The following is a 57,671-nucleotide window of genomic DNA, read 5'->3' on the forward strand; positions in this document are numbered from 1 at the left end:
TTGATGCAATTAATGGCCATCGTGACCTTTTAACCAGTTTTGGTGGACATCACATGGCATGTGGGCTGTCTTTGGAAGAGTCAAAGATCGGTGAACTGCAAGCGGTATTAGACAATGAAGCAAGAAAACAGCAGTTGGACTTGAACAAAAAACCCCAATTAGAGATTGAGCAGACGATTGAAGCAGATGAAGTCAGCCTTGATTTGATCGAAGAATTAAAGCAGCTAGCACCATTTGGGGCAGACAACCCTAAACCAATTTTTTCTTTTACAAACTATAGTGTACAAAGCTCGTTCTTAATGGGGCAAGAGAAGAATCACTTCAAAATGTCTATAAGGGGTAAGAGAGCACCGATTGACGTAATTGCGTTTTCAATCGGTACGCATGGACAGCAACTCGTCGATAATGCTGAGAATATTGAATTTGTTGGTGAGTTGGCTACTAATGTGTGGAAGGGCCAAACTAAGATCCAAATAATGATTAAGGATTTTTGTCTAAATGCTGCGGAAATACCCAGAATCAGAATTAATGATTTGAGGAGCAGTAAACTGACAGCAAGTTTGCTGCGGACAAATGGCGAGTTCTTTTTCTTTAATTCAACAGTCTACAGTAAGCTAGCTGGTTATTTTAAGAGCAATGCGAAAATCATTGTTGGTCTAGATAAATTACCTGAGAGAGTGAAGGTAGACAATCTGGTTGTCGTAGATTGCCCCCCTAATTTGGAGAGTTTTGGTACTTTGTTAAATAGGATTGAGTTTGAAGAAATTACGACAATTCTCTACCCATATAAGCCAGTATTTCTTACTGGAATGCCGACTAAGGAAGAATTTGGTAAGGTTTATCGCTTTGCAATTTCACATAAGAATGTGGATTTAAAAAAAGATTTGAATAAATTAGCAGATTATTTGAAAATAAAAAAAGATTTGTTGATTTTTACCTTACAGGTGTTTTTTGAAGTCGGATTTGTTAAAATAGATAATGGATTAATGGCGGGATCATCTTCAAGAAAGAGGATTAATTTGAAAGATGCTCCTAGTTATCGTGCAAGGCAACGGTTGCTTGAAGCAGAAAATGTCTTATTAACGAGTAAAACTGCAGAATTTGAGAAAACTATTTTTCAATTCATAACAGTTTAATTAAAGGAGCGTTTATAAAATGGCACTAGATTTAACTAAGTATATTGCAAGCATCCCAGATTATCCCGAAAAAGGAATAATCTTCAGGGATATCTCACCTTTGATGGCAGATGGGGAAGCTTATAAGCAAGCTACAGCGCGAATTGTTCAATTTGCTCGTGATAAAAAGGTTGAGATGATTGTTGGACCCGAGGCACGCGGATTTATTGTTGGTTGTCCCGTTGCTTATGAACTTGGTGTTGGTTTTGCACCGGCCCGTAAGAAGGGAAAGTTGCCTCGTGAAACAGTTGAAGCAACATACAAACTTGAATATGGTACATCAGCTCTTTATATGCACAAAGATGCCGTGAAACCAGGACAGCGGGTGTTGGTCACTGACGACTTGCTGGCTACTGGAGGAACGATTGGAGCAACAATTGATTTAGTTGAGCAATTAGGTGGAATTGTTGTGGGATGTGCATTCATTATTGAACTTGATGCTTTAAATGGTCGTGATAAGATCAAAAATTATGATACATTAAGCTTGATGAATTATTAATTTGATTGACTTTAGTGTTTAACAGACATGGGATTACCAGTAAGAGGGGCTTTGACAGAATTAATTTTTGTGTCACAGGTCCTTTTTTTGTTAGGGAGGAGTTTCAGTAGAATGGTTAAGCAGACTTTTGCTGTGATTGGGTTAGGAAGGTTTGGTTCAAGCGTTTGTCAGACCTTAATAAATGCAGGTGCTGAAGTATTGGTGATTGATAAAGACGAAGCGCGAATCAATGATTTTAAAGATATCGCAACACAAGCTATTATTGCAGACGCACAGGATGAGAGTACACTCAAGTCGATTGGCATCAGAAATTTTGATCATGTTGTAATCGCAATTGGTGAGGATATTCAGGCCAGCATTCTTGTGACATTAATGGTTAAGGAGTTAGGAGTTAAATATATTACGGCTAAGGCACAGAACGAGTACCATGCTCGCGTTTTGACAAAGTTGGGAGCAGACAAAGTTGTCCATCCAGAACGAGATATGGGGACCAGAATTGGGAAAAACCTGCTTTCACGAAATATGCTGGACTATCTTGATTTATCCTCTGATATTAAAGTTGCTGAAATCAAAATTACAAAAAATTCCTTTGTGGGAGCATCACTGGCTTCACTTGAATTCAGGAAAAAATATGCACTTAACGTCATTGCGATTAGGCATGATAAAAAAATAGACATCTCTCCTGCACCAAGTGATGCATTGATGCTGGGAGATAGTCTATTAGTTGTTGGTTATCAAAAAGATGTTGATTATTTTAATAGTTTAATGGATAGTTGATTATCACGAGGTGAGGGGTCAAGGCAAGAGTTAACTTTTGCCTTGACCCCTCTATTTACCTAGAACGTGTTTCATGAGTTTAGACTTTTTGTCTAACTTTGAATGTTCATAGCAAATTACTCGCTGCAATTTTGTGTTAGTACACAGATCTTATCAACTTATGTTACATTTTTCGTCTTTTCTTGTTTTCAAAGATAATTATGAATAGCAGCAGGGCTAAACCAATTAGTGTAATGATGGTTCCTGTTACGAACAGAGGAGGCGTGAAGGTCAAAGTAATTGAATGCTTTCCTTTGGCTACGTTTGCTGCAAGGAACGTATTTTGAATTTTAAAAGTCGAAACTTTCTTTCCATCTACACGAACCGTCCATCCAGAACTATATGGAATTGTAGTAGCTAAAAGATGATTAGTGGAAGCATTATAAGTTCCAGATAGTTTACGAGATGAAATTTGTTTTAGATTGACCGAATGTTTTTTGATTTGGTTAATCTTATTTTGTACTAAACGATTGTTCATTTTATAGAGAACAAAGTTATTCAACCATAATGACGATTTTTTTAGACGCGCAGTCAGTACGATTTCTTGTCCCTTTGAATGGTTGGCAATGTTGACTATGACAGTGTGCCTGAAAGTGCTATATTGTTTTAATGGTTGATTATTCAAATACAGTGTAGCATTGTCTGAATCTAGCGCAGAACCAAGAGTTAAATAGTATGAATCATTTGTCTTAGGTGTGAACTTAAAAACTATTTGTGCAGATTTTGCAAGATCCTTCTTTTTGAAAACAGAATTTGTTAATTTAGTTGATTGTTCGATATTTTGAAATACAACTTCATTGAAATTTTGTGCCTCAAAGTACTTGGTATTTTGCTTGCCACTTATGTCATTTAGCCACTCAGTCTGGTATTCAATGGGGTTATCATAGAATACAGATAAGTTCTTCAACTGATTATTGGCAAGATAAGCATAGCCTAAGGCATTATTATTTTTATAAATCTGCGTTAACTTGTTTTGCTTAATCTCCTTATAACGGGACAAATCGGGTTTCTCGGTCAATGATGAGAGCGGCTGCCCGTTTTTTAACAATGAACTATCAATAGGTGTAATAAAATACTTCATGTTCAATAAAGCATCACTGATAATCGTTCCGTTTGAATAAGTAACATAATTATCCCCATCAGGATTTCCAAGCATACCATAGAAGTCTGGAATACTTTTTTCCAGGGCTGAGCTAAAATATGAACCAGTATTTAAATTATTAGCCAAACCATCATTTTTAGTACGACTATATGTCTGTCCCGTACGATAGGCGCTGTCTTTAAGACTATTTAGATAGTTGCTGTCTTTGATGAGTGCTTTTGTAGGAGTTGCATAGTCTTTTTGTGTAAGATAACTCAAATTGCCTAATGAAATATAAGCATTCATTGATATTTCAACAACACTGATCAAACATAACAAGAAAATTTTGACTCTATTATATTTTGAATTCACAGCAAAGGCCAAAACTGCAAGAGAAAGGGTTGCAAAGATGGCTGTAAAAATCAGAGTTTCATTGGTTACATAAGAGAATTTTTTTTCATTTATGAAAGAATACGCAATTATGCCAGCGTAAAGGATGAAGCTAAGCCAAATTTTCCAAGGACGCACTGCTACAAAATTTTTGAGAGTTCGACTGGCTAGTAGAAGCATCCAAAAACTTACGATATAGGAAAAACGATATGGATACCAAACAGGAAATTGCCAACCATGCCACAATAGATCCAGAGGCTCAAAACATAAGGATAAGACTAAGAAAATACTGATTAGAAATGATAAAATTCGTTCGCGCAGGCTGATTTTTGAATCAACAAAGTATAAAATAAATCCAATCAGGAAAACAGAACCAATGAAAAGATTGGGATAACCCGAAGGCATCTGTTGAAAGTTGAAAGAACCAACAACAAACTTGGAAAGCATTTTGAGGGCATTATACTCGAATTTTAGGCTTACAGAACTTTGGGTATATTGTCCCTTACTTGAAAGTAAAGAAGCGATTGTAGGCAACAGAATAATCATTGAGATTGCCACTGCAACGAGTGAATTAATAATAAAACGAATGCTTAACGAAAAAATCTTCTTTAAATCGCGTGCGCTTGAAAACACGAACCAAATAAAATACAAAATTAAAAAGAGACAGATCATGTAACCCATATAATAATTATCGATCAGCATGATGGCTAGTAGAATAATGTAAGGCCAACTTTTCTTACCCGATAAAAGTCTGTGAAGCGCTAGGGCAATCAATGGTAAGAAAATTGTTGCATCTAACCATAGTAGATTCAATTGATTGGCGACAAACCAACCCATCATTGAATAAGAAGTAGAGAAGGCAATAATTGACAACCCTGATTGTGTGCGCATTTTTTTTAAAAAATAGCCAAATGATAAACCTGCACAGCCATACTTTAAGAGTGTGATCAGCATGACTCCCGCCGCTAAGTACTTCTCGGGAAATAATAGTAAGAATAAATTAAATGGACTCATGAGGTAATATGCCCATTCACCAATCATGTTGCCCCCGACTTCCTTGGAGAATGAATAAAAGAAGCCACTAGGATTTGATAAAAGAGTTCTTCTAAAATATGCGAAGAAATCAATGTATTGCTGTCCTAAGTCAACGGTTAACAGACTGCTTTTACCAAATGGAAACATTTTCTGTGAGATAAAGTAACCGCCCATTAGAAAGATGGGTAAGAAAAAACTAAGTATTAAAGGATAATGACTGCGAACAAAGTGTGTTAATCTTATTTTCATGCTAAACTCCTAATAATGATTTATGTAACATCTCTAATTATAATACAGACTAAAATTCAAAGTTGAAAAAAGCATGTAGTTTTTATTAAAGTTTAGACAATTAATAAAGTATCAAGACTAATTTATGGTAACATTATTAGGTGAACTATTATGTGGCAGGCCCGTGTTAGAAAATGGCTAATTAATTATTTATTGTGAGGGAAAAAAATTGAAGTTTCTTAGAAAGACAAGTAAAAAAAGGCAAACAAAGAAATCACAGACACCCTTTAGACTGAACTTTCTTTTTGTTATTGTTTTTTTGCTTTTTGCTGCCTTGATTTGGCAGTTGGCATATCTCCAAATTGTTAACGGGACTAAGTTTGAATCTGAAATCAGCAGTACAGATACACAAACTGAAACCGGAAGTGTTCAGCGTGGGATGATTTACGATTCAACTGGGAAAGTATTAGTCTCAAATAGTGCATCACGAGCGATTACATATACAAAGCCATTGTCTGTTACTTCGAAACAGATGTATCAAATTGCTAATGAACTCGTTAAATATGTCAAGATAGATACTAGTACATTAACAACGTCAATGAAATCTGATTACTACCTTGGGAGTGAAAAAAATCTTAAAGCTGTTAATAATGAATTAAAAAAACAGATATCTAAGTTTTCAAGCCTGAGTGGAACAGAGACTTACAAGGCCGAAGTGGCTTATGTGAAAAAACACAAGTTGGCGGCGAATTTAACAAGCAAACAAAAACAAGCAGCAGTCGTTTACTCGAAGATGAGTGGGGCATATGCGCTTTCGACGGTGTATTTGAAGTATGAAGATGTTAGTGATAGTGAGATGGCAGAAGTCGGAGAAAACCTTTCTCAGATGCCAGGTGTAAAGATTGGCACAAGCTGGTCGAGAAGCTATCCAAATGGTAGTTCTGTCAAGAGTGTCATTGGGACTGTAACAAGTAAAAAACAAGGACTTCCAAGCGACCAGTTGAGTGAACTTTTAGCAGAAGGATACGCAAGAGATGACAGTGTCGGCTCAAGTTACATTGAATCTCAATATGAAAATGTATTAAAAGGCACAAAATCAGTTACAACACTTGAAACCCAAAACAATAAAATCACTAAGGAAATCAAGACGTATGGTGGTAAGAAGGGCGACAATATCGTTTTAACGATTAATGAAAAGTTCCAAAAAGATGTGCAAAATATTATGGAAAGTGCTGTTAAGAGCGTTTCAGGAAGTAATCCTTATCTTGCTGGTGCTTATGCTGTAATAATGAATCCGAATACGGGAGCGATTTATGGTTTAGCAGGTGTAAGCCGCAATATTAAGACCGGTAAGGTTTCTGAAAATGCACTCGGTACGATCAATCAATCATTTGTTATGGGGTCTGTTGTTAAAGGTGCGACAGTAATGGGTGGTTTAATGTCTGGTGCAATTACACCTACAAGCAATACTTTTACTGATCAGCCAATTAAATTGAAAGATACCGCAAGTAAGTCTTCATGGTTTAATTCTTCGGGGAGCAATGATATGCAATTAACTGCTTCGGAAGCACTGGAGATTTCTTCAAACTCATATATGATGCAATTGGCGATGCGTGAAGCAGGATTCCAGTATAAGGAAGGTGCATCGTTGAATATGTCTACCTCAATCTTTAGCAAACTTAGAGGATATTTCAATCAATTTGGGTTGGGCGTGAAGACTGGAGTCGATATTCCAGGAGAAGCTTCTGGATATGAAGGTCCTTCAACACAGAGCGATATTGGTAAAGCTCTTGACTTATCATTTGGTAACTATGATTCGTATACCACAATTCAGTTAGCACAGTATATGTCAACTGTTGCAAATGGCGGTTATCGTTTACAACCACACATTTTACAGGCTATTCGAGGTACAAGTAAAAACGGGGGCTTGGGTAAGACTAAGTACCAATTTACGCCAAATGTCTTAAATGTTGTAGATGCGACGAGTGACGAATGGAATGTTGTAAAAAATGGTTTTTGGAGCGTAGTTCATGGCTCTAATTCGATGAGAACTGGTACAAAACTTGAAGACTTGAATCCACAAGTAGTTGCCAAGACTGGTACTGCGCAGACATATTATGGAACAAATGAAACAACTACTCTGAGTGGTGTTTCTTATGCACCCGCTAAAAATCCACAAGTAGTGATTGCGATTGCATTTCCAGGAATGTCTGAAGAAGATTCAATCAATATGACTTCAATGCATGAAATTTATGAAGCCTACTGGAAAGATGTACAATCCAGTGATGGCTATACTACAAATTAGACTGTCAAGGTAATTTCCTTAACATTTTTCGAAAAAATACTAGCGTGTTCGTATAAAAGATGGTATCATATTTACGTTAGAGGCTTAGTTGCCCTTTTGAAATGAAGTCGTAGTTTGGAGGTTTAGAATATGCGTGTACACATTACAATGGAATGTACTGAATGTCATGAGAGGACATATCTATCAAGTAAGAATAAGCGTAATAACCCGGATCGCTTGGAATTGAATAAGTTCTGCCCACGTGATAACAAGGTAACATTACATCGCGAAACAAAATAACAACAGGAACTTTTTCCTGTTGTTTTTTATTATGTTATACTCTTTTGAAATTCTTAATATGGGATCTTTTTGGGGGCTACTCGATAGTAATGATGAAAGAAAAAATACTATTTAGAAGAAAACAATTAGCGATATTTGAAGAACGAAAGCATGAGTGGGAGAAGGAATTAGAAGAACTATTGCTATATAGGAAGCTTTTTAATTCTTCTGAATGGATCAATGCTGATATGGTAGGAATGACTTTGAGTTTGCCTTCTGAAATCGACACTAAACCAATAATTTTACAAGCATGGTTAGAATCTAAGCAGGTTTGTGTCCCTCTCACTTTACCGCAAAGAAAGATGAACTTTAAATTGTTGACTAAGACGACAAGAGTTGCGAAGAATAAATTTGGAATCCTAGAACCTGAGAAGACAAGTACAGAAATTGATAAAAAACAAATCGACTTAATTATTGTCCCAGGCTTAGCATTTTCTTCTAGAGGAGAACGACTTGGCTTTGGCGGTGGCTATTTTGACCGTTTTTTGGCCGATTATGAAGGTAAAACAATTAGTCTAGCTGAAAAACCACGTTATTTTGAGAAATCAGTATGGCCGATTGAAGAAACTGATGTTTTGATAAAAAAAATATTGACGTTGTGAGGATGATTTATAGTGGTAAAGAAACCTGTGGTTACCTATACACTTTTAGGCATAAACGTACTCGTCTTTATCTTAATGACTTTGGCAGGTGGTAGTCAAAGTGTGGGGGTACTGGTTGAGTTTGGTGCAAAAGTTAATACACTTATTGTTGCGGGGCAATGGTGGCGCTTAATCACACCGATGTTCTTGCATATTGGTTTTGAACATATTGTTTTAAACATGATAACCTTGTATTTCGTAGGAATTCAACTTGAAAATATTTTGGGCCGCGGCCGTTTTTTAGCTGTCTACCTAGTGAGTGGAATTGCCGGAAATCTTGCAAGTTTTGCATTCAATCCAGACGCCTTATCTGCAGGTGCAAGTACTGCATTGTTTGGATTATTTGGAATTTATTTGATGATGGGAGAATCATTCAGTAGCAATCCATATATCAGAGCAATGGGAAAGCAATTTTTGCTACTTGTTGTATTGAATATTATGTTTGGTTTTTATGGTAATGTTGATTTGGCAGGCCATATCGGTGGTCTTGTTGGCGGCTTTTTGATGGGATATTGTGTGGGTGTTCCACGCGTAGGCAGTATTCCTCTCCCAAAAAGAATTGTCAGCACTTTGGCACTGGTATTTCTATGTATTATGATGTTTACTTTGGGTTTTAAAAATTAAAGTTTTCTATTATAATCAATTGGAGATGTTTTTTTGAAGACACTTTACGACGTGCAACAGCTGTTGAAAAAATTTGGAGTTTTTGTTTATGTCGGTAAACGGCTGTGGGATATTGAGCTGATGGCACTCGAGCTTGATAACTTGTACCGAGCTGGAGTTATCGACAAACAAACATTTTTGAATGCTAAACTTATTTTGACTCGTGAACATAAGGTTGAGGAAGAAAATAACTAGATGTTTAATTTTTGGAGGGACATTTAATGGACAAAAAATTGATTGGTGTTGATTTGGGCGGTACAACAATCAAGTTTGCAATTTTAACTGAAAAGGGTGAAATTCAACAAAAATGGAGCTTTGAAACCAATATTCTTGATGATGGAGCACACATTGTTCCAGATATAGTTGAGTCTATCAATCATCACCTGAATTTATATGGTATGGAACCTGAACAGTTTCTTGGTATTGGTATGGGATCCCCAGGAACAGTTGATTTAGAAGCAGGAACTGTGACAGGTGCGTATAATCTTAATTGGAAAACCTTGCAAGAAGTAAAAAAGGTTGTCGAAGAGGAGACAAAGATACCTTTTGCTATTGATAATGATGCGAACGTTGCTGCTTTAGGTGAGCAATGGAAGGGTGCAGGCGAAAATGATAAAGAAGTTGCGTTTATCACGTTAGGAACAGGCGTCGGTGGCGGATTAGTTTCTAATGGGGAACTTCTTCATGGACTTGGAGCAGCGGGTGAAATTGGACATATGGTTGTACAGCCAAATGGATATTTGTGTACCTGCGGTAATCAAGGATGTTTAGAGACATATGCCTCAGCAACTGGTGTTGTTCGGGTTGCACGCGATCTTGCGGAAGAATTTGCGGGAGATTCCAAATTGAAGAGCGCATTAGATGACGGGCAGGAGATTACATCTAAGATTGTGTTTGACTTGGCGAAAGAAGATGATCTTCTCGGCAAGATGGTCGTTGATCGTGTCTGTTACTACTTGGGTTTGGCTTCTGGTAATATTGGAAACTTATTGAATCCTTCAGCTATTATTATTGGTGGCGGGGTTTCTGCGGCTGGAGTATTTTTATTAAGTCGTGTGGAAAAATATTTTCTGGAATTTGCTTTCCCAACAGTTAGAAAATCTACCAAACTTAAATTAGCACAATTAGGAAACGAGGCTGGTGTTATTGGTGCTGCTTCGTTAGCATTACGTTTCAAATAAGAGGTCAGAATGAAAAGGGGATGATAGTTTATGGTATTAAATGTTTCAGTATGGGTTGTGATTGATATTATTGCCATTGCAATTCTACTTTACATTATCGGAAATCAGCTATATTTATGGTATCAAGGAAGACGAGTTGCAACTTTGCTTGAGAACAAAGAATTCAGACAAGGGATGCATGTTGGGCAGATTATTGATTTGAGAGATAAGGATAATTTTGATGCTGGTCATATAATGGGAGCACGTAACGTTCCATACACACAATTCAAAATTATGAAAGAATCAATTCGTAAGGATATGCCTGTTTACCTGTATGATCAAGGCAAGTCTTTGAGTACAAGAATAGCGGTTAAGCTGCATAAAGACGGATACAAAGACATTTTTGTATTAAAAAATGGTTTTGAACGTTGGGATGGCAAGATCAAAAAAAGAAAGTAACAAGGTAGTATTAGCGAAGGGGTTTGAGGACTTTTTTGTATAATACAGGATTAACGAAAAAGTACGTTTATAGATAATGAAAAAAGGGCTGCTACAAAACATTTGTTTTGGCACAGCCCTTTTCTCAAATACAATTAATTATTTTTAGGATAGTTAATTGTATATCACAGTATTATGTTATTTTAAAAGTGTTATCCTTGGTGTGCAGAATGCATTTTACGGATTGCACGACGACGATGTTGATCATCGCGTTCTTCTTTTATTTCAATTGGTTCAACAACATTTTTCTTGAAAGCATAAAAACAACCTGCAGCTGCACCGATTGTTGTAACAATTCCTAATAAAAATCCTGTATTAAACTGTTTCAATAAGAAAACCTCCTCAATCTAGTTACTACATAGTCATTATGAAGTATTTTGACTCTAAATTCCAGTTTATTGATTATTTTGCTCAAGATGAAATAAAAAATAGTGAAAGGAGCCGTTTTTTTGGCATATAAAGTAATAGTTATTGTGGGTCCTACCGCTGTTGGAAAAACCTCATTGTCTCTTGCTTTGGCACAAAAATTCAATGCTGAAATAATTTCAGGAGATTCTATGCAGGTTTATCGTGGCCTAGATATTGGGACAGCAAAGGCCACCATGGAAGAAAGAAAGTTAATTCCCCATCACTTGATTGATATTAGGGAAATAAATCAACATTTTACGGTCGCAGATTTTGTGCGGGATGCAAGAAAGCAGATCAAGAAAATCAGTGAAAGAAATAAACTACCTTTGATAGTAGGTGGCACTGGGTTTTACCTGCAGGCACTTCTTGATGGCTATAATTTGGGTGGTAATGATGTCAGAGGTGATCAAGACATCCGAAACAAGTTCCAAGATTTTGCTTTAGAAAATGGGAATGAGGCTTTGTGGAGCTATCTAAATAAGATTGACTCAGCTGCAGCAGCGCAAATTCCTGTTAATAATGTTAGAAGAGTTATTCGTGCAATTGAAGTATATGAGGTTACGGGACGCAAATTTTCGGAACAATTTGATCAACGAGATGAGGAAATAGATGCTTTGGTAATCGGTTTGAATACGAAACGAAATGTCTTGTATGAAAGAATCGAGCAAAGAGTTGATCAAATGATACAAGAAGGGTTGCTGGATGAGGCACGCTGGTTGTTCCAAGAAGGCGGTATGAATTTACAACCTGGTAAGGGAATCGGATATAAGGAGCTTTTCCCCTTTATTGAAGGAACGGACAGTCTAGCAAATGGAGTAGCAGAAATAAAGAAAAATTCGAGGCATTACGCCAAAAGGCAGTTGACTTGGTTTAGAAACAAAATGAATGTAAGATGGTTTGATTTAGTTTCTGATGAAACTGAATTTGAGAAGATAACAAGTGCAGTTTTGTTGTGGCTTAAAGAGAAAGGATAGATAGAGTTTGAGTACATGGATGGGTGAATTACCGGTAAAATTACAGCAAACGATTGAAGAGGTCGAAAAACAAATAAAGAGTAAGATACAAGAGATTGACGATCAGGCTACATACAATCAAATGAGGGTGCTGAAATGTTTTAAAAAGCATAACGTAGCCGAGGAAGATTTTGCAGGTTCGACTGGCTATGGGTATGATGATGTCGGTCGAGACAAACTTGATGCAATTTATGCAGATTACTTTAATACCGAAGATGCAATGGTTAGACCGCAATTAATTTCCGGAACACATGCCATTACAACAGCACTTTTTGGGGTGCTTAGGCCAGGAGATACATTATTTTATATGACAGGAATGCCATATGATACCATTCAGCATGTTGTCGGTATTGTTGGAGATGAACCTGGAGCAATGAAAGATTTTGGTATTAACTTTAATCACTCGTCATTACTTGAAAATGGTGAGGTTGATTATGAAGATGTTGCGAAAAAATTGAAAGCTGACGAGAAGATTAAAGTAATTGCTATTCAGCGTTCACGTGGTTATTCAGACAGAGCAAGCTTTACTGTCGAAAAAATCAAGCAGATGATTAAATTTGTAAAACAAATCAGGCCAAATGTGATTGTATTTGTTGATAATTGTTACGGTGAGTTTTCAGAAATTCACGAACCAACCGAATATGGTGCAGATCTGATGGCGGGTTCATTGTTTAAAAATGCTGGTGCTGGAATTGCTAAGACCGGGGCCTACATAGTGGGAAGAAAAGATCTAATCAAGCAAGCAGGGAATAGATTAAATGTTCCAGGAGCAGGTAAAAATGAAGGGGCGACTATCGGACACATGCGTGATATGTTTCAAGGTTTCTTCTTGGCACCAAATGTGACTGCTAATGCAATTAAGGGCGCAGTATTTGCAAGTGCACTGTTAGAAAAAATGGGACTCGATGTTTCACCAAAATGGAATGAACCGAGAACAGATTTGGTACAGACGATTAACTTTGGAAACCCTGAGGCAATGATTTCTTTTTGTGCGGCAATTCAACATTATTCACCTGTGAATTCGTTTGTAGATCCGGTACCCAGTTACATGGACGGATACGAGGACGAAGAAATAATGGCATCGGGTAGTTTTACAGAAGGTTCAACAATTGAACTATCATCTGACGGGCCTTTGAGACCTCCATTTACTTTGTATATTCAAGGAGGATTAACTTATTCACACGTAAAAATTGCGATTAGTAACGCAGTAAGCGAAACTTTCTTCGAAAACAAAAAGATGTAAGAAGATGTAACATTTGGCGTTGACATTCATAATGCCCCTTGCTATCATAAGGGCGTAACTTAGAGGAGGGTTGTTATGAAAGAGAAGGAGCTCAGACGGTCGCTTGCTGTTTTGCCTATTGGTACTGTGATGAAACTCACAAATTTATCTGCACGTCAGATTCGTTACTACGAAGAACAAGAGTTGGTCATGCCTAAGCGCAGTGAAGGTAATCGTAGAATGTATTCTTTGAATGACATTGATCGTCTACTTGAGATTAAGGATTTCTTGGATGAAGGGATTAATATGGCTGGTATTAAGCATATATACGATGAGAAGGAACGAAAACTTGCTGAGAAACAAGCTAAGCTTGAGAAACCACTGACGGATACTGATGTGCGACGGATTTTGCGTGATGAGTTTATTGCAGTGAGTGGGCTCGGCAAACAGAATGAGTCTTCTTTTAAACATAATAGTAACTTCTAAAAATTCAATAAGGAGCGATTTAATGATGGTAAAGCCTAATTATACAAAGGATGATATCCGTAAAATAGCCAAAGATGAAAATGTTAAGTTTTTGCGTTTGATGTTCACCGATCTATATGGTGTTATCAAGAATGTTGAGGTTCCAATTAGCCAACTTGAAAAATTATTGGATAACAAATTAATGTTTGATGGTTCTTCAATTGATGGTTTTGTTAGGATTGAAGAGAGTGATATGTGGTTATATCCAGACTTATCAACTTGGATGATTTTCCCATGGGGAAGCGAACATGGGAAAGTAGCTCGTGTTATTTGTGAGGTCTACAATGCTGATCGCACACCATTCATCGGTGATCCACGTAATAACTTGATTCGAGTTCTTGACGAAATGAAGGAATTAGGCTTTACCGACTTTAATATTGGACCTGAACCAGAGTTCTTCTTGTTTAAACTTGATCCAGAAACTGGCAAGCCAACATTGAACCTTAATGATAAGGGAAGTTACTTCGATTTAGCTCCTGTTGATTTGGGCGAGAATTGCCGTCGTGACATTGTTTTGGAATTGGAAAACATGGGCTTTGATATTGAGGCTTCTCACCATGAAGTTGCTCCTGGACAACATGAAATCGACTTTAAGTATGCTGATGCACTCCAAGCATGTGATAATATTCAAACATTTAAGTTAGTTGTAAAAACTGTTGCAAGAAAACATGGTTTACATGCAACATTTATGCCAAAACCACTTGACCGCATTAACGGATCAGGTATGCACATTAATATGTCATTGTTTAATGGTGATGGAAACGCATTTTTTGATGAAAATGATGAAATGCAATTATCTACAGAAGCACGTTACTTCTTAGGCGGGTTGTTGACACATGCACGTAGCTTCACAGCTGTAACTAACCCAACTGTTAACTCATACAAGCGTTTAGTTCCTGGATATGAAGCACCTGTTTATGTTGCTTGGTCTGGTCGTAACCGTTCACCACTTGTACGTGTTCCAATCGCACGTGGTATGTCAACACGTCTTGAATTACGTAGTGTAGATCCAAGTGCAAATCCATACTTAGCAATTGCTTCAATTCTAGAAGCAGGGTTGGATGGGCTACGTAAGAAGATCGAAGCTCCAAAGCCAATCGATCGCAACATCTATGTGATGGATGAGGAAGAACGTAAGGCAAATGGTATCTCTGATCTTCCATCAACATTGCATAACGCACTTAAAGAACTTGAAAAAGATGAAGTAATTGCAAAAGCAATGGGTCCTCATTTGTATCAAAACTTTATTGAAGGTAAGAAACTCGAATGGGGTGCTTATCGTCAAGAAGTTTCACAATGGGAACGTGATCAGTACTTAGAATTATATTAGAGTCAAAATAAAAACCGTTGGCAAATTAGTTACCTGTTCATCAGGAATAATCGCCAATGGTTTTTATTAGTCAACAACTAAGATATTTAGGGATGATTTTATCTTTTTGCCAGTTTAATGTATTTTATTTGGTTAATATTTAACAGGTGCGATAAATTATCTCCAAGACTATCAAGTTTAAGAATTGTTTTATTGTTTTTGTTTCTTGAGATGAAACCAGTTGCTACAAATTCATTATCATGAATATCTTTATAACTTATACTGATGACTTTATGTTTTTGAATAGCCTGGTTAATAAAATAGTTAAGCTGGAAGATAGGCATCTGTATGCAGTTACTAAAATCTTGCTTAGCATACGAAGTAAATTGCTTTTGGATATTCTGAGTGACTTGCTGCAGTGTTGTTTTTTTTAATTCTAGCATATTGGAAACACTCTCCTTTTTCAGAACATTTGTTCGATATTTATATTATAGAACAAATGTTCGAAAAAGCAAGCGGTAAAAGTATTTTTTATTAAGAAATTCTAATTAAGAATAACTTGAAATGTTTTGAAAAAAAGTACATGATAATCTTAATACAATATTTTAGAGGAGAGTTTTGTAAACATGTCTAAACGGGGAATGTTGATAGTATTGTCTGGACCTTCTGGAGTTGGTAAGGGAACAGTTAGGAAAGCTATTTTTGAGCAAGATGATAATAAGTTTCATTATTCGATCTCTATGACTACGAGATCGATGCGAAAAGGTGAGGTTGATGGAAAAGATTATTATTTTGTTTCGAAGGCTGAGTTTGAAAAGGAAATTCGAAATGGCGGCATGCTTGAATATGCTCAGTATGTTGACAATTATTATGGAACACCGCTAAAATATGTTAATGAGATGCTTGATCAAGGCAAGGATGTTTTTCTTGAGATCGAAGTAAATGGTGCTATGCAAGTTCGTGAAAAATGTCCTGATGGTTTATTTATTTTTTTGACACCTCCAGATCTTATGGAACTGCGTCATAGAATAAGCGGACGTGGAACAGATGATTTAGCGACTATTGATAAGCGTATGGCTAAAGCAGTTGAAGAAATTGAAATGATGCAAAATTACGATTACGCGGTTGTTAATGACGAAGTTTTGAACGCGGTTGAGAAGGTAAAGACTATTATCAGGGCTGAAAGATGGCGGGTAAAGAGATTCTTACCTGATTATAAAAAGCGATTAGGAGATGATTTGAAATGATTTTATATCCATCAGTTGATGATTTATTGGAGCGGATTGATTCGCGTTATTCGTTGGTAATGTTAGCTAGTAAAAGAGCTCATGAATTGGATGCAGGTGCAATTCCAATGCTTAGTGAATATAAGTCTGTTAAGAATGTTGGCAAAGCGCTTGAGGAAGTTGTTGCTGACGATTTAATTATTGATCCGGACCACAGAGACGAAGTATAGTTTCTTACTTCAGAGAAAGGCCATGAGACTGCTGATATGCTGGTATCAGAATAATAGTCACAATGGTCTTTTTTGATGTTCTTTTTTGGCTATATTATTGATACAATATAGTTATCATTAAGGAGGGTTACAATTGGAGAATATGCATGTCGCTGTCTGTGTAACTGGAGGAATTGCAGCTTATAAAGCGGTTATTTTTATTAGAAAATTAATCAAGGAAAAAGCAGAAGTTAAAGTCGTAATGACCGAAGAAGCAGCGAGCTTTGTGACTCCGCTAACCTTTAAAACTATCAGTCGGAATAATGTATACTGTGAAATGGGACAACAACAGGGAATTGTTGATCATGTTGAACTTGCTAAATGGGCGGATATCGCAGTGGTTATCCCTGCAACTGCCAATACTGTCGGCAAAATTGCTAACGGTATTGCCGACAATTTTGCAACAACATGTTTGATTGCTATGGATTGTCCAAAGTTTATAGTACCTGCAATGAATGATAAAATGTATGATAATGAAGCAGTGCAAAGAAATCTGCAGCAACTAAATGAAGATGGATATCAAGTCTTGGAACCTGATACTGGATTTCTCGCTGAAGGATATGATGCTAAAGGCCGTATGCCAGAACCGGATGCAATTTTTAAATGGATTAGTGATTTCATCTCAAACAAGCAAGATCTAAAAGGGAAAAAAGTCGTGGTTACTGCAGGACACACGATTGAAGCGATTGATCCTGTAAGATATATTACGAACCATTCTTCTGGTAAGATGGGATTTGCAGTCGCTAGGGATGCAGTAAGACGTGGAGCGGATGTAATCCTAATAAGTGGGCCAACTCATTTGGCTAATGACACAGGTGCGGAGCTGGTATCTGTTAGAACGACTGCTCAAATGTATAAGGCTGTAGAAGAACAATATTTGGATTCAGACATTGTGATTATGGCGGCCGCAGTAGCCGATTATCACGTGCTCCGGCCTTCAAAACAAAAAATTAAAAAGACGGGCAGTAAATTGACTCTTGAACTAGAAAAAAATATTGATATTTTAAAAGAACTTGGTCAGAAGAAAAAAGCACAAAAATTGATTGGTTTTGCCGCTGAAACACAAAATCTATTAGAAAATGGACAACAAAAATTGATTAGTAAAAATCTCGACTTGATTGTTGCAAATGATGTTTCACGTTCAGATATTGGTTTTGGCAGTGATGAAAATGAAGTGGTCTTTATGCGACCTGGCAAAGAAAATATCAATAGTCCAAAAACTGATAAAAATGATATTGCCAAGATGATTTTTGATCTCATTACAGAAGACTAGGGGGAATTCACAATCGCATCTTTTGCTGAAATAATTGTTGACGTACCAGCTATGCAAACTGACAAGCCTTTTGTATATCAAATTCCTCCTAAATTTGAAGATATGATTCAGGTAGGAATGCGGGTAAGTGTGCCATTTGGAAATGGTAATCGGTTAATTCAGGGATTTGTAGTAGGATTAAAAGCTGGCAATGATTTTTCTGGAAAAATCAAGGAAATAAAGTCTTTGATTGATGTTGAACCAGTACTAACTGAGGAATCAATTGCATTAGCAAAATGGTTGGCGCATGAGACATACTCATTTCTGATAAGTTGTCTGCAGGTAATGCTGCCAAGTGCGATGCGCGCTAAATATTATAAACAGTTGGTTCTTGTTGATGATGCAGTTGATCCAGCAGTTAAAGAGTATTTTTCTTCCAATAAGAAACAAATTCTGAATGAAGATAAGATCAATCCAGCATTATTGAAACAATTAATGGCTGCCAGAACTTCAGGAAAAATTAATTTAGAATATTTGATGAAAGATAGTTTAGTTGAAAAAAAGGTTCAGGTTATTCTGAACAATTTGACAGCAAAAAGTTACAAAATTGAAAAAGATAAATTGCGTGCCAATGCTTTAAACTTGAATAGACTGCTTGATTATTTGATTAAACTTGAAGATTCACCAGTTGAACAAACAATGGTTGAGCAAAAATTAGGAATTACAAGTGCTGTAATAAAAAATGCAGAATCAAAGAATTGGCTAAAACGCAAAGCTATTGTGAAAAGAAGGGCAGCTTATAAGCAAAGTGATTTTGTTAGAACCACATCAAAAGAACTTACCAGTGCCCAAAAAGATGTTATTGCTAAAATCAGCAATTCCATGGATGAAAATAAAGAAAAAATTTTCTTGCTCGAAGGTGTAACAGGGAGTGGAAAGACAGAAGTTTATCTTCAGGCAATGGCAAAAGCGCTTAAGGAGGGCAAGACTGCTCTAATGCTAGTTCCAGAAATAGCATTAACACCGCAAATGGTAAAGAATGTAGTTGGAAGATTTGGCTCAAATGTAGCGCTATTGCACAGTGGGCTATCCGAAGGTGAACGTCTAGATGAGTGGCGCAGAATTCAAAATGGAAGTGCAAAGGTAGTTGTTGGTGCAAGATCGGCAGTTTTTGCTCCTTTGAAGAAAATTGGCATAATTGTTATCGATGAAGAACATGAAGCAAGTTATAAGCAAGAAAAAATGCCGCGGTATCATGCCATAGAAGTTGCGAAGTGGCGTGCACGATACCACAATTGTTCTTTAGTTTTAGGCAGTGCCACACCTTCACTTGAGTCAAGGGCGCGTGCCCAAAAAGGTGTCTACGAATGGCTTCATCTTAGTGAGAGAATCAATAAGATGCCTTTGCCAGAAGTTGAACTGATTGATATGAGAAAGGCAACTAAAAAAATTGATGATAATGTTGATTTTTCGACTGAATTGCGCAGTGAAATTGCTCTGAGACTGAAACGTAAGGAACAAATCATTTTGATGCTCAATCGGAGAGGGTACTCTTCTTTTATGATGTGCCGTGACTGTGGTGAGGTTTTGCTATGTCCAAATTGCGACATTTCACTAACTCTGCATTTAGACAGTCATTCAATGAAATGCCATTATTGTGGACATGAAGAGAAAATACCACAGAAATGTCCAAGTTGTGGCAGTAATAAAATTCGATACTATGGAACTGGAACTCAAAAGGTTGAGCAGGAATTGCAAAACTTATTTCCAGAAGCACGTGTTTTGAGAATGGATGTGGATACCACTAGAAGAAAAGGAATGCATGCCAAAATCTTGAAGCAATTTGGTGAAAAGAAAGCTGATATCCTATTAGGAACACAAATGATTGCAAAAGGATTGGATTATCCTGATGTGACATTGGTCGGTGTTTTGAACGCAGATACAGCACTTGGACTGGCTGACTTTAGGGCAAGTGAACGAACCTTTCAATTATTAACACAGGTAAGTGGAAGGGCAGGAAGGGCCGATAAAGAAGGCAAAGTCATTATTCAGACTTTTAATCCTGAACACTATGCTCTGCAACTGGCAAAGAAACAAGATTATGAAAGATTCTTTGTTAGAGAAATGAATGTGCGGCATCAAAATGGTTATCCACCATATTTTTATACGGTCCAAATTACTGCCAGTGCAAAAGAAGAAGGTCTGGCTGCAAAAAAGATCTACCAGATTTATGCTGAATTAAAATCTTCTTTGAGTCCAAAATCGATTATTTTAGGACCAACGCCGAAAGCAATAATGCGTATTAATAATCAATTTTATTACCAGTTGATTATCAAATATAAAAAAGAACTTAATTTAGATGCAGCGTTAAATACAATTTTACAGAAGAGTCAAAAAGATGAGCGGCAGGGAATTTTAATTTCAATCGATAAAGAGCCACTTAATTTTATTTAAAGGGAAACGAGGTATTTAGATGGTATCAGTAATTTTTATGGGAACTCCCGAATTTGCAGCAACTATTCTCGAAGGAATAATCGCTGCTGATTATGACGTTAAAGCAGTTGTGACACAACCAGACAGGTATACAGGCAGAAAACGCATTTTGACTGCTTCACCGGTGAAACAAGTGGCAGTAAGCCATGGTATTCCAGTGTATCAGCCTCAAAAATTGGGAAAGAGTACTGAACTTGCACAGTTGATAGAAATCAAACCAGATTTAATAATCACTGCAGCCTTTGGTCAATTCTTACCAATGTCGCTAATCAACTCCGCAAAGATTGCAGCCGTGAATGTACATGGTTCGCTGCTGCCTAAGTATCGTGGGGGAGCACCTGTCCAATACGCTATTATGAATGGTGAAGATAAGACTGGGGTCACATTGATTTACATGATTAAGAAGATGGATGCTGGAGATATGTTGGCACAGGCTGAACTACCAATCTTGCCAGATGATGATAATGGAACAATTTTCACTAAGATGAGTCTTTTAGGAAGAGATGTTTTAATAAAGACACTTCCTAAAATTATTAGTGGTGAGGTCACGGCGATAAAGCAAGACGAAGCAGCAGCTACATTTGCTCCAGTTATTTCAGCAGAACAGGAGAAGTTATCGCTAGATTTGACCGCACAACAACTTGATTATATGATTAGAGCACTTAGACCGCAGCCAGGTCCATATTTTGAAAAACTTTTGAATAAAAGGACAAAACTATGGGATATAAGGCCACTTGATGAAAAAACTGAATACGAACCTGGAGTAGTTGTGTTTGTAGACAAAAAACAATTGAAAGTGGCTGCTGCTCAGGGAAGTGTGTATGAAATTAAGGAAATTCAACCTGCCGGTAAGCCGCGAATGACAATCAATAACTTTCTGAATGGTCAAGGTCAGGGAATAAAAGTAGGACAGAGGATTATAGCAGATGAATGAAGACAATAAAAACCCTAGATTAATGGCAGTTGAAATTCTAACCAAGATTACCAAAAATGGAGCCTATTCGAACTTGGCACTTAATCAGGTACTTAAAAAAGATCAACTGTCAAGAGTAGATGCTAATCTACTAACAATTATTGTATATGGAGTTCTCCAGAATCTTTTATTACTCGAATTTTGGTTGGAACCTTTTGTTAAGGGCAAGAAAGTGGATGACTGGGTCAAGCAACTATTATTGATGTCCTTGTATCAACTGAAATTTCTAGATAAGATCCCAGATCATGCAGTACTGAATGAAGCAATCAAGATTGCAAAAAGTAAAGGACACGATGGTACAAGAAAGTTTGTAACAGGTGTTTTGCATGCAATTTTACGTAAGGGTGTTCATGATGCTGCAAGTATCGAAGATGAGAGTGAGCGACTAAGTATTGGCTATAGTGTACCTGTATGGATAGTTGAAGAGTTAAAGAAACAGGTTGGATATGATAAAACAGTCGCAATTTTAAATTCTTTGAATAAAGCACCAAAGCAAGCAATTAGGGTAAATGAATCAAAGACATCAATTGAAGATATTAAAACTGAATTAACTCGCGAAGGTTTTAAAGTCGAAAATAGTCAAGTTGCAGCTGGGAGTCTAATCGTGGAAAAAGGGCATGTCAGTTCGACCCATCTCTTTGAAGAAGGTAAAATAATGCTGCAAGACGAAAGTGCAAGTCTTGTAGTTGAGGCCATGAATTTGAATGGAGACGAACAGGTTTTAGATGCCTGCGCTGCCCCAGGTGGAAAAACAATGCAGATTGCTGATTATCTGAGAACTGGTACGGTCACGGCTTTGGATATTCACAAACATAAGGTAAAACTGATCAAGGAAAATGCTAAAAAATGCGGTTTTGAAGAAAAAGTAAATTCAATACAACTTGACGCTAGAAAATTGAATGAACATTTCAAACCTAAAAGTTTCAATCAAATATTGGTTGATGCACCTTGTTCTGGTATCGGATTAATGAGGAGAAAACCGGAAGTTAGATATGAGAAATCTATGCAAGATTCGTTAAACTTGCATAGGGTTCAAGTTGGAATATTGGATAAAGTTGCAGATTATGTTGAAATTAATGGGTACTTAACGTATAGTACTTGTACTATATTAGAAACTGAAAACACCAGTGTAATTAAGGAGTTTTTAGAAATGCATCATGAATTTGAACAAGTTGAGATAAAGACAAGATTGAATTTTCCTAATACTAAAAAAAGTTTGACAATCTATCCAGATGATTATGAATCTGATGGCTTTTTCATTACCCGATTGAAGAGAGTAAGATAAACGAGGTGAGTTTCCTGATGAATTTTGCGTATAAGAGTGATGTGGGCGAAGTAAGACCCAACAATGAGGATTATGTAGGTGTTTTTAAAAACATTGCCAATATAAGCTTTGCGATTGTTGCGGATGGCTTAGGGGGTCACAAAGGTGGCGATGTTGCCTCTGAAATGGCAGTCTCCCACTTGGGTTTTCGATTTGAAGAAACCGAAATTGATACAATTGATGTTGCTGCAAAGTGGCTGGTAGATGAGGTTCAACGGGAAAATAAATTAATTTTAGAGCGCTCAAACCAATATGAGGACTTGAATGGTATGGGTACGACGATTGTGTGTGCTATTTTCTTTGGTGATGAGGTGCTCTTGGCAAATATTGGCGATAGTAGGGGTTACTTGTTGCGAGACAGCGATTTGATGCAGCTAACCGAGGATCATTCTTTAGTAAATGAATTATTAAAAAGTGGTCAGATTAGCTCGGAAGAAGCAAGAAATCATCCTCAAAAAAATATTGTTACTAGAACACTTGGAATATCGGAAAATGCAAACATCGATGAAAAGATTATCAAGATGGAAGAAAATGATATTTTATTGCTTTGCTCTGATGGACTTACTAATATGGTTGATGATCAATTGATAAAAACGGTGTTGCTGAATAATGAATCTTTTGCAGATAAGTGCGACAAACTGATCGATATGGCAAATAAGGCTGGTGGAAATGACAATGTTACACTTTTACTTGCTTCTTCCTCGTTTGAGAGGAGGGATGAGCAGTGAAACCAGGATACGTACTGAGTGGACGATATAAGGTTGTAGAGACATTAGGCGAAGGTGGGATGGCCAATGTCTATCTTGCATATGATTTAATCTTAAAGAGAAATGTTGCGGTTAAGTTGATGCGCCTTGATCTACGCGACAATGAGGCTGCGATTAGAAGGTTTCGACGTGAGGCAATCTCTTTGACAGAGCTCGTCCATCCGAACATTGTCAGCATTTATGATATTGATGAAGACAACGGTACACAGTTTTTAGTGATGGAATACGTAGAAGGAATGGATTTAAAGAGTTACATAGCACAAAATTTTCCTATTAGTTACGAACAGGTAGTCAACATCATGGATCAGGTGTTGTCGGCAGTTGAGGAAGCACATGCACATGATATTATTCATCGCGATTTGAAGCCCCAAAACATTTTGATCAATGCTGATGGACAGGTAAAAATTACTGATTTTGGAATAGCACTAGCAACTTCCGAATATTCGTTGACACAGACAAATACACTAATGGGATCGGTGCACTATCTTTCTCCAGAGCAGGCAAGAGGAAGCGTAGTTACTAAGCAATCAGACATTTACTCATTGGGCATAATCTTATTTGAATTATTGACAAGTCGGGTTCCTTATCAGGGAGAAACAGCTGTTTCAATAGCTTTGAAACATTTTCAAAATGATATGCCTTCTGTTAGGTCATTCGACAGTCAGATACCGCAAGCACTTGAAAACGTGGTATTAAAGGCGACTGCAAAAAGTTTAACAGAACGGTATCAGAATGTTTCAGAAATGAAAGATGATATTGAGACCGCGCTCTCATACACTAGAAGTAATGAAGGAAAGTGGAAACCCGCGAGTATAATTGAGGACGAAACTAAGGTTTTGGAACCTCTAAATGCACAGCAGGTTAAAAAAAATATTGGCCTAGGCGATAAAAAAGATGGTTCTGAAAAAGATAAGAAACCGAAAAAGAAGTGGAGCAAAAAGAAAAAATGGCTAATATGGTCACTGATTGTGGCAGCTATATTTATTTTGATAATTTTTATAACTGCGTTAGCAATGAGTCCAAAAGATGTGGCAGTTCCGGATCTGCAAGGAATGAATGAGACAGAGGCGAAAACCGCTCTTAAATCCCAACAGTTGTCAGTTGGAAATATTATCAAGCGAAATAGTACAAAATATGATAAGGGGCAGATTATCTCATCTAATCCGACCGTGGGTTCAAGTGTACGTCAAGATTCAAAAGTTGATCTGATAATTTCAAAGGGTCCTGAAAAAAATGTGTTTGGTAATTATAAAGGACAATCATACGCTAAGGTGAAAAGTAAGCTTGAGAACAAGGGTGTTACTGTTGTCAAGGAGACAAAGAGCTCCAACTCGGTCGCAAAAGGAGAAATTATCAGTCAGAATATTTCGTCCAAGAAGAAGGTAGTTTGGGATCAAACAACGGTCAGATTTGTTGTTAGTTCTGGTGCAAAGAAAGTTATTTTACGTGATTTGACGGGCTATACTGAAAAGAGCGTGGAGGACTATGCTGAAGAGCTAGGTCTTGCATTAAATATTGAAAATGATTCTTCGGGCAGTTCTAGTACAGGATTGGTGATTTCACAAGAACCTGCTGCGAATACACGCGTTGAAGCAGGCGATACTTTAAACGTGGTTTTAGGTTCGACTTCTGAGAGTTCTTCAAGCGATGAATCGCAGCAAAGCAGTAGTTCAAGCAGTAGTGAAAGTAGTTCAACTAATACTTTTTCTGTTCGTGTAAATATTCCATACCAGGCTTCTTCCAGCAGCACACAGAGTTCTACAGGTTCTTCGGAAAGTTCTAGTACAATGAATACGATTCAAATTTACTTGCAAGATGATAATCATAGCTATAGTGATATCTATCAGCAATTTACGATTTCATCTGATACGAGTGTGACTCTGCCATTTACATTAAGTGGTTCGGATACTGGTAAATATAAAATTGTTAGAGATGGTCAGGTTATTGCTGAGAAAACAGATGTGACAAGCTAAATTTGCAAAGCTTGAAAGGCAGGGTGATTTATTGTTAAGAGGTCAAATTCGACAATCGTTGAGTGGATATTATGATGTTGATATGGAAGGCATTACTTATCGAACACGTGCACGTGGAAATTTCCGAAAAAAAGGTGAAGCTCCACTCGTGGGTGATTGGGTAGAATTCAAGGCTGAGAATCAAAATGAGGGTTACATTTTACGAATAGAAAAGCGAAAGAATGAATTAATACGACCACCAGTAGCTAATATTGATTATGCAATTGTGGTAACGGCTTGTAAGGAGCCCAAGTTCTCTTCAAATTTATTGGATCGTCAGTTAGTGATGCTTGAGAAGAATCAAATTACGCCGTTATTGTTTTTTTCAAAGGCAGATTTATTAACTGAAGAAGAGTTTCTAGAGATAAAACAAGTTGTAGCGGACTATCAAAAAATATATGACTGTCAATTAGGGAGCCTTGATTCTGTCGTAGCACTTACAGAAAAATTTCAGCAGAAGACGGTTGTTGTAATGGGACAGACCGGTGCTGGCAAATCAACATTACTGAATAATCTTCAACCAAAACTCAAGTTAGAAACTGGTGAAGTTTCGAAGGCTTTGAGTCGAGGAAAACATACAACGAGAAAAGTGACACTCTTACCCATAAAGGGAAATTTAATTGCAGATACCCCAGGTTTCTCATCCTTTGACTTATTGGAGATAAAAAAAGAGGAATTGGCAAAATATTTTCCGGATTTTCAAAACTATGCTGCAGGATGTAAGTTCAGAAGCTGTATTCATTTGAATGAACCAGGATGTAAAGTCAAAGAGGCTGTGAAAAATGGTGAGATTAAGTCAAGCAGATATGAAAATTATCAACAGTTTCAAGAAGAAATAAGTAAGCAAAAGGTAAAATATCGAAAATGAGGTGTTAGGATGAAAATTGCTCCTTCAATTTTAAGTGCTGATTTTGCAAATTTAAAAGATGACGTAGAAATGACGGCTCGGGCTGGTGCTGAATACTTGCACATTGACATAATGGATGGCCATTTTGTGCCCAATCTCTCATTTGGCGAACCAATTTTAAAGGCAATTCGACCGTATTCAAAACAAGTCTTTGACTGCCATCTGATGGTTGAAAATCCTGAAGAATATGTTGCAATTCTTGCAGATGCAGGTGCTGATGTATTGGGAGTACATTATGAAGCAACTCCGCATATTCACCGAGTCTTACAGCAAATCAAGGAGGCTGGATGTAAAGCAGAAGTTGTAATCAATCCTGGGACACCTGTGATCGTTCTCGAAGATTTGCTGGAAATGGTAGATGCGGTTTTGATTATGACTGTTAATCCAGGATTCGGGGGCCAGAAGTTTTTACCGGGTATGCTTTCAAAAATTCAAGCTTTGAATCAGATTAAGAACGACAAAAAACTTGATTTTGATATTGAGGTTGATGGGGGCATCAACAGTGAAACGATTAAACAATGTCAACAAGCAGGGGCTACAATTGCGGTGGCTGGATCGTTTGTGTTTAATTCGACTGATCCAGTTGAAAAAATACAATTATTACACAGGGTGACAGGTGATTAGAGTGGAAATAAATCTATTAGTTGGAGGCCCAATCAGTGAATGGCCGGAAGAACTGCTGAAAAAAGAGGATGATAAGATCTGGGTTGGTGCAGATCGTGGGGCCTTGCGGTTAATTCGGAATGGCATTCAACCAACAATCGCAATTGGTGATTTCGACTCTTCGACAAAAGCAGAACAAGATCTGATTAGGGAAAATAGTAAGAAAGTTTACACTGCTAAACCTGAAAAAGACGACACTGATACGGAGCTCGCATTAAAAATTATATTTAAGAGTTTTCAAGATATTAGTAGAATAAACATATTCGGTGCCACTGGCGGTAGGATAGACCATCTTTTGGCTAATTTGTTTTTTGTGTTAAGGAAACCATTTTATGAATATGCAGATAAAATTTTTATTTTTGATCGTTTTAACACTATTAACTTCTATAAACCAGGTACTTATACTATTCAAAAGGAAAATGACAAGAAGTATTTGGCATTTGTTCCATTGACTAGTGTCGAAAAACTAAGTTTGCTTGATGAAAAATATCGTTTGGATAAAAGAGATTTTAAATTTCCCATATCGTTGGCAAGCAATGAGTTTGTGGGTGAAAAAGGAAGCTTTAGTTTTGTAACCGGGGTTGTGTGTGTGATTCAAAGCAAGGATTAGGCGAAACAAGGAATATTGTAAAAAAATAAACTTTTTAGTTGACCAGAATATGCGAAGGAGTTTCTGTTTTAAACAGAGACTCCTTCATTTTTTTATTCGTTGAACGAAATTCACTTACAAGTGAAGTTGATATCATAATTTCAGTAAATTTTAAAAAGCTTAGAGGATATAATCGACATATTTGCAAATAAAATAAAAAAAGACCCGTAAAAAACGAGTCTTCAGTGTTTAAACACGAGTAACTTTACCGGATTTCAATGCACGAGCTGAAACCCAAACCTTCTTAGGTTTACCATCAACCAAGATGCGAACTTTTTGCAAATTTGGTTTCCATGAACGGTTTGTTTGGTTTAAAGCATGTGAACGTTTCTTTCCGAAAGTTGTTTTACGGCCAGTAATAAAATCTTTTGCCATTATTAGTTCCTCCTTTAATGATAGGATTCAAAGCATACGTACTACTTACTCACTAGAATAAGTTATCATAATTAACGAATGATTGCAAGAATTTTCTGTAAAGTAAAATAACTTGGCAGATAAGTTATTGTTTTTTGCTTGAAATTGTCACAATCATGCGGTATAGTGATTTGTCGTATTTTATGCTAGAATAATACTAGTGATTGTGTGTTAAATTAAGGAGGCTGTATCTAATGGCTGTAAAAATCAAAACGCAATTTGGAAATATTGATATCAATAATGATGTTATTGCAACAGTTGTTGGTGGTGCTGCGACTGAAATATTTGGAATTGTCGGAATGGCAAGTAAAAACCAGATTAGAGACAATCTTAATGAAATTCTGAAACGAGATAACTATTCAAAGGGTGTCGTTGTGCGTCAAGAGGATGACGGAGTTGCAGTTGATGTGTATATAATTGTAGGTTATGGCACAAAGATCTCTGAAATTTGCCGTAATGTGCAAGACAAGGTTAAATATAATTTGGAAACCATGTTAGGAATAACAGCTAATTCGGTCAATGTTTTCGTACAGGGTGTACGAGTCATTGAAGAATAATTGAGTGTTATGGGGACCAAGGAGGATAATTGAATTTGAAAGTCACAGAAATAACTGAGACGCATTTTAGAAAGATGGTTGCGGTCAGTTCAAAAAGATTAAGTAATAACGCAGAGTTTATTAATTCATTAAATGTGTTTCCTGTCCCAGATGGAGACACGGGAACGAATATGAGCCTTTCTTTTGCCAGTGGAGCAAAGTATGTGGCTGAATCTACTGCTAACACAGTAGGTTCTTTGGCTGTGGCCTTAGCTAAGGGACTACTAATGGGTGCTCGTGGAAATTCAGGAGTAATATTATCTCAGATATTCCGTGGATTTTATAAAAGTACAGAAAAGAAGGACAGCCTAAATGCTGCCGATTTGGCTGCGGCTTTGACTGCGGGTGTTGAGACGGCATATAAGGCTGTAATGAAACCCACTGAAGGAACAATCTTAACGGTTGCACGCGAAGCTGCTAAGGCGGCTAACAAGGCAGCCAGTGAGAGCGACGATACTGTCGTAGTTATGGAAGCTGCCTATGAAGCTGCAAAGAAAGCATTGGCAACTACTCCAGATTTATTACCAGTGTTGAAAGAAGTCGGGGTAGTCGACTCTGGTGGACAGGGTCTTACTTTTGTGTATGAAGGCTTTTTTGATGTACTTTCTGGGAATAAACGTGCTGAAGACGACGCACATCAGCCAAGTGTCGAAGAAATGGAAGAGATGGTGAATGCGGAACATCATAAGAGTGTTCAAAGTCAGCTTAGCACAGAAGATATCAAGTACGGATATTGTACTGAAATAATGGTTAAGCTGGGTGCGGGGCGCCTAGTCGATTCAAAATTTGATTATGATGAGTTCCGCAATCACTTAAGTGAAATTGGTGATTCATTATTGGTAATTGCTGATGACGAAATTGTCAAAGTACATGTTCATACTGAGCATCCAGGGGATGTTATGTCTTATGGACAGCGTTTTGGATCTTTGATTAAGGTCAAAGTTGATAACATGCGTCTACAACATGAGACGATTTTGGAACATGATGAGCAAGAAGAAGGCAAAGAGGAAACTGAAAAAGGTGCAAATAGTGATGGGTATGGCATTATTGCAATTGCTTCAGGCAAAGGTGTCGCTAACTTGTTTAAGAGTTTGGGTGCTACCTATGTTTTGAATGGTGGTCAGACAATGAACCCAAGCACACAAGATATTGTTGATGCAATTAAGAAGGTCAAAGCCAAAAAGATCATTATTTTACCAAATAACAAAAATATTTTCTTGGCTGCTGAGCAAGCCTCAAAAGTTGCGGATGTACCGACAAAAGTTGTTGCAAGTAAGACAATTGCTCAAGGAATGACGGCATTAATTGCATTCAATCCCGCAGAAAATTTGGATGAAAATGCAGCAAACATGAGTGATGAGATGGATTCCGTGAAGTCAGGTCAAGTTACTGTTGCAGTTCGTGATACAACTATTGAAGGAAATATAATCAAGAAAGATGATTATATGGGGATTATCGATGGAAAAATTGAGTTGACGAATCCAGACAAAGTTGATGCGGCTATTCAGATGGTAGGGAAAATGCTTGATGATGATAGTGAAATCGTTACGATAATTGTTGGTCAAGACGGTACTTCGGCAGAAGCTGAAAGTATCAAAAAGGCAGTTCTAGATATTGATGAAGATCTAGAAATCGAGATTCATCAGGGTGATCAGCCTGTATATCCATATCTAATTTCTGTTGAATAATGATTTTCATGATGATGGAGCTGGGTCAAAAGTTTAACTTTGACCTGGCTCCTCTATTTGTTCCAGATAAACGTGTTTGTTACATAAGTCAAAATTTTCCGTCTGGTCTCGGATTACTCATAGCAAAGGATTTATCGCGTTTGTAATTTAGATTCAGTGCTCAAATTTTACGACTTATGTAATGTTTCTATTTTTGGGTCATTTAAAGAGAGGTGATGTTTTTGGCAAGACAACTTAGTGATTCGGTGGCAGTTCTGTCAGGTGTTGGTCCTAAGAAAGTTCAAGCACTGAACAAATTGGGCATAAATACCATTGAAGACCTGTTAACTGCATATCCATTCAGATATGACGATTACGCTGCGCGTAAGCTTGCGGAAATTGGCGATCAGGAAAAGGTAGCTTTAAAGGGAACCGTTGCAACAGAACCAGTACTGAGTCGCTTTGGACGCCAGAAAAATCGCCTGAATTTTAAGCTTTTGGTAGAACACGATGTGATTATGGTGACTTTTTTTAATCAAGGATATTTGCGTTCTAGAATTGAGTTGGGTAAAGAATTAACTGTTTATGGCAAATGGAACCATAAAAGACAAAGCTTAACAGGTATGAAAATATTGGCAGACGAGAACAGTAATGAGCTTGGCGGAGTATACCGTTCTTCGAAGGAGATCAAACAGTCCCAGGTAAAAAAATTAATAGAGCAGGCATATGATGAGTATGAAGATGCAATCGTTGATATTATTCCGGATTATCTGGCAAAAAAATATCATTTGCTTTCACGAAGAGAAATTATTCATGAGATTCATTTTCCAAAAGATCAAAAATCTGCGAAATTGGCACGCCGCAGCGGAACTTTTGAGGAATTTTTTCTTTTTCAAGCTCGAATGCAGTATATCAAGGAAAATGACAACATTAATGAAGGATTGAAAATTGACTACAAACTTGGAAAACTAAAGCAGTTTATTGCAAGTCTACCTTTTGAATTAACAAATTCACAGAAAAAAGTCGTGAATGAGATCTGCCACGATTTGCATATGCAAAGACACATGAACAGGTTGCTGCAAGGAGATGTTGGCTCAGGAAAGACGATTGTTGCAGCAATTATTATGTATGCAGCTATTACAGCAGGATTCCAAGCCGCATTAATGGTCCCAACTGAGATATTAGCTCAACAGCATGCTACAAAGTTGGCACAGTTGTTCGAGCCTATAGGGGTTACTGTGGCACTCTTGACGAGTTCGACTGTAACGCGAGTGGCACAAAGACGTGAATTATTATCCAATTTAAAAAAAGGGACAATCAATCTTGTAGTCGGGACACATGCGTTGATTCAACCAGATATTGAGTTCTTGAATCTTGGCCTGGTTGTAACAGATGAGCAACATCGTTTTGGTGTCGGGCAAAGACAAATCCTCAGGGAAAAGGGAAAGTCACCTGATGTATTAATGATGACTGCAACCCCGATTCCACGGACATTGGCACTGACAACTTATGGAGAAATGGATGTTTCCACGATTAGAGAGTTACCAAAGGGACGCAAAGCTATTCGGACCCAGTGGGTGAAGAACCGTCAATTAGCGAGTGCCTATGAGTTTCTCGAGCGTGAGTTAGCTAATAATTCACAGGCATATATCGTCAGCCCTTTAATTGAAGAATCTGAGGCAATGGATTTGAAAAATGCTGAGGAAATATTCAATAAAACAAATGAACGTTTAGGATCGCGATATCAAGTTGGGCTTCTTCATGGTAAAATGAGCAGTGAAGAAAAAGAAAAGGTAATGTCCGCTTTTAAGGGGCACGAGATTGATGTGCTGGTAGCAACTACAGTAATTGAAGTGGGAGTTGATGTGGCTAATGCGACTGTCATGATGATTCTTGATGCTGATAGGTTTGGTTTGGCACAGCTCCATCAGCTGCGGGGTCGAGTCGGCCGAGGAGATAAGCAATCCTATTGTCTTCTCGTTGCTGATCCCAAAAATGAATATGGGATCGCACGGATGCAGATAATGACAGAAACAAATGATGGATTCGTAATTGCACAAAAGGACTTGGAGCTTCGAGGACAAGGCGATATTTTAGGAAATAAACAATCTGGGATGCCTGAGTTTAAATTAGGTGATCCAATCGCTGATTTGCGAATATTACAGATAGCAAAAGAAGAGGCACAGCAAATAATCAGCGATGAACACTTTAAACAAAAAAAAGAAAATGGAGAACTGATAAAGTATTTGAATCGAACTTTATTGGGAACATCATTTGACTAAAGAGGGATGGATTTAATGAAAATTGCAGTTGATGCTATGGGTGGAGATAACGCACCTCAAACGGTTGTTGAAGGGGTTGAGCGAGCAAGAGATGAATATAGTGATCTTGAATTCAACCTCTATGGTAAAGAAAGTGAAATTAAGAAGTATTTAAAGGATCAATCTCGAATTCAGATTATTCATACTGATAGTGAGATTGACATGAATGATGAACCTGTTCGAGCAATTCGGCGAAAGAAGGATTCATCAATGGTTTTAGCTGCAAAGGCAGTTAAAGATGGCGAAGCCGATGCGTTCTTTTCATGCGGTAATACAGGTGCACTTCTTGCTGCCGGATTGTTGATTGTTGGAAGAATCAAAGGAATCAGTCGTCCTGGATTACTTTCCACGCTTCCGATGATTTCAAAGGGTGATGGAGCATTAAATCTGTTGGATAGCGGTGCAAATGCCGATAATAAACCTGAACATCTTTATGAATATGCGATTCTTGGTAAGTACTATGCACAAAAGGTCAGAGGAATTGCTAATCCAAGAATAGGCTTGCTGAACAATGGGACTGAGGAACACAAGGGTAGCAAGACTACACAAGAAGCATATCAATTATTAAAGGCAAATCCAAATTTGAATTTTGTTGGTAATGTAGAATCTAATTCTATTCTGAAAGATGTAGCAGATGTAGTGGTTGCAGATGGTTTCACTGGCAATGCTGTTTTAAAAGCAATTGAAGGGACTGCCTCGGCCACAATGCATTTGTTGAAGGATTCAATTATGAGTAGCGGGGTATCAGGCAAATTAGGGGCATTGTTACTCAAATCGACTTTTAGCGAATTAAAAAATAAGATGAATCAATCACAGTATGGTGGAGCTGTTTTGCTTGGTGTTAAGGCACCTGTTGTGAAGGCCCATGGTTCAAGTGATAGTGCAGCTGTCTATTATACATTGAAGCAGATTCATAAAATGTTGGAAGAAAAAATGATTCCTGATTTAGTTGCGTATTTCGAAGAAGCAGCAAAAAAAACAGATGGTGTGGAGGAATAAAAGATGACAGAAAAAGAAATTTATGACAAGATTGTAAAAATTATTAACGAACGCTTTGATGTTGAGGAAGACAAGGTAACCCCTGATTTGAACTTCTCAACGGACTTGAATGCCGATTCAATAGATATTGTTGAATTTGTGCTTGAACTTGAAGATACATTCTCGGCTGAAATACCTGATGAAGATGCAGAAAAATTAATCACTGTCGCAGATGCAGTTAAGTATATTGCGAATCACCAAGAATAGTCACTGACATTTAAACTTCTGGAAGATAGATTGCAGCAGGGAAAATCCTGGGTGGTAATCTATCTTTTTTTAGAAGAATGACTGTCATGCTTTGTTCAGATAGATATGTAAGGGTATAATATAAAGTATTAAGTTGTAAAAAGGAGAAGACAAAAAGTGATAATCGGATTAGTACAAAAGCTAAAAAACGATTTTGAAATAGATTTTAAACGACCTGAGCTACTTGATGAGGCATTTACACATGCTTCATATGTTAACGAGCATCCCAAGGAGCATCTAAAGTATTACGAACGAATTGAATTCTTGGGAGATGCCGTAATGCAGCTTTGTGTCTCTGAATATTTGTATCGCCGCTATCCTGGAATGTCGGAAGGAAAGCTTTCACGGTTACGTGCAGCAATGGTTTGTGAAGATAGTTTCAGTAAATTTGCAAAAGAATGCAATTTTGATGAGTATATCAGACTTGGTAAGGGTGAAGAAAAGGCAAATGCAAGGCAAAGACCGGCCTTGTTGTGCGATATTTTCGAGGCTTTTATTGGAGCATTGTATCAAGACCAAGGGAAAAAAGCAGTAGAAAAATTTATTGCAAAAGTTGTTTTTCCTAAATTGGATTTGGGATGGTTTGATCACTTGTTAGATCATAAGACGGAATTGCAAGAACTATTGCAGGAAAAAGGTGAGGTAACCATCACTTATGATGAAGTTGCTGATCTTGGACCAGAACATGACAAAATGTACACAATGGCCGTTAGCGCTGATGGTAAGGTTTTAGGAACAGGCAGTGGACATTCAAAGAAAGAGGCCGAACAGGCAGCTGCAAATGCTGCATTAAAATCTTTAAAGTAAAGAAGCCTATATAGTAAGGAAATAAAGGGGCAGTGCTGAATGAAGTTAAAGTCACTGATAATCAATGGCTTCAAGTCTTTTGCAGATAAAACACAAATTGATTTTCAAGATGGGATGACAGCAATTGTCGGACCAAATGGAAGCGGTAAGAGCAATGTAATTGAAGCGATTCGCTGGGTCTTAGGAGAACAGTCTGCTAAGAATCTTCGTGGTGAAAAAATGCCAGATGTAATTTTTGCTGGGACAGATACTCGTGCACCTCTTAACCGCGCAGAAGTTGAGATTATTTTTGATAACAAGGATCACTATTTGCCGTTGAATGAAGACGAGATTGCAATTGCGCGTAGAATTTATCGTAATGGTGATAGCGAATTTTTATTGAATGGAAAACAGGTTCGCTTGAAGGATATCACAGGTCTGATGTTGGATACAGGGCTTGGAAGAGAATCATTTTCAATTATTTCTCAGGGACGCGTTGAATCAATCTTTAATAGTAAGCCTGAGGAACGCCGGGTGATCATTGAAGAAGTCGCCGGTGTTTTGAAATATAAAAAAGAGAAGCAAAAGGCACAACAAGAATTGGCTGAAACTGCAGATCATTTGAATAGAGTTGCAGATATTGTTGTGGAACTACAAAAGCAAAGAGAGCCATTAAAAGAGCAGAGCAGTATTGCAAGGGATTATCTAGAACAGAAAAAAGATTTTGATCATTATAACTTAAGTAAGTTAGTTCTAGAAATTGCTGAGAATAAGCAGAAAAAAGTTGTATTTGAAGGCGAAATTGCACAGTTAGAGGCAGTTAAGGCTAAAAATAAAAAGCAGATTGAGCAATACGAGTCGTCTGTTAATTCATTGCATAAGAAGCAAGACGAATTGAATCACAATCTTGATCGCTTGCAAGAAGAAGCAGCACTTTTAACTGGTCAAAAAGAACGTTACAGTGGGAAAAAAGAAATTACACAAAAGGAAAAAGATTATCAGTTACAAAAAGTTACTGAGGTTAAGGCACAAAAGAAATTAAACCAGAAAAAACTGAAACAAGTAGAAATTGAACACACGGAATTAATGAAACAGATTAAAAGACTTACAGAAGAACAAACGGAATTGCAAAGAAAAGTCACTGCTTTAACGGAACTGCATGAGTATGATGCAGACCAGATTGCAGCTGAAATTGAAGACTTGAGACAACGAATAATTACAAAGATGCAAGAGCAGACGTCTTTAAAAAATCAGGCTTTATATCTTACAAAAGAAGAGCAAAGAAACAGGGCAAGTAAAGATATTTTCCTCAAGAAAACAAAAAAACAGCAGGAAAATATTCAGACTCTTAAAAAGAAAATAGACGATCTGAGTTTAATTTACGAAGAAAAATGCAAGCTGTTAGAAATTGAAAGCAAACGCTTTGAAACTGAGCAAGATGAGTTGTCAGGTTTACAAGTGAAGCTGCAACAGCAAAAAGACAACTGGTATAAGGCATTAGCAATTGTTCAACGTGCACAGGCACAACATGATAGCCTAAAGAATATTGATGATAATTTTGCCGGTTATTATCGTGGTGTCAAGGAAATTCTGCAGAAAAGAGCAAAATTTGCTGGAATTATTGGTGCAGTTGCAGAACTGTTGGATGTTCCTTCAAATATTGCATATGCAATTGAAATTGCTTTAGGAAGCCAAACTCAAAATGTTGTTGTTGAAAACGAGCAGGCAGCAAAGGCCGGTATAAATTATTTAGTAAAGAATCGTTTGGGAAGAGTTACTTTTTTGCCACGGACTACAGTGAGACAGCGAAAAATAAGCAAGTATCAATCTGAGACATTAGCAAAAATTCCGGGTGTTCTTGGAATTGGTAATCAGCTGGTAAAGTGTGCTACAGAGGATCAGCCAATCTTAAATTATTTACTGGGTACAACAGTCATTGTGAAGGATATTGATATTGCGGTGGATGTTGCAAGGAAGCTTGACCATAGTTTACGGATCGTTTCGCTAGCAGGTGATGTTGTTAATCCTGGCGGTGCAATGACCGGTGGGGCAAATAAGCAAAAAAATAGTGGACTAATAGAGCAAAAAGAGCGAATCAAGACATTAGAAAATGATCTTGCCGAAATGAAGCAAAAGATGAAAAAGATTGAACTTCAGGGTGCCAATGCAAAAAAAGATTTTGAGCAAAAAAAAATAGATGTTCAAATGATTGAAAAAAATTTGGTTGCGAAAAAAGAAGAAAGCCATAACATAGAATCTCAACTTGTACTTTTGAAAAATCAATTAAGGGATTTAAAAGAGGCTCTTGAGCTACAACAAAAAGAGTTTGAACAGGAAATAAAAAATGATGCATTTGTTGCGAATAAGGATTCTCTTGCTGAAAAGCAGGCTATTTTAGAGCAAAAAATAAATACACTTAGGGCTGATTTTGACAGCAAGAAGAATATGCTTGCAAAGCTAAATGAAGTTAAAGAACAAAATACACAAAAGGGCAATGATATGAAACAACGTTTGGCAATTGTCACAGAAAGATTGAGTTCTTTAAATGAAAAAGCTGCTGCTAATAAAAAACAGATTAATGAGTACCAAGATGCACTTCAAGATGAACAGAAAATATTAGACGAGATTGACAATAAGCAAAAAATTGACTCTCTAAAATCTGAGGAAATAGTACAACAACTGCGACAGATTAACGAAAAACAAGAGTCAATTGCTATTAAGCTTGTAAAGGGTAAAAAATTGCGAGCCGATATTCATGAACATCTGCAGTCAAATGAAACTGAATTGACAAGAGTTAATAACCTGCAGGAGCTAACATTTAATGAGCAGCGTGAACAGAGTATTAAATTAAGCAAGGTAAATGGTATACTTGATCAGAGCCTGTCCGAACTAGCACAATCATATGAATTAACATATGAGGCTGCAAAGGCCCAAAATAAAGAACATGATTTGAAACACGTATTGCAGAAGTTAAAGCTGCTGCGGTTAGGTATTGAAGAACTAGGACAAGTTAATGTCGGTTCAATTGATGAATATGAACGTGTAAATGAACGATTTGAGTTTCTATCAATGCAGCAAAATGATTTGTTAGAAGCAAAAAAACAGTTGCAAAAAAGTATGCAAGAAATGGATAATGAAGTTAAAGTCCGTTTTGGAAACACATTCAAGGCTGTTGCGGATGCATTTACCGAGGTCTTTCCACAGATGTTCGGTGGTGGGAAAGCATCTCTGAAATTAACTGATTCAAGCGACCTATTGACAACAGGAATAGAGATCATGGCACAACCACCTGGTAAAAAACTGCAGAAATTATCTCTATTGTCGGGAGGAGAAAAGGCATTGACTGCATTGACATTGCTCTTTGCCATCCTGAAAGTAAAACCAGTGCCTTTTGCAATTCTAGATGAGGCGGAAGCAGCCCTAGATGATGCGAATGTAGATCGTTATTCATCATATTTGCAGAACTTTCATGACCAGACACAATTTATTATTATTACACATAGAAAAGGGACGATGAGTCGAGCTGATATCTTATATGGAGTGACGATGCAGGAATCGGGCATATCAAGGACGGTTTCAGTTTCTCTTGAAAATATACTCGAAGAAAATGTCGCTAAAGGGGGATAAAAATGGGCTTTTTTGATAAACTTAAACATGTTTTTAGCGGTCAGGAAGAGGACAAACAGACCGTTGAGGAACAAAAATATGAAAAAGGACTGGAGAAATCACGCAAAACTTTTGGTGATAAACTCAATGAACTTTTTGCAAACTTCCGCAGTGTTGATGAAGAATTCTTTGAAGAATTGGAAGAAAAGTTGATTGAGGCTGATGTCGGCTTTGAGACTGCTGTCAAGATTAGTGAGGAGCTTCAAGAAGAGGTAAAGCTGCGCAATGTAAAAGATAAAAAGGATGTTTCAAATGCGATTATTGAAAAACTTGTTTCGCTATATGAAGCAGAAGGAACGACAGAAGATAATTCATTACACTTTTCCCAGAACGAACCAACTGTTTTTCTCTTTGTGGGTGTTAATGGTGTCGGGAAGACGACAACAATCGGGAAACTTGCCCATAGGTATCAGCAGGAGGGAAAGAAGGTTTTACTTGCTGCGGCGGATACATTTAGAGCTGGTGCAATTGAGCAGCTTGTTGAATGGGGAAGACGAGTGGATGTTGAAGTTGTTCGAAAACCTGAAAGAAGCGATCCAGCAGCAGTTGTTTTTGATGCCGTTCGGAAGGCCAAGAATGAGAATTATGATATTTTATTGGTAGATACTGCTGGCAGGCTGCAAAATAAGGTTAACTTGATGAACGAGTTGGGTAAGATTGCACGAGTGATTACTCGTGAATTACCGGATGCGCCACAAGAAGTTTTATTAGCCTTGGATGCAACTACTGGTCAAAATGCATTAACGCAGGCAAAACAGTTTAAGGATGTCACGAATGTGACAGGGATTGTTTTGACTAAGTTGGATGGAACCGCTAAAGGCGGAATTGTCTTAGCGATTCGTAATGAATTACATCTTCCGGTTAAACTTGTTGGACTGGGTGAAAAAATGGATGATTTGCGTGACTTTGAACCAGTCGAGTTTGTTTATGGGCTCTTTAACGGGTTGGTGGAGGCTCCAAAAGAAGAAAATTAATCTGGTTGAAGTAGGTGACGAGCGATGGCAATTGAAAAAACAAATAGGATCAACGCTTTATTTGAATTTTATGAACCGCTTTTGACTAGTAAACAGATGGAGTATCTTGCCTTATATTATCGGGATGATTACTCACTTGGTGAAATTGCTGAAAATTATCAGATTTCAAGACAAGCTGTGTATGATAATATAAGAAGGACGGAAACAATCCTTGAATCCTATGAAAAGAAACTTCATCTGTTGCAGAATTTTCAGGAACAAAGTCAAAGGACTGATGAGCTTCAGAGTTATGTTCAAAAAAATTATCCAGATGATAAGGTTTTAAGCAGGTTAGTTGAACAATTAGAAGAATTAGAAGAATGAAAGTTGGTGGATTAAGTGGCATTTGAAGGATTAACAGAGCGACTTCAGAATGCAATCAGCAAGTTGCGGAAAAAAGGTAAGATCAGTGAAGCTGATGTACGAGAAGTCATGCGTGAAATTAGGCTTGCATTACTCGAAGCCGATGTAAATTTCCAAGTGGTAAAAGATTTCGTTAAGACAGTTAGAACTCGTGCGATCGGTGCAGAGGTTCTAGAGAGCTTAACTCCTGCGCAACAAATTGTAAAAATCGTTAATGATGAACTAACCAAAGTCATGGGCGAGGAAGCTGTCGAATTAAATAAATCAGACAAGATTCCAACGATCATTATGATGGTTGGTCTCCAAGGTGCTGGTAAGACAACTACATTAGGTAAATTAGCTTTAAAGTTAAAGAATGAAAAGAAAGCTCGTCCGTTAATGATTGCTGCGGATGTTTACAGACCCGCTGCGATTGATCAGCTGGAAATATTGGGTAAGAGTATTGATGTACCTGTCTTTTCAATGGGAACTGATGTTTCACCAGTTGAAATTGTCAGAAAAGGGCTAGAATTAGCTGCTGAGAAGAAAAATGATTATGTGTTGATCGATACTGCTGGTCGTTTGCAAATTGATGAATTATTGATGGATGAACTTGCTCAAATCAAGACATTGGCACAACCAGATGAAATCTTATTGACAGTTGATGCAATGACAGGGCAAAATGCAGTTGAAGTTGCCAAAGGTTTCAATGAACAATTGGATGTTACAGGTGTTGTATTGACCAAGTTAGATGGTGATACACGTGGTGGTGCTGCATTATCAATTCGTGCGGTTACCGGCAAGCCTATTAAGTTCATTGGTCAAGGTGAGAAAATGACTGATTTGGATGTATTTTATCCAGATAGAATGTCATCACGTATCTTAGGAATGGGTGACATGCTGACCTTGATTGAAAAGGCGCAGCAAGATTTCGATGAGAAAAAAGCTCAACAAATGCAAGAAAAGATGCGTGAGAACAGTTTTGACTTCAATGATTTTATTGATCAAATGGAGCAAGTTCAAAAAATGGGGCCAATGGAAGATATCATAAAGATGATTCCTGGGATGGCAAATAATCCTGCAATTAAAAATTTAAAAGTTGACCCTAAAGACATTGAGCATCTTAAAGCTGTTGTATATTCAATGACTAACGAGGAACGCGAAAATCCAGATCTATTCAATCCTAGCCGGAGAAAAAGAATTGCTGCCGGCTCAGGTCGTCCAATTCATGAAGTTAACAGAATGATTAAACAATTTAACGAGATGAAGAAGATGATGGGGAAGGTTTCTAAGGGAAACTTTGAAGGCATGGAAGGTATGTTTGGCAATGGTTTATCTGGTAAACTTGCAAAAATGTCAATGAATTCTATGGCACGAAAGAATAAGAAGCGCAAACTTAAGCGTTTGAAGAATAAAAAACGCAGGAAATAAATTTTTTTGTATCTGTCAAGAAATAATCCTTTACACCAAGCCAAAATACTGTTATATTATTAACGTTAAGAAAGTTAATAGGAGGTGTAGTTAATGTCAGTTAAAATTCGTTTAAAACGTATGGGTTCTAAAAAGCGTCCATTTTACCGTATCGTTGTTGCAGATTCACGTTCACCACGTGATGGTCGTTTCATCGAAACAGTTGGAACATACAATCCATTAACAGAACCTGAAAGTGTTACACTTAAGGAAGAAAATATTTTGAACTGGTTGAGCAATGGAGCACAACCTTCAGATACAGTACGTAATATTCTTTCAAAGAATGGTGTCATGAAGAAGTTCCATGATGCAAAATTCAGTAAATAATAAGACTTATTGCATATAAAAAGACCCTTAATTGTAATCTTAACTTATGTGCTTTGATAGTTGAATATTTGTAATAATTGGCTATACTGTATGTTTGATTAAGAATTGTATATAATTAGTGAATCCCTTTAGATGAAGCAGTGATGTTTTATTTGGGGGATTTTCTTTTTTAAAGAGGTGGAAGAATGAGTTTTTATGAAGTAGGACAGATTATTAACACTCACGGAATACATGGTGAGGTAAAAATTAAAATAATTACTGACTTTCCAGATGAACGCTTCAAAAAGGGCAAAATGTTATATCTACTATTGCCTGATAGGGAACTTGTACTGAAAATTATAGCTGTCCGTAAAGTAAAACAATTTTATTTATTAACATTTGAGAATTATCAGGATATAAACCTAGTTGAGAAATTCAAGGGATTTAAATTGGCAGTTAAAGAAGAACAACAAAAAAAATTAGCTGATAACAACTTTTATCATCATGAAATAATTGGATTGAAAGTATTTGATGAGGAAAACAATGAAATAGGAGAAGTTAGTGAAGTCATGAGTTTAGGTGCTAATGATGTTTGGAGCGTTAAAAGAGTTGGGAAAAAGGACCTACTTTTACCTGCAATTCATGATGTTATAAAAAAGGTCGATATTGCAAATGGAAGCATAATCGTCGATGTGTTAGATGGGTTGGATGATTAATGAAAATCGATATTTTAAGTTTATTTCCGGAAATGTTCAAGGGCCCCTTGGAATCATCCATTGTGGGTAAGGCAATTGAAAGTAAAATCATAGATGTCGACATTACAAACTACCGTGATTTTACAAGCAATAAGCAGCACCATGTTGATGATTATCCGTATGGCGGTGGTGCTGGAATGTTATTACAAGCGCAGCCAATCTTTGATGCCTTGGATTATGTTGAGAAGAAGAGCGACGGATTGGGAAGTGTTATTTTACTTGATCCGGCAGGAAGACAATTTAATCAAAAAGTGGCAGAAGAGCTATCTGCAAAAGATCATCTAACATTTATTTGTGGCCATTATGAGGGTTACGATGAGAGAATTAGGAAGAGAGTCACTGATGAAATTTCATTGGGAGACTATGTTCTAACTGGTGGAGAACTTGGCGCAATGGTAATAATCGATGCTACTGCCAGGCTATTACAGGGTACCTTAGGGAATAAGGATTCTGCACCGGGAGACTCATTTTCAAGTGGTTTGTTGGAGTATCCTCAGTATACGAGACCAGTCTCATATAGGGGGATGGATGTTCCTGAGGTACTTGTTAGCGGTAATCATCAAAAGATTGCGCAGTGGCGAGAATATGAGTCCTTGAGACGAACATTTTTACGAAGACCAGATTTGCTTGCGAAACTAGAATTAACCGAACAACAAAAAATAATGTTGGATGAAATAAGGAGCAACACTAGAAAATAAGCACTTGATAATTATTTTACGGTATGATAATATTGTGAGTGGCTATGCGCCATATTAACAATATTCCGCTGTTGAAAGACAAGAATGTTGGCGAAAGGAAGAAACAAGATGAACCCATTAATCAAAAAAATTACGGAGTCTCAATTACGTAGTGATATTCCAGATTTCCGCCCTGGTGATACTGTTCGTGTCCACGCTCGTATCGTTGAAGGTACTCGTGAACGTATCCAGATTTTCGAAGGTGTAGTTATCAAACGTCGTGGTGAAGGTATCAGCGAAACTTATACAGTTCGTAAGATTAGTAGTGGTATTGGTGTTGAACGTACATTCCCAGTCCACACACCACGTGTTGAGAAGATTGAAGTAATTCGTCAAGGACGTGTACGTCGTGCTAAGTTATATTACTTGCGTGCATTACATGGTAAAGCAGCTCGTATTCCTGAAAGACGTCGTTAATATAACGTTCAAAAAGCCTTGTTTATCAAGGCTTTTTTTGTTTTACAATATTATATTTTTCTTACTTAAAAGGGCGAGGAAGATCACTAAGAGATACATCATGGAAGAGGCACATGCTTGACCTGAAATTGCTGCTGAGATAACGATAATTACATAAATTATTTATTTATTGGTTGTATAAGTATGAAAGGATATATGCGTACAGAAGTACTAAAGTGGTGATTGCTTCTGACTCCTAGACATATAATCTTATAGTGTATTGATCAAAAAACGAACACGATTTTCTAAATGTGCTGGAATTGCGTATTTTTGCATAAAAGATACTACATTTATTTTGTTGTAAGGAGTCTGACTATATAAATGAAAAATGATCTGAAGAGCATAATCGTTGACATAGGATTCAATTTTAAACTTTTGTGCAGGGGTACGATTGTATAAGCGAAGGTCAAGCGGATCGCCATAGATTAGATGGGCCAACTCATGAGCTAATTGAAAAATAAATTGATTAGGATTATGCCAATTTGAATTCATGATAATGCATCTTAAATTATAAACAGCAACTGGCGGAGTCGTAGGGGAAAGTTCTTGCGTCCAAATAATTCTAATATGCTCTTTTTTTGCCAACTCTAATAACTTCTCCAATACTGCATACACCTCACTTATTTTGAAGGCTTATTTCGCAATAGATGACGAATTATTTCTAGTTCATCTTCTGGGATTGCTTTTCCTTCAAATGTAAGTACGCCATCGGGTACGATTGCTAAATCAATTTTGTTTATATTTTTTTCAGAAGCTCGCCCAGTCAAATAATCTAAAGAAACACCAAAATAATCGGCGACTTTTTTAACACGCTCGATAGAAGGAATGCGATGCGACCACTGATAGATAGTATTTCTACCAAAGCCTAATGTTTCTTCAAGTTCGTAAATAGACATATTTCTTTCTTTAGCAAGTTGTTTGATTACTTCCAATGTATTCATTTTAAAACTCCTACTAGATTTTTTATAACTAAAAAGTTAGAAAAATATTGAAATCTAACGTATAAGTTAGTATAATTTACCTAATAACATTATGAAAAAAATGAAACAATATTAAGTTAAGGAAAATTATTTTGATATTACTGGGTTGATTCTATAATAAGATTCGGTAGTCGTCAAATAAATTAGGTAATTTATTAACGAATTGGAGTGGGGTAAAGTGAAATATGATCTTACAGATGCAATATTATTGGGTCTAAAAAGAAATAAGCGAATGAAATTAAAACCAAGTTCACAGTCTGATATAGCTGCTCATTTTGGCCTTTCTAAACCATATGTAAACCAATTGATTAACGGAAGGGTTGCACCAACAGAGAATACTGATGAATGGATCAGAAAATTTGTTTGTATGTAGGAGTGGGATCTTAATACCATAAACTGAAGGCTTGCCAGCCGTCAATTCAAACTAAGAAGATTTACTAACAGAGTTTATATAAAGAAGAAAGGGCGGCATGAGTCGGCAAAATAGCCGGCAAAATCCGGTTACGAATGCAAAATTATGAACATAGGAGTTATTTGTAATGAGTAATTCAGTGTTAGACTCAGAGTTTTAACTTATTGAGCATAATTTATAAAAAATAAAAAAGGAACCAAGTCAAAAGTTAAATTTTGAGCTGGTTCTTTTTTTATGAATTGAAGTTAGCTATTGTCGTAAAATTTAGTTGATTAGTATCCTATTACTGAGAAGATTGCACTCAGAACGATAGTCCCTACAGTAACAATAATCATCAGCCAAACAACTACCATTGTAATTTTTTGGAAACGTGTTTTCTTCTTCTTTGGCACAACAAAATTCACCTTTCGTATAAGCTTTACAATATACTATACTTTTTACTGTGAATTGTGTCAAATAGACTTTATCAGAAACTTTGTATGCAAAGTCTTTCTAAAACAAATTGAATTTGTATAAACTAACAATTATAATTGAATGAGTAAATATAGTAATAAAATTTCATTTATTTATAATTTAAATAACGAAATAAACTGAAACGGAATGGAGTAAAAAGTAATGGAAATTATGGTACAGAAGTTTGGCGGAACATCGGTTCAGGATGATAAGGCGCGACATAAGGCACTAGAACATGTGCGTTATGCCTTAGAAAAGGGATATAAGGTTGTTGTTGTTGTTTCTGCAATCGGAAGAAAAGGGGCACCCTACGCAACTGATTCACTCTTGAATCTTGTAGATGCGGATCAAACAAGCTTGTCAGCACGTGAATTGGATATGATTGTTTCGGTTGGTGAGATTATTTCGACCGCCGTATTTACACAACTGTTGAAAAAAGAGGGTATCTCTGCAACAGCAATGACTGGTCCAGATGCAGGATTTAGAACTAATAATGATTATCAAAATGCTAAGGTTTTGGATGTAAAAACTGACAATATTAATAAGGCTTTTTCCGAAAACGATGTTGTCGTAGTAGCTGGTTTTCAGGGGCTATCAAGAGATGGTCATATGGCAACTCTGGGAAGAGGAGGCAGTGACACCTCTGCAGCACTTTTGGGGGCAGCACTTTCAGCCAAAAGAGTTGATATCTTTACTGATGTTTCTGGGATGATGACTGGTGATCCTAGACTCGTGAAGAAAGCTAAATTTTTGAAAAACGTGAGTTACGAGGAAGTTGCTAATATGGCACATGAAGGGGCAAAGGTTATTCACCCACGCGCCGTTGAAATTGCGCAGCAAGCTCATGTTCCTTTAAGGATTCGTTCAACTTGGGACGGAGTGGATGAGTTAGGAACATTAATCTCAGATAAAAACCTTGCCTTACAAGACTATCGTGGTGTTACGGGGATTGCCCATCAAGTTGGGCTGACACAATTCAGTGTTTTGACAGAGAACCTTTCGGCTGATCAAGTATTTAATTTGTTAGCAGATAATCATTTAAGCGTGGACTTTATTAATATTTTGCCTGAAAAAGTTGTTTTCAACTTAGACCATGAGGAGTCTCAGGTAGCTAAGAAATTACTGCAGAATAAAAACATCACTTATACTTTAGTAGAAAATTGTGCTAAGGTGTCAATTGTAGGTGCAGGTATTATGGGGACACCTGGAATAGCGGCAAAAATTGTAACTGCACTTTCCAAGCATAATATCGAAATTTTGCAAACAACAGATAGTTACACAACCATTTGGGTACTGGTTAAAGCAGCAGATTTAGAAGTAGCGGTAAATGCCTTGCATGATACTTTTTTACTGCGAGATTAGGAAGTATGGGTGATTAAGATGGTTTGGTACCACCAATTGCTACTGATTGTGCTAGTATTTTTGTTTTTAGTAATCTTGAAGAAGTTTTTACCTAAGAAACTACGAAAAAAAATGAGAATTTCTAGTTTAATGATTATTCCTGTGCTGTATTGTATTTTTATGACCTCATTAACGAAATTGGAATTGTCGGTGATTCCATTCTTATTTTTTGGGTTAGGCCTGCTGGGAATTATGATGACACTGGTATATGCATATGTTGAAGGTGAGATAATTTACCGTGTTTTTTTCAAATCATATTTTCTTTTTTGTGCGCTTGCAGTATATGGGGTATTTGTTCCACTATTTATCCTTAGTATATAAACTTATTTTTTCCAAAAGCTGTCTCAGACTTAATTGTTTGGGATGGCTTTTTTAGTGCGTTGATGTATTTGAAGAAAAAAGCCTAAGTATTCAAGGTTTTGGACCATTAAGAAGTCGCTTTTGGACTTGAAAAAAGAATTTAATAATTAAGTGGTAATTTATGGGTGAAAAAGTGGTGTGAAGTGGTGAAATGTGGTAGTATCAAAATATGGTAGTGTCAAGGGAGGTGTCTTACATGTTTATGGGCGAATATCGACACGCAATTGATGAGAAGGGCCGATTAATTATTCCTTCAAAATTTCGTGAAGATTTAGGTGAAGTCTTTGTAATAACACGTGGAATGGATGGATGTCTGTTCGGATATCCTGAATCAGAATGGAATATCTTACAGGAAAAATTGCAAAAACTCCCACTTACTAAAAAAGATGCTCGTTCATTTGTAAGATTTTTTTACTCCGCAGCTACTGAATGTGAGTTCGATAAACAAGGAAGAGTAAGTATCCCAAAGTCACTTCGAAGTCATGCATCACTTGAAAAAAAGTGTGTTGTTGTAGGTGTCTCAAACAGATTTGAAATATGGTCTGAAGCACGTTGGGATGACTTCTCGACTGAGGCAGAAACAAACTTTGATGAAATTGCCGAAAATATGATTGATTTTGGTCTTTAATAATGGAGGATTAACGTGGCAGATTTTGAACATACAACCGTTTTATTGCATGAAGCGGTAGAGGGATTAGCAATTAAACAAGACGGTATCTACGTTGACTGTACCTTGGGTGGCGGTGGACATAGTGGGCTAATCGTGTCTAAGCTGTCTGAAGAGGGACATCTTATATCCTTTGATCAAGACCAAACTGCAATTACATACAATGAGGATAGATTTAAAGATGACTTAGCTTCTGGAAAGATTACGTTTGTGAAATCAAATTTCAGATTTTTAAGTACAAAACTATTGGAAAAGGGCATCACTAGCGTAGATGGAATTTTATATGACTTAGGAGTTTCGTCACCGCAATTTGATAATGCAGATCGCGGATTCAGTTATCGATATGATTCTAAGCTTGATATGCGCATGGATCAAACACAGAATTTGACCGCTGAGAAGATTGTCAATGAATGGCCATACGAAAAATTAGTTCGTATTTTCTTTAGATATGGTGAAGAAAAATACGCCAAATCAATTGCACGAAGAATTGAAAAGGAAAGACAAATTGCACTAATTGAAACCACCGGTCAACTAGTTGAATTGATAAAAGAGTCAATTCCTGCTAGAGCAAGACGTACCGGTGGACATCCAGCAAAAAAAGTTTTTCAGGCGATTAGGATAGCTGTCAATGATGAACTTGGGGCATTGGAACAATCATTAGAAGAAGCCTTAGAATTGATTAATGTTGGTGGAAGAATCAGTGTTATTACATTTCAATCGCTTGAAGATCGTCTAGTTAAGTCGATGTTCAAGGAAAAGAGTGAAGTACAAGACTTGCCGCAAGGTTTACCGGTGATACCTGATGAGTTTCAACCAAAGTTTAAGCTAGTGTCACGAAAACCAATTCTACCGAGTGAAGAGGAACTACTGAATAATCACCGAGCACATTCTGCAAAATTAAGAGTGATTGAAAGAATAAAAAGATAACAATAAAGGATGTGAAGAAAATGGCACAAAGTACAGCACGACAATTAGAAGCAATTCCTAAACGACAGGAACAAACGGTACCGATACATAAAGCATTACCTAAAGTAAAGAGCACTCGAGTACCGTTTTCGGGATTTGAAATTATGAGTGCAGCATTGTTGAGTTTATTATTCATGGGAATGATGATTCTTGTGATATCTTCTAAAGTTAATCTCTCAAGTACCCAATATGAATTACAAAATGTGAATCAAAAAATTGTTGAGATTCAAAACGATAATGTTAACACAAAACAGGAAGTCAGTGAGCTTTCAAATAAGAGCAGGTTAATGAAGATTGCACAGGATGCGGGCTTAACCATGAATGATAATTCAATAAGGAATGTTTCAAAATGATTAAAAAAAATGAACGAGAGACAAAAAAGCGAAGACAGCAAAATAGAAAGAGGTTCGGTCGATGGATTTTCTTTAGTGTTGCAATCATTTTCGCAATGTTTATCGGTCGTTTTTTTTATATTGCAGTTTTTCAATCCGTGGATCACGTTAATTTAAAAAAAAGTGTGGCAAAGCTATATGCCAGTAAGACGGAGATAAAAGCTCAGCGTGGAACGATTTATGATGCTGATAATCAACCGATTGCAGAAGATACATCAACTTATACAATTTACATAGTTTTATCAAAAACGGCCGTAGCATTTGGAAAAAGAGAGTATCTGGCTGATAAAGATAAGGATAAGGCAGCAAAAATTTTGAGTAAAAACTTGTCGATTTCATATGATAAAGTCAAGAAAATTTTGAATCCAGAAAATCAAGATACATATCAAGTTGAACTTGGGACAGCTGGAAAAAATATTTCACTTGAAACTAAAAATAAGATAGAAGCTGCTAACATAAAGGGAATTAATTTTACAGAATCGCAAGCTCGGCTCTATCCTAATGGAACTTTTGCTTCCCAATTGATTGGAATTGCAGAAAATAATGGCGGGAAAATGGTTGGAGTCATGGGCCTTGAAAGTCAATATAATAAATTATTGACCGGTGTAAACGGGGTAAAGAAATTTGAAAAAGATATCAAAGGAACTCCTATTCCTGGATCAAAAATAAAGTCTAGGAAAGCCAAAAATGGTGACAATGTTTATACGACGATTGACTCAAGACTGCAGACTTATTTGGAGACATTAATGTCACAAGCACAAAGCAAGTATCATGCAAAAGAAATGAATGCTGTTTTGATGAATGCAAAAACTGGAGCGATTGTTGCTGCGACTCAGCGTCCAACCTTTAATGCTCAAACCAAGGTTGGTCTGAGCGATATGTGGCGTAATACTTTAGTTGAGGATGCATTTGAACCAGGGTCAACAATGAAAATCTTGACGATGGCAGCGGCAATCAACAGTGGAAATTATAATGAAAATGCGACCTACAAATCTGGAACTTATAAAATCAATGGACAGACTGTGAGCGATTGGAACACAAGTGGATGGGGAAATATTACCTATCGTGATGCCTTTATTCGTTCATCTAATGTCGGGATGGCACATTTAGAACAGACGATGGGAGCAAAAACTTGGCTGAAATACATTAAACGTTTTGGTTTGCTGAAATCGACAAATTCGGGGCTTTCAAATGAAGCAAAAGGCAGTATAGAATATGACTATCCAATTGAACAAGCAAATACTGCATATGGTCAAGGAATAACTGCAACTGTATTTCAAATGCTTCAGGCATTTTCAGCAGTTACTAATAATGGTAAAATGGTAAAGCCACAGTTAGTTCGAAAAATCGTGAACCCTAATAATGGTAAAACGGTTTATAAGTTTAACAAAAAAGTTGTTGGTCATCCTATTAAATCTTCAACCGCCAAAAAAGTATTGAGCATGATGCAAGATGTTGTCTATAATCAAAATGGTACAGGAAGTGCCTTTAAGATAGATGGATATCGAATTGGGGTGAAAACCGGGACAGCACAGATTGGTAATAGTACAGGAACAGGATATCTTAAAGGAGATACAAATTATATCTTCTCTGTTGCAGGGGTGGCACCTGCGAATAATCCAAAGTACATCTTGTATATCACTATGAAACAACCTACGACTTTTGCTAGCGGAACTTCGGGACAAATGCTAGCCAGTGTTTTTAACCCACTATTAAAGCGAGCACTGGATGAAAGTTCTGGGCAAGCTGCAAGCAATACACAAGTTGCAATAAAAAATTATATAGGTAAGAATGTAACTAGTGTAAAGGCTGCATTAAGAAATGCTGGATTGTTAGTTACAACGATTGGTAGTGGTAACAAAATTACGGCACAATCTGAATCGGCTGGAAGTACTTCTTTGTCTGGGGAACGGATAATTTTAGTATCAAATGGCGAAAAGATGATGCCTGATTTGACTGGATGGTCTAGAAGCGATGTTGTAAAACTTGGTAAACTATTAGGAATTAATTTTAACATTGAGGGTTCTGGCTATGTCAGTGAACAAAGTGTGGCGGCTAATAAATCATTGAATGGAACTACAAATATTACTGTAAAGCTCAAATAGGGCAAATAGGGATAGTATGGTGAATTTATGCAAGCAAGCAAATTAATTAATAATTTAAAGTTTAAAAAAGTAATACCTGAAAGTTTTGAAGACTTTTCTGTCTCTTTATTGACACAAGATACACGCGAGGTTATTGGCGGAAGTATTTTTGTGGCAATTAAAGGAGCAAAAGCCGATGGACACAAAATGGTACAAGAGGCTGTAGAAAAAGGTGCAGCAATGATTATTGCACAGGAAGAACTGACTGAAGTTTCAGTGCCAGTTGTATATGTGCAAAATACCAAAAAAGCAATGGCAATTTTGAGTAGCTTTTTTTATGAAACATCAAGCCAGGCACTTCGCATAATTGGTGTAACAGGAACAAATGGAAAAACGACTGTTACACATATTGTTGAAGCAATTTTTCGCAATCTGGGTGAGAAAACCGGATTGATTGGTACGATGTATCGCAAAATTGATGATGAAATTTTGAAAACAAAAAATACAACCCCTGATATTATCACTTTGCAGCGTACTTTGAATAAGATGGTTGAAAAGGGTGTAAGTACAGTTGCAATGGAAGTTTCTTCAATTGCTTTGATTCAAGGAAGAGTGTGGGGAATTGATTTTGATGTCGCAGTTTTTACTAATCTGACACAAGATCATTTGGATTACCACAAGACAATGGCCAACTATGAACATGCGAAAAGCCTATTGTTTTCACAGCTAGGGAACAAGTATACACATTCTGGGGATTCCAAGGTAGCTGTTTTGAACATTGATGATCCAGTCGGTGAGCGATTTGAGGCTGATACTGCTGCTGAGATTCTTACTTATGGTATTAAAAAAGAAGCAATGATTAAAGCGGAAAATATTGAAATTCATAGTGAAGGAACTGATTTTGATTTAATTGTTTTTGGCGAGAAGTTCCATCTGGGTGTAAAAATGGTGGGATTATTTAATGTATACAATATTTTGGCTGCTTTTTCTGCTGCATATGCTTGTGGAGTCGAGTCTGAAAATATTATTAGTGCACTTGAGGAATTTCCAGGTGTTAAAGGCAGACTTCAACTCATTACTTCTGCAAGCAGGGTCTCTGCAATTGTAGATTACTCACATACACCTGATGGGCTATTAAATGCTTTGGAAACAATAAACGATTTTGCAAAGGGAAAAGTTTTTTGTGTAGTTGGCTGTGGTGGTGATCGAGACAAGTTAAAAAGGCCCAAAATGGCTAAGATTGCCGTTGAGCATAGTGACTATCCTATCTTTACGTCAGATAATCCGCGTTCAGAAAACCCACAAACAATAATTGACGAAATGCTTGTGGGAGTACCTGAGCAGGTGGAAATTCCAACGTTTGTTAATAGACGTGAAGCAATTAACTTTGCTGTTGCAATGGCAAAACCAAAAGACATTATTTTGATTGCTGGAAAAGGGCATGAAGATTATCAAATAATTGGGGATACAAAACATCATTTTGATGATGTTGAAGAAGCAAAGAAAGCACTCTATTTAAAGGAGCAAAGAGATTAGATGAATTCAATTGAAATGATTCTTACCGTCATAGTTAGTTTTTTAGCAACATTAATTTTTTTACCGGTCTTTATCAATTATGCACACAAGAAAAAGCAAGGGCAGATGATTCGTGAAGAAGGACCCAAGTGGCATGAAAAAAAGTCGGGGACACCGACAATGGGAGGATTTGTATTTAACATTGCGATACTGGTGACCGCAATTATCATTCCTGCTATTTATGGACAGTTGAGTGCCAGGTTATTGGTGCTGGACTTCATCTTGTTACTTTATGGAATATTGGGATTCTGGGATGATTCTATAAAGTTGTGGAAAAAACAAAATGAGGGATTGAAAGCTTGGCAAAAGCTACTTGGTCAAATAGTTGGTGGCTTAATTTTTACTATTGTGTATTTGCATGAAGGACTTCCACTTGCTTTGCACTTCTTTGGTAACGAGATTAATATCGGTTTTTTGTTTGTATTTTTTGTTATCTTTTGGCTTGTGGGATTTTCAAATGCAGTGAATCTTACAGATGGAATTGATGGACTTGTAGCAGGACAAGTCATCATAGCGTTTGGAACATATGCAGTGATCGCAGCTGCTCAAAACCAAGGTGATGTTTTGATCTTTTGTCTGGCGGTTATCGGTGCACTCTTTGCTTTTCTCTTATTTAATCATAAACCTGCAAAGATTTTTATGGGAGACATGGGATCGTTGGCCTTAGGTGGTGCTTTAGCTGCAGTTTCAATATTATTACATCATGAGTTATCACTGCTCGTAATTGGGATTATATTCGTGATTGAAACTGCAAGTGTAATGCTGCAGGTTGCTTCATTCAAATTAACTGGGAAACGTATTTTCAAGATGAGTCCAATTCATCATCATTTCGAATTGAGCGGCTGGAGTGAATGGCGAATAGATGTAACCTTTTGGCTAATTGGTCTAGGAGCAGGCATTTTAAGTCTTATAGTGATACTTTAAATTTTTATTGGAAAAGGGATGGCCATTATGAAAAAAATAACAACTTACCAGAATAAAAATGTATTAGTTGTTGGATTGGGAAAAAGTGGGATTAATTCTGCAAAGCTTCTTTGCAAGTTAGGTTCAAAAGTAACAGTGAACGATTTAAAAGAGGCACCGCAAGAAGTTAAAGACGATTTGCAGGGTGAAGGAATAAATGTAGTGACAGGAGGCCATCCGCTTTCACTTTTAGATGAAACAGATTTGATAGTAAAGAATCCTGGAATTCCTTATAGCAATGTCTTGATTGCTGAGGCTGTAAGACGTGGAATGACGATCATTACTGAGCCAGAATTAGCTTACGAGATCTTGGACGCTCAGATGATTGGCGTGACAGGGACAAATGGTAAGACAACTACGACGACTCTTATTACATTAATGCTTAATCATGGAAGGCAAAAGGGTGAAGCATATGCTGCAGGAAATATTGGGATCCCTGCAACTATAGTAGCACAAAAGGCAACTAAAGATGATGTGATGGTTACTGAACTATCAAGTTTTCAACTGATGGGAACAACAAAACTTCGTCCTCACATAGCTGTCTTGACTAATATTTATGAGGCTCACACGGACTACCATGGAACGCGTGCTAATTATATTAAAGCAAAAATGAATATTACAAAAAATCAGACAAAAGACGATTATTTCGTAGTTAATTGGGATTCTGAAGAGTGGCGCAACTTAAGTACACAATCAGATGCAACGATTATTCCTTTTTCGCGCAAAGACAATAGTGAGTCTGGTGCTTATGAAAAAGATGGTTGGCTCTATTTTAGAGAAGAAAAAATTATGCCTGCATCTGAGATTAAGATTCCAGGAGAACATAATGTTGAGAATGCACTTGCAGCGATAGCCGTTGTAAAAATATTGGGACAGGCAAATGAAAACATTGTGGAAGTTCTGAAGACATTCTCTGGTGTTAAGCACCGTACACAATATGTTACAACAATTAAGCAGCGCAAATTCTATAATGACTCAAAAGCAACCAATATGGAAGCCACAGAAAAAGCATTAGCTGGATTTAATAACCCAGTAGTGCTACTAGCAGGAGGCTTAGACCGTGGCTTTACATTTGAACGACTAATCCCTTATTTTAAGAACCTTAGGGGGATAATTGTATTCGGTGAAACTGCTGACTTGGTAGCACAGGCAGCAAAACAAGCAGGGGTCCAACAAATAGTGAAAACTGAAAATGTTAAGTCAGCAGTACCAATTGCGTATGATATGAGTAAAGAAAATGATGTGATTTTACTTTCACCAGCATGTGCAAGTTGGGATCAATACCCGACTTTTGAAGTGCGTGGAGATATGTTTATTGAAGCGGTCGAAGATCTAAAGAAAGAAATGGAGATGTAGTATAGTGCGCTTATTAATATCTGGTGGTGGTACGGGTGGACATATCTATCCAGCCCTGGCATTAATTGATACTTTAAAAAAAGATGATGACAGCAATTCATTCTTGTATGTCGGAACAAACAGGGGTCTTGAAAGTAAGATTGTTCCAAATGCAGGAATTGATTTTAAAACGGTTGAGATACAGGGATTCAAACGATCGTTGTCACTGCAGAACTTTAAGACTATTTATTTATTTTTAAAAAGCGTTCATGAAGCTAAGAAAATAATTAGGGAATTCAAACCTGATGTTGTTGTTGGCACTGGTGGTTATGTTTGTGGAGCGGTTGTTTATGCAGCATCACAAATGCACATTCCAACTTTTATTCATGAACAAAACAGCATTGCAGGTGTTACAAACAAGTTTCTAAGTCATTTTGTTGATAAGATTGGTATCTGCTTTGAGGCTGCTAAAAAGGAATTTCCAAGTCAGAAGGTTGTCTTTACCGGCAATCCTCGCGCACAACAGGTAGCTAATATTAAAGCAACTGGACGATTAGCTGAATTGGGTTTATCAGAAAATAAAAAAACAGTGCTGATTTTTGGTGGCTCAAGAGGTGCTAAGCGTATTAATGAGGCAGCAATGGATGCATTTGCTTTGTTTGATACGAATGAATTTCAAGTGTTATTTGTGACAGGCAGCATTTACTATGAGAAAATAAGAGATGAGATTGGTGAAAAAAAATTAAATAATATCGTTATTAAATCTTATATTCAAGATATGCCAGCTATTTTGCCTGAAATTGATCTAATAGTTGGACGTTCCGGAGCAACAAGCCTAGCTGAAATAACTGTGTTGGGAATTCCATCAATATTGATTCCAAGCCCGAATGTGACACATGATCATCAAACTTATAATGCACGCAGTCTTGCCGATATCGGTGCTGCAATAATGCTTAAGGAAGATATGTTGAGTGGTCAAACATTGGCAGATGAAGTTAATGGGTTAATGAAGGATGATGAGAGAAGAAACAGAATCGCCCAAGAAGCTAAAAAAGCGGGTATTCCAGATTCTTCTACGCGAATTGAAAAGGTTTTGACAGATTTGATTAACAGATAATTGGAAAAAGATGGAGGTTGGTATGAAATTTAAATTGAATAATTTCTTTGGCAAAGAAAAAAGAATTAACCAACCTCTTACACCATGGGAACAAGCCCAGAAAAAGAGACATAAGGGCGTTTTAAAAAGGAATAGTTTTAAAAAAAAGAGAATGGGTAACAAATTACCCAAATTAGTCAGACAAAGGAAAGCACTCTTGCACAAAAGAATGAGTATCAATTTACTCGTTTTTGGATTGATTACCTTAGCATCACTTTATTTTATCCTGCCGATCAGCAGGGTCAAAGAAGTAAATGTTTCTGGCACTGATAATGTTACACAAGAAGCAATTAAGAGAGCAAGTGGCATTAAAATAAATGACTATATGCTGCAAGTGTATCTGGGGAAAAGGCATTCTGCTAGATCGATTAAAAATAATATTAGTGAAGTTAAGAATGTTGTTTTTAACTTACATGATAGAAGAGTTAACATACGAATCTCTGAGGAAAAAATTGTAGGGTATTTGTTAAAAAACAACAAATACTATGCCTTGAATAGTAAAGGCAATGTGTCAATTGTACAACGAACAGCACCTGAAGGAAATTTACCAGTGTTCTCAAATTTTAAAACCTCTTCTGAAACTAAGCTGTTAGCAAAGCAGATGAACAAGTTGTCTTCAAGTTTGTTGACAGGTATTTCGGAGATTGATGCAGTTCCTGCTTCTGTTAATCCAGAGCGGATCAGGGTCTATATGAATGATGGTAATGAGATTATTGCAACACTATCGACATTTGCAAGTAAGATGCAATATTATTCACAAATTAAAGCGAAAGCAACGGGAAAAATCAGAATAGATTTTGAAGTTGGTGCATATTCAACAGAATTAAAATAAAAAAATTAATAATTTGTACAATAAAAATGTCTGAAAAGTGTATAAATGCTACGTGTTGTGGTAAAATTCTAGTTGTTAGTTTGAGTAAAATATTAGTAATGATTTTTTTATTTTATTTTTTAGAAGGGAGCTCAACCAATGGATAATTCAGGAATTTATGTTGGACTTGATATTGGAACTACTTCGATTAAAGTAATCGTAGCAGAATTTGTCAAAGGACAGCTTAATATCATTGGGGTAGGCAGTGAGCGCTCTGATGGGTTGAGCCGCGGGGTCATCGTTGATATTGACAGAGCTGTAGATGCGATTAAGGCAGCAGTTGATCAGGCAGAGCAAAAAGCAAATATTCAAATTTCCGAAGTAACAGTTGGTATACCTGCCAATCTTTTAGAAATTGTTCCATGTAATGGAATGATCGCTGTTGGTGATGGTAATGGAAATTCTAAAGAAATCGATAGTGC

59 protein-coding genes (2 of these 59 cut by a window edge) are annotated in these 57,671 nt (G+C 37.0%); 52 read left to right on the forward strand and 7 right to left on the reverse strand.

All coding sequences use genetic code 11. The features are described from left to right. The 3 genes from recJ to IV36_RS00305 all read left to right on the forward strand — a co-directional run. Nucleotides 1–1,136, forward strand: the 3' portion of a protein-coding gene (recJ, locus tag IV36_RS00295; protein WP_056990188.1) for a single-stranded-DNA-specific exonuclease RecJ. Its footprint begins 1,195 nt before the window's first position; only the last 1,136 of its 2,331 coding nucleotides appear in the window; its start codon lies beyond the left edge, outside the window; the stop codon is at nt 1,134–1,136. Between the two features lie 19 nt (nt 1,137–1,155). Then, complete coding sequence (locus IV36_RS00300) at nt 1,156–1,674, forward strand: adenine phosphoribosyltransferase (protein ID WP_003690611.1); 519 nt, start codon at nt 1,156–1,158, stop codon at nt 1,672–1,674. Nucleotides 1,675–1,785: 111 nt separating this feature from the next. After that, complete coding sequence (locus IV36_RS00305) at nt 1,786–2,451, forward strand: potassium channel family protein (RefSeq protein WP_056990189.1); 666 nt, start codon at nt 1,786–1,788, stop codon at nt 2,449–2,451. A gap of 163 nt (nt 2,452–2,614) precedes the next feature. On the opposite strand, the gene IV36_RS00310 is transcribed toward IV36_RS00305, so the two are convergent. After that, nucleotides 2,615–5,245 carry a YfhO family protein gene (locus IV36_RS00310; RefSeq protein ID WP_056990190.1) on the reverse strand — a complete coding sequence of 877 codons (2,631 nt, stop codon included), beginning with the start codon at nt 5,243–5,245 and terminating at the stop codon, nt 2,615–2,617. 208 nt (nt 5,246–5,453) lie between these two features. Here IV36_RS00310 and IV36_RS00315 point away from each other — a divergent pair, with 208 nt between their 5' ends. The 7 genes from IV36_RS00315 (at nt 5,454) to IV36_RS00340 (ending at nt 10,770) form a co-directional block, all read left to right on the forward strand. Then, complete coding sequence (locus tag IV36_RS00315) at nt 5,454–7,529, forward strand: peptidoglycan D,D-transpeptidase FtsI family protein (protein ID WP_056990191.1); 2,076 nt, start codon at nt 5,454–5,456, stop codon at nt 7,527–7,529. 129 nt (nt 7,530–7,658) lie between these two features. After that, the gene (gene rpmG / locus IV36_RS11805) at nt 7,659–7,808 is read left to right on the forward strand and encodes a 50S ribosomal protein L33 (RefSeq protein ID WP_003690623.1); all 150 of its coding nucleotides are present in this window, start codon (nt 7,659–7,661) and stop codon (nt 7,806–7,808) included. 89 nt (nt 7,809–7,897) lie between these two features. Further along, nucleotides 7,898–8,449 (forward strand): 5-formyltetrahydrofolate cyclo-ligase, encoded by a 552-nt coding sequence (locus tag IV36_RS00320; protein ID WP_056990192.1) that lies wholly within the window; start codon nt 7,898–7,900, stop codon nt 8,447–8,449. Nucleotides 8,450–8,461: 12 nt separating this feature from the next. Further along, the gene (locus IV36_RS00325; RefSeq protein WP_056990193.1) at nt 8,462–9,112 is read left to right on the forward strand and encodes a rhomboid family intramembrane serine protease; all 651 of its coding nucleotides are present in this window, start codon (nt 8,462–8,464) and stop codon (nt 9,110–9,112) included. 33 nt (nt 9,113–9,145) lie between these two features. Next, entirely contained in the window at nt 9,146–9,346 is a 201-nt protein-coding gene (locus IV36_RS00330) for a YqgQ family protein (RefSeq protein WP_056990194.1), read from the forward strand. Nucleotides 9,347–9,372: 26 nt separating this feature from the next. After that, on the forward strand, nt 9,373–10,332 hold the full coding sequence (locus IV36_RS00335; RefSeq protein ID WP_056990195.1) for an ROK family glucokinase: 960 nt from the start codon (nt 9,373–9,375) through the stop codon (nt 10,330–10,332). Nucleotides 10,333–10,362: 30 nt separating this feature from the next. After that, a complete protein-coding gene (locus IV36_RS00340) occupies nt 10,363–10,770 on the forward strand; it encodes a rhodanese-like domain-containing protein (RefSeq protein WP_056990196.1) in 408 nt (135 codons plus the stop codon). Nucleotides 10,771–10,961: 191 nt separating this feature from the next. Here IV36_RS00340 and IV36_RS11810 read toward each other — a convergent pair whose 3' ends face one another. Next, the gene (locus tag IV36_RS11810; protein ID WP_003690633.1) at nt 10,962–11,138 is read right to left on the reverse strand and encodes a DUF3042 family protein; all 177 of its coding nucleotides are present in this window, start codon (nt 11,136–11,138) and stop codon (nt 10,962–10,964) included. 120 nt (nt 11,139–11,258) lie between these two features. On the opposite strand from IV36_RS11810, the gene miaA reads away from it, so the two are divergent. From miaA to glnA, 4 genes are all read left to right on the forward strand, one after another. Further along, nucleotides 11,259–12,191, forward strand: a complete 933-nt coding sequence (gene miaA, locus IV36_RS00345; protein WP_056990197.1) for a tRNA (adenosine(37)-N6)-dimethylallyltransferase MiaA — start codon at nt 11,259–11,261, stop codon at nt 12,189–12,191. Nucleotides 12,192–12,210: 19 nt separating this feature from the next. Then, nucleotides 12,211–13,473: a methionine gamma-lyase family protein gene (locus IV36_RS00350; RefSeq protein WP_056990198.1), complete on the forward strand. Its 1,263-nt coding sequence runs from the start codon at nt 12,211–12,213 to the stop codon at nt 13,471–13,473. A 75-nt stretch (nt 13,474–13,548) separates the two neighbouring features. Beyond that, on the forward strand, nt 13,549–13,938 hold the full coding sequence (locus IV36_RS00355; RefSeq protein WP_056990199.1) for a MerR family transcriptional regulator: 390 nt from the start codon (nt 13,549–13,551) through the stop codon (nt 13,936–13,938). Between the two features lie 25 nt (nt 13,939–13,963). Next, nucleotides 13,964–15,307, forward strand: coding sequence for a type I glutamate--ammonia ligase (gene glnA / locus IV36_RS00360; protein WP_056990200.1), 1,344 nt, complete (start codon nt 13,964–13,966; stop codon nt 15,305–15,307). Between the two features lie 98 nt (nt 15,308–15,405). On the opposite strand, the gene IV36_RS00365 is transcribed toward glnA, so the two are convergent. Beyond that, nucleotides 15,406–15,729, reverse strand: a complete 324-nt coding sequence (locus IV36_RS00365; RefSeq protein WP_056990201.1) for a hypothetical protein — start codon at nt 15,727–15,729, stop codon at nt 15,406–15,408. A 183-nt stretch (nt 15,730–15,912) separates the two neighbouring features. On the opposite strand from IV36_RS00365, the gene gmk reads away from it, so the two are divergent. From gmk to IV36_RS00420, 11 genes are all read left to right on the forward strand, one after another. Beyond that, nucleotides 15,913–16,533: a guanylate kinase gene (gmk, locus tag IV36_RS00370; RefSeq protein WP_056990202.1), complete on the forward strand. Its 621-nt coding sequence runs from the start codon at nt 15,913–15,915 to the stop codon at nt 16,531–16,533. Next, entirely contained in the window at nt 16,530–16,742 is a 213-nt protein-coding gene (rpoZ, locus tag IV36_RS00375) for a DNA-directed RNA polymerase subunit omega (RefSeq protein ID WP_003690646.1), read from the forward strand. Before gmk ends, rpoZ begins: the two co-directional genes overlap by 4 nt. A gap of 133 nt (nt 16,743–16,875) precedes the next feature. Next, nucleotides 16,876–18,054 carry a bifunctional phosphopantothenoylcysteine decarboxylase/phosphopantothenate--cysteine ligase CoaBC gene (coaBC, locus tag IV36_RS00380; protein ID WP_056990203.1) on the forward strand — a complete coding sequence of 393 codons (1,179 nt, stop codon included), beginning with the start codon at nt 16,876–16,878 and terminating at the stop codon, nt 18,052–18,054. Between the two features lie 12 nt (nt 18,055–18,066). Continuing rightward, nucleotides 18,067–20,487 carry a primosomal protein N' gene (gene priA, locus IV36_RS00385; protein ID WP_082623678.1) on the forward strand — a complete coding sequence of 807 codons (2,421 nt, stop codon included), beginning with the start codon at nt 18,067–18,069 and terminating at the stop codon, nt 20,485–20,487. Nucleotides 20,488–20,506: 19 nt separating this feature from the next. Further along, the gene (gene fmt / locus IV36_RS00390) at nt 20,507–21,460 is read left to right on the forward strand and encodes a methionyl-tRNA formyltransferase (protein WP_056990205.1); all 954 of its coding nucleotides are present in this window, start codon (nt 20,507–20,509) and stop codon (nt 21,458–21,460) included. Beyond that, the gene (gene rsmB, locus IV36_RS00395; RefSeq protein ID WP_056990206.1) at nt 21,453–22,784 is read left to right on the forward strand and encodes a 16S rRNA (cytosine(967)-C(5))-methyltransferase RsmB; all 1,332 of its coding nucleotides are present in this window, start codon (nt 21,453–21,455) and stop codon (nt 22,782–22,784) included. The genes fmt and rsmB overlap by 8 nt, the downstream gene beginning before the upstream one ends. Before the next feature lie 17 nt (nt 22,785–22,801). After that, a complete protein-coding gene (locus IV36_RS00400) occupies nt 22,802–23,551 on the forward strand; it encodes a Stp1/IreP family PP2C-type Ser/Thr phosphatase (protein ID WP_056990207.1) in 750 nt (249 codons plus the stop codon). Next, entirely contained in the window at nt 23,548–25,563 is a 2,016-nt protein-coding gene (gene pknB / locus IV36_RS00405) for a Stk1 family PASTA domain-containing Ser/Thr kinase (protein WP_056990208.1), read from the forward strand. The genes IV36_RS00400 and pknB overlap by 4 nt, the downstream gene beginning before the upstream one ends. A 31-nt stretch (nt 25,564–25,594) precedes the next feature. Beyond that, on the forward strand, nt 25,595–26,470 hold the full coding sequence (gene rsgA / locus IV36_RS00410) for a ribosome small subunit-dependent GTPase A (protein ID WP_056990209.1): 876 nt from the start codon (nt 25,595–25,597) through the stop codon (nt 26,468–26,470). Nucleotides 26,471–26,479: 9 nt separating this feature from the next. Next, on the forward strand, nt 26,480–27,133 hold the full coding sequence (gene rpe, locus IV36_RS00415; RefSeq protein WP_056990210.1) for a ribulose-phosphate 3-epimerase: 654 nt from the start codon (nt 26,480–26,482) through the stop codon (nt 27,131–27,133). A 1-nt stretch (nt 27,134) separates the two neighbouring features. Beyond that, nucleotides 27,135–27,782, forward strand: a complete 648-nt coding sequence (locus tag IV36_RS00420; protein WP_056990211.1) for a thiamine diphosphokinase — start codon at nt 27,135–27,137, stop codon at nt 27,780–27,782. Nucleotides 27,783–28,010: 228 nt separating this feature from the next. On the opposite strand, the gene rpmB is transcribed toward IV36_RS00420, so the two are convergent. Then, a complete protein-coding gene (gene rpmB, locus IV36_RS00425; RefSeq protein WP_003690663.1) occupies nt 28,011–28,196 on the reverse strand; it encodes a 50S ribosomal protein L28 in 186 nt (61 codons plus the stop codon). A 233-nt stretch (nt 28,197–28,429) separates the two neighbouring features. Here rpmB and IV36_RS00430 point away from each other — a divergent pair, with 233 nt between their 5' ends. The 14 genes from IV36_RS00430 to rplS all read left to right on the forward strand — a co-directional run bounded on the left by IV36_RS00430 (nt 28,430) and on the right by rplS (nt 43,595). Beyond that, the gene (locus IV36_RS00430) at nt 28,430–28,792 is read left to right on the forward strand and encodes an Asp23/Gls24 family envelope stress response protein (RefSeq protein WP_003690665.1); all 363 of its coding nucleotides are present in this window, start codon (nt 28,430–28,432) and stop codon (nt 28,790–28,792) included. Nucleotides 28,793–28,827: 35 nt separating this feature from the next. Next, nucleotides 28,828–30,519, forward strand: a complete 1,692-nt coding sequence (locus IV36_RS00435; protein WP_056990212.1) for a DAK2 domain-containing protein — start codon at nt 28,828–28,830, stop codon at nt 30,517–30,519. 221 nt (nt 30,520–30,740) lie between these two features. Next, a complete protein-coding gene (gene recG / locus IV36_RS00440) occupies nt 30,741–32,780 on the forward strand; it encodes an ATP-dependent DNA helicase RecG (RefSeq protein ID WP_056990213.1) in 2,040 nt (679 codons plus the stop codon). Nucleotides 32,781–32,795: 15 nt separating this feature from the next. Next, nucleotides 32,796–33,818, forward strand: coding sequence for a phosphate acyltransferase PlsX (gene plsX / locus IV36_RS00445; RefSeq protein WP_056990214.1), 1,023 nt, complete (start codon nt 32,796–32,798; stop codon nt 33,816–33,818). 3 nt (nt 33,819–33,821) lie between these two features. Continuing rightward, nucleotides 33,822–34,064, forward strand: a complete 243-nt coding sequence (gene acpP / locus IV36_RS00450) for an acyl carrier protein (protein ID WP_003690512.1) — start codon at nt 33,822–33,824, stop codon at nt 34,062–34,064. A gap of 156 nt (nt 34,065–34,220) precedes the next feature. Further along, nucleotides 34,221–34,910 carry a ribonuclease III gene (rnc, locus tag IV36_RS00455; protein ID WP_056990215.1) on the forward strand — a complete coding sequence of 230 codons (690 nt, stop codon included), beginning with the start codon at nt 34,221–34,223 and terminating at the stop codon, nt 34,908–34,910. 39 nt (nt 34,911–34,949) lie between these two features. Next, nucleotides 34,950–38,516: a chromosome segregation protein SMC gene (smc, locus tag IV36_RS00460; protein WP_056990216.1), complete on the forward strand. Its 3,567-nt coding sequence runs from the start codon at nt 34,950–34,952 to the stop codon at nt 38,514–38,516. A 2-nt stretch (nt 38,517–38,518) separates the two neighbouring features. Then, nucleotides 38,519–39,529 carry a signal recognition particle-docking protein FtsY gene (gene ftsY, locus IV36_RS00465; protein WP_056990217.1) on the forward strand — a complete coding sequence of 337 codons (1,011 nt, stop codon included), beginning with the start codon at nt 38,519–38,521 and terminating at the stop codon, nt 39,527–39,529. A 24-nt stretch (nt 39,530–39,553) separates the two neighbouring features. Next, on the forward strand, nt 39,554–39,892 hold the full coding sequence (locus tag IV36_RS00470; protein ID WP_056990218.1) for a putative DNA-binding protein: 339 nt from the start codon (nt 39,554–39,556) through the stop codon (nt 39,890–39,892). 15 nt (nt 39,893–39,907) lie between these two features. Further along, on the forward strand, nt 39,908–41,341 hold the full coding sequence (gene ffh, locus IV36_RS00475; protein ID WP_056990219.1) for a signal recognition particle protein: 1,434 nt from the start codon (nt 39,908–39,910) through the stop codon (nt 41,339–41,341). A 93-nt stretch (nt 41,342–41,434) separates the two neighbouring features. Next, nucleotides 41,435–41,707 carry a 30S ribosomal protein S16 gene (gene rpsP / locus IV36_RS00480; protein ID WP_003690523.1) on the forward strand — a complete coding sequence of 91 codons (273 nt, stop codon included), beginning with the start codon at nt 41,435–41,437 and terminating at the stop codon, nt 41,705–41,707. 185 nt (nt 41,708–41,892) lie between these two features. Further along, a complete protein-coding gene (gene rimM, locus IV36_RS00485) occupies nt 41,893–42,402 on the forward strand; it encodes a ribosome maturation factor RimM (RefSeq protein WP_056990220.1) in 510 nt (169 codons plus the stop codon). Beyond that, complete coding sequence (trmD, locus tag IV36_RS00490) at nt 42,402–43,139, forward strand: tRNA (guanosine(37)-N1)-methyltransferase TrmD (protein ID WP_056990221.1); 738 nt, start codon at nt 42,402–42,404, stop codon at nt 43,137–43,139. The genes rimM and trmD overlap by 1 nt, the downstream gene beginning before the upstream one ends. Before the next feature lie 108 nt (nt 43,140–43,247). Beyond that, a complete protein-coding gene (gene rplS, locus IV36_RS00495) occupies nt 43,248–43,595 on the forward strand; it encodes a 50S ribosomal protein L19 (RefSeq protein ID WP_003690530.1) in 348 nt (115 codons plus the stop codon). 249 nt (nt 43,596–43,844) lie between these two features. On the opposite strand, the gene IV36_RS00500 is transcribed toward rplS, so the two are convergent. Beyond that, a complete protein-coding gene (locus IV36_RS00500; RefSeq protein ID WP_056990222.1) occupies nt 43,845–44,237 on the reverse strand; it encodes an ImmA/IrrE family metallo-endopeptidase in 393 nt (130 codons plus the stop codon). Nucleotides 44,238–44,254: 17 nt separating this feature from the next. Then, nucleotides 44,255–44,575, reverse strand: a complete 321-nt coding sequence (locus IV36_RS00505; protein ID WP_056990223.1) for a helix-turn-helix domain-containing protein — start codon at nt 44,573–44,575, stop codon at nt 44,255–44,257. 217 nt (nt 44,576–44,792) lie between these two features. On the opposite strand from IV36_RS00505, the gene IV36_RS00510 reads away from it, so the two are divergent. Next, nucleotides 44,793–44,987, forward strand: a complete 195-nt coding sequence (locus IV36_RS00510; RefSeq protein ID WP_156648616.1) for a MarR family transcriptional regulator — start codon at nt 44,793–44,795, stop codon at nt 44,985–44,987. 311 nt (nt 44,988–45,298) lie between these two features. Here the strand turns inward: IV36_RS00510 and IV36_RS11815 are convergent, their stop codons facing one another. Further along, entirely contained in the window at nt 45,299–45,418 is a 120-nt protein-coding gene (locus IV36_RS11815) for a DUF4044 domain-containing protein (protein ID WP_082623679.1), read from the reverse strand. Nucleotides 45,419–45,641: 223 nt separating this feature from the next. Between IV36_RS11815 and dapG the strand changes: the two genes are divergently transcribed. The 12 genes from dapG to ftsA all read left to right on the forward strand — a co-directional run. Beyond that, a complete protein-coding gene (gene dapG, locus IV36_RS00515; RefSeq protein WP_056990224.1) occupies nt 45,642–46,841 on the forward strand; it encodes an aspartate kinase in 1,200 nt (399 codons plus the stop codon). 18 nt (nt 46,842–46,859) lie between these two features. Continuing rightward, nucleotides 46,860–47,201, forward strand: coding sequence for a DUF3397 family protein (locus IV36_RS00520; protein ID WP_056990325.1), 342 nt, complete (start codon nt 46,860–46,862; stop codon nt 47,199–47,201). A gap of 235 nt (nt 47,202–47,436) precedes the next feature. Beyond that, nucleotides 47,437–47,868, forward strand: a complete 432-nt coding sequence (gene mraZ, locus IV36_RS00525; RefSeq protein ID WP_056990225.1) for a division/cell wall cluster transcriptional repressor MraZ — start codon at nt 47,437–47,439, stop codon at nt 47,866–47,868. Between the two features lie 15 nt (nt 47,869–47,883). Continuing rightward, complete coding sequence (rsmH, locus tag IV36_RS00530; protein WP_056990226.1) at nt 47,884–48,834, forward strand: 16S rRNA (cytosine(1402)-N(4))-methyltransferase RsmH; 951 nt, start codon at nt 47,884–47,886, stop codon at nt 48,832–48,834. Nucleotides 48,835–48,854: 20 nt separating this feature from the next. After that, a complete protein-coding gene (gene ftsL / locus IV36_RS00535) occupies nt 48,855–49,226 on the forward strand; it encodes a cell division protein FtsL (protein WP_056990227.1) in 372 nt (123 codons plus the stop codon). Beyond that, nucleotides 49,223–51,370: a penicillin-binding protein gene (locus IV36_RS00540; protein WP_056990228.1), complete on the forward strand. Its 2,148-nt coding sequence runs from the start codon at nt 49,223–49,225 to the stop codon at nt 51,368–51,370. The genes ftsL and IV36_RS00540 overlap by 4 nt, the downstream gene beginning before the upstream one ends. Nucleotides 51,371–51,397: 27 nt before the next feature. Beyond that, nucleotides 51,398–52,885 (forward strand): UDP-N-acetylmuramoyl-L-alanyl-D-glutamate--2,6-diaminopimelate ligase, encoded by a 1,488-nt coding sequence (locus IV36_RS00545; RefSeq protein ID WP_056990229.1) that lies wholly within the window; start codon nt 51,398–51,400, stop codon nt 52,883–52,885. Beyond that, nucleotides 52,886–53,848 (forward strand): phospho-N-acetylmuramoyl-pentapeptide-transferase, encoded by a 963-nt coding sequence (mraY, locus tag IV36_RS00550; RefSeq protein WP_056990230.1) that lies wholly within the window; start codon nt 52,886–52,888, stop codon nt 53,846–53,848. Nucleotides 53,849–53,875: 27 nt separating this feature from the next. Further along, the gene (murD, locus tag IV36_RS00555; protein ID WP_056990231.1) at nt 53,876–55,243 is read left to right on the forward strand and encodes a UDP-N-acetylmuramoyl-L-alanine--D-glutamate ligase; all 1,368 of its coding nucleotides are present in this window, start codon (nt 53,876–53,878) and stop codon (nt 55,241–55,243) included. 4 nt (nt 55,244–55,247) lie between these two features. Further along, entirely contained in the window at nt 55,248–56,339 is a 1,092-nt protein-coding gene (gene murG / locus IV36_RS00560; RefSeq protein WP_056990232.1) for an undecaprenyldiphospho-muramoylpentapeptide beta-N-acetylglucosaminyltransferase, read from the forward strand. 22 nt (nt 56,340–56,361) lie between these two features. Next, on the forward strand, nt 56,362–57,210 hold the full coding sequence (locus IV36_RS00565) for a cell division protein FtsQ/DivIB (protein ID WP_235810209.1): 849 nt from the start codon (nt 56,362–56,364) through the stop codon (nt 57,208–57,210). Nucleotides 57,211–57,348: 138 nt separating this feature from the next. After that, a protein-coding gene (ftsA, locus tag IV36_RS00570; RefSeq protein ID WP_056990233.1) for a cell division protein FtsA crosses the window boundary here: on the forward strand, nt 57,349–57,671 show its beginning. It continues 997 nt past the right edge of the window; 323 of the gene's 1,320 nt are visible here — the first part of the coding sequence; it begins with the start codon at nt 57,349–57,351; the stop codon falls past the right edge of the window.

The sequence above is a fragment of the Liquorilactobacillus mali genome (assembly GCF_001437155.1).
Lineage (GTDB): Bacteria > Bacillota > Bacilli > Lactobacillales > Lactobacillaceae > Liquorilactobacillus > Liquorilactobacillus mali_A.

What these genes read in the sequence shown, in the direction of transcription:
- IV36_RS00300 (WP_003690611.1), top strand. Translation starts at nt 1,156, where the DNA reads ATGGCACTAGATTTAACTAAGTATATTGCAAGCATCCCAGATTATCCC.
- IV36_RS00305 (WP_056990189.1), top strand. Translation starts at nt 1,786, where the DNA reads ATGGTTAAGCAGACTTTTGCTGTGATTGGGTTAGGAAGGTTTGGTTCA.
- IV36_RS00310 (WP_056990190.1), bottom strand. Translation starts at nt 5,245, where the DNA reads ATGAAAATAAGATTAACACACTTTGTTCGCAGTCATTATCCTTTAATA.
- rpmG (WP_003690623.1), top strand. Translation starts at nt 7,659, where the DNA reads ATGCGTGTACACATTACAATGGAATGTACTGAATGTCATGAGAGGACA.
- IV36_RS00320 (WP_056990192.1), top strand. Translation starts at nt 7,898, where the DNA reads ATGATGAAAGAAAAAATACTATTTAGAAGAAAACAATTAGCGATATTT.
- IV36_RS00335 (WP_056990195.1), top strand. Translation starts at nt 9,373, where the DNA reads ATGGACAAAAAATTGATTGGTGTTGATTTGGGCGGTACAACAATCAAG.
- IV36_RS00340 (WP_056990196.1), top strand. Translation starts at nt 10,363, where the DNA reads ATGGTATTAAATGTTTCAGTATGGGTTGTGATTGATATTATTGCCATT.
- IV36_RS00350 (WP_056990198.1), top strand. Translation starts at nt 12,211, where the DNA reads ATGGGTGAATTACCGGTAAAATTACAGCAAACGATTGAAGAGGTCGAA.
- IV36_RS00355 (WP_056990199.1), top strand. Translation starts at nt 13,549, where the DNA reads ATGAAAGAGAAGGAGCTCAGACGGTCGCTTGCTGTTTTGCCTATTGGT.
- glnA (WP_056990200.1), top strand. Translation starts at nt 13,964, where the DNA reads ATGGTAAAGCCTAATTATACAAAGGATGATATCCGTAAAATAGCCAAA.
- IV36_RS00365 (WP_056990201.1), bottom strand. Translation starts at nt 15,729, where the DNA reads ATGCTAGAATTAAAAAAAACAACACTGCAGCAAGTCACTCAGAATATC.
- gmk (WP_056990202.1), top strand. Translation starts at nt 15,913, where the DNA reads ATGTCTAAACGGGGAATGTTGATAGTATTGTCTGGACCTTCTGGAGTT.
- rpoZ (WP_003690646.1), top strand. Translation starts at nt 16,530, where the DNA reads ATGATTTTATATCCATCAGTTGATGATTTATTGGAGCGGATTGATTCG.
- fmt (WP_056990205.1), top strand. Translation starts at nt 20,507, where the DNA reads ATGGTATCAGTAATTTTTATGGGAACTCCCGAATTTGCAGCAACTATT.
- rsmB (WP_056990206.1), top strand. Translation starts at nt 21,453, where the DNA reads ATGAATGAAGACAATAAAAACCCTAGATTAATGGCAGTTGAAATTCTA.
- IV36_RS00400 (WP_056990207.1), top strand. Translation starts at nt 22,802, where the DNA reads ATGAATTTTGCGTATAAGAGTGATGTGGGCGAAGTAAGACCCAACAAT.
- rpe (WP_056990210.1), top strand. Translation starts at nt 26,480, where the DNA reads ATGAAAATTGCTCCTTCAATTTTAAGTGCTGATTTTGCAAATTTAAAA.
- rpmB (WP_003690663.1), bottom strand. Translation starts at nt 28,196, where the DNA reads ATGGCAAAAGATTTTATTACTGGCCGTAAAACAACTTTCGGAAAGAAA.
- IV36_RS00430 (WP_003690665.1), top strand. Translation starts at nt 28,430, where the DNA reads ATGGCTGTAAAAATCAAAACGCAATTTGGAAATATTGATATCAATAAT.
- plsX (WP_056990214.1), top strand. Translation starts at nt 32,796, where the DNA reads ATGAAAATTGCAGTTGATGCTATGGGTGGAGATAACGCACCTCAAACG.
- acpP (WP_003690512.1), top strand. Translation starts at nt 33,822, where the DNA reads ATGACAGAAAAAGAAATTTATGACAAGATTGTAAAAATTATTAACGAA.
- smc (WP_056990216.1), top strand. Translation starts at nt 34,950, where the DNA reads ATGAAGTTAAAGTCACTGATAATCAATGGCTTCAAGTCTTTTGCAGAT.
- ftsY (WP_056990217.1), top strand. Translation starts at nt 38,519, where the DNA reads ATGGGCTTTTTTGATAAACTTAAACATGTTTTTAGCGGTCAGGAAGAG.
- IV36_RS00470 (WP_056990218.1), top strand. Translation starts at nt 39,554, where the DNA reads ATGGCAATTGAAAAAACAAATAGGATCAACGCTTTATTTGAATTTTAT.
- rpsP (WP_003690523.1), top strand. Translation starts at nt 41,435, where the DNA reads ATGTCAGTTAAAATTCGTTTAAAACGTATGGGTTCTAAAAAGCGTCCA.
- rimM (WP_056990220.1), top strand. Translation starts at nt 41,893, where the DNA reads ATGAGTTTTTATGAAGTAGGACAGATTATTAACACTCACGGAATACAT.
- trmD (WP_056990221.1), top strand. Translation starts at nt 42,402, where the DNA reads ATGAAAATCGATATTTTAAGTTTATTTCCGGAAATGTTCAAGGGCCCC.
- rplS (WP_003690530.1), top strand. Translation starts at nt 43,248, where the DNA reads ATGAACCCATTAATCAAAAAAATTACGGAGTCTCAATTACGTAGTGAT.
- IV36_RS00505 (WP_056990223.1), bottom strand. Translation starts at nt 44,575, where the DNA reads ATGAATACATTGGAAGTAATCAAACAACTTGCTAAAGAAAGAAATATG.
- dapG (WP_056990224.1), top strand. Translation starts at nt 45,642, where the DNA reads ATGGAAATTATGGTACAGAAGTTTGGCGGAACATCGGTTCAGGATGAT.
- IV36_RS00520 (WP_056990325.1), top strand. Translation starts at nt 46,860, where the DNA reads ATGGTTTGGTACCACCAATTGCTACTGATTGTGCTAGTATTTTTGTTT.
- mraZ (WP_056990225.1), top strand. Translation starts at nt 47,437, where the DNA reads ATGTTTATGGGCGAATATCGACACGCAATTGATGAGAAGGGCCGATTA.
- ftsL (WP_056990227.1), top strand. Translation starts at nt 48,855, where the DNA reads ATGGCACAAAGTACAGCACGACAATTAGAAGCAATTCCTAAACGACAG.
- IV36_RS00540 (WP_056990228.1), top strand. Translation starts at nt 49,223, where the DNA reads ATGATTAAAAAAAATGAACGAGAGACAAAAAAGCGAAGACAGCAAAAT.
- IV36_RS00545 (WP_056990229.1), top strand. Translation starts at nt 51,398, where the DNA reads ATGCAAGCAAGCAAATTAATTAATAATTTAAAGTTTAAAAAAGTAATA.
- mraY (WP_056990230.1), top strand. Translation starts at nt 52,886, where the DNA reads ATGAATTCAATTGAAATGATTCTTACCGTCATAGTTAGTTTTTTAGCA.
- murD (WP_056990231.1), top strand. Translation starts at nt 53,876, where the DNA reads ATGAAAAAAATAACAACTTACCAGAATAAAAATGTATTAGTTGTTGGA.
- IV36_RS00565 (WP_235810209.1), top strand. Translation starts at nt 56,362, where the DNA reads ATGAAATTTAAATTGAATAATTTCTTTGGCAAAGAAAAAAGAATTAAC.